Genomic DNA, 57,671 nt, shown 5'->3' with positions numbered 1-57,671 from the left:
GTACGGCGCGGGGAGCGGGAACGTGCCGCCGAGTTCGGTGACCGTCGTCGTCCGATAGTGGCTGTTGAGGGGCTGCTTCTTGTCCGGCACCGGCTCGGAGTGGACGTACACCTTGCGCTCGTAACGGTGCACGATCACGTACAGCGGAACCCCGGCGGCGGCGTAACTGCGGTATTTGGGGCCGGTGTCCGTCTCGTGGTTGGTCGATGTGACCTCTCCGGCGAGGTGCAGCAGCTCGATGGGATACCAGCCCCGGTTGGTCCTGCGGTACGCCTCATCCAGGTCGCTCGGTTCGCGCCGCATGACGTAGAAGTCGGGGACGAGCAGGCTCAGCGTCTTCTCGGCGGTCACACCGGTGCGGTAGCCGTTGCCGATGCCGACGTGTGCGATTCCGGCAGTGCGGAGCTGGAAGTAGAGCTCCGTGGCCGCGCGGTTGTGGTTGTGGTCGGGCTGAGGCGGCACAATCACCATTCCCTCGACGTACTCGGCCCGAATCGGCTCCTTGGAAGCCTTCTCGAACTCGATCAACAGGTCGATGGGGTCCTGTGCCTCGTTCACCGGCTCGGTGATGGGGTCGGCGCTCATGCTGGCGTTCCTCCCTCGTCGCTGGTGTCAGGCTACGCCCGGTGGGCGGCCCCGGGCAGGAGCATGGCGGGAGCGCGGGCCCCTCCGCCGCCCCCAGCGGGGACGTTCACCTGTTCGAGTGACGGAGAATCCTTCCTGCTCAGAGCGGGCGTAACGCGAAGGGCCCGGCGTGAGCCGGGCCCTTGGCTGTGGTACGTGTCGGCTGTCGTATCTGTCGGGGTCAGCCCTTGCGGCCGACCAGCTTCCACGCGGCGGGCAGCAGCCCCATCGCCAGCGCCGCCTTGAGGGCGTCGCCGAGGAGGAAGGGGGTCAGGCCCGCGGCGACCGCCGCGGCCAGGGACATGCCGGTGGAGTCGGCGAGGTAGGGCACGCCCACCGCGTAGATGATCGCCGAGCCGAGCACCATGGTGCCCGCGGTGCGCAGCACCGAGCGGTCGGCGCCGCGGCGGGCGAGCGCGCCCACCACGGTGGAGGCGAGCATCATGCCGAGCACATAGCCGAAGGAGGCGCCGCCCGCGCCGGAGGTGCCGTTCGCGAACCAGGGCATCCCGGCCATGCCGACCAGGGCGTACAGCGCGAGGGAGAGGAAACCGCGGCCCGCGCCGAGGCCGGCGCCGACGAGCAGTGCCGCGAAGGTCTGGCCGGTGACGGGGACGGGCGAGCCGGGGACCGGTACGGCGATCTGGGCGGCGATTCCGGTCAGCGCCGCGCCGCCGACGACCAGCGCGATGTCCTTGGTGCGGGAGGCAGGCAGCAGGTCGGCGAGGACCGATCCGGTGCGGGGGGCGGCGGCGGACGCAGTGCTCATCGGGACTCCGGCGGGTGTTGAGGTGGCGGGACGTGCTGGGGACACGGTGACGTTAGCCCACTGAATCTCGCTGGATCACCAGCAGCCGCCCACAAAGCGGGTGTTGAAGCCTTGGTGGGGTCCGCACAAAGCGCGGGATTCATGCCCGGCCCGGCGTGACCCTCGTCACTACGGCGAAGGGGTCGGGTATCCCTTTTGCGCCCGGGGTCGCCGCTCGGCGAGACTGTAGGTTCCCCATAAACCGAAAGTTACGAGCGCCATGCACGACTCCTTGCCCGCGGAGCCCCTCTCGCACGGGCTGAAGCAGCGCCATCTGACCATGCTCGGCCTCGGCGGGGTGATCGGTGCGGGGCTCTTCGTGGGGTCGGGCGCCGGGATCGCGGTGGCGGGCCCCGGCATCGTCGTCTCGTATCTGATCGCGGGCGCGATCGCGATGCTGGTGATGCGGATGCTGGGCGAGATGTCGGCGGCGATGCCCGCATCCGGCTCGTTCTCGGTGCACGCCGAGCGGGCGCTGGGCCGTTGGGCCGGGTTCAGCGTCGGCTGGCTCTACTGGTTCCTGCTGGTGGTCGTGCTTGCCGTGGAGGCGACCGGCGCCGCGAAGATCGCCAACGGCTGGGCGCCGGGGGTGCCGCAGTGGGCCTGGGTGCTGATCTTCATGGTGGTGTTCACGGGGGCCAATCTGGCCGCGGTGAAGAACTTCGGCGAGTTCGAGTTCTGGTTCGCCGCCCTGAAGATCTTCGCGATCGTCGCCTTCCTGGTGCTCGGACTGCTGGCGGTCTTCGGCGTGCTGCCCGACACCTCGGCGGTGGGCCTGTCCAATCTGACCGGGCGGGGCGGGTTCCTGCCCGCCGGGTGGAGCGGGGTCGTCTCGGGGGTGCTCGCGGTGATCTTCGCGTTCGGGGGTCTCGAAGTCGTCACCATCGCCGCGGCCGAGTCGGACGACCCGGTGCGCGCGGTCGGGCGCGCGGTGCGCAGCGCGGTGTGGCGGATCCTCTTCTTCTATGTGGGCTCGATGCTGGTCATCGTGACGCTGCTGCCGTGGACGTCGATGAAGCCGGGCCAGAGCCCCTATGTCGCCGTCCTCGACTCGATCGGCATCCCCTCGGCCGGCCAGATCATGAACATCGTGGTGTTCGTGGCGCTGCTCTCCGCCCTCAACGCCAATCTGTACGGCTCCTCGCGCATGATCTTCTCGCTCGCCGAGCGGGGCGAGGCGCCCCAGGGGCTGCTCAAGGTGTCGGGCGGCGGGGTGCCGCGCCGGGCGGTGCTGGCGTCGGTGGCCTTCGGGTTCGTCTCGGTGCTGCTGAACCTGAAGTGGCCGGACTCGGTGTTCCTCTACATGCTCAACGCGGTCGGCGCGGTCCTGCTGTTCGTCTGGGCGCTGATCGCCCTGTCCCAGGTGCGGCTGCGCCGTCGCATCGAGCGCGAGGCGCCCGAGACGCTGACGCTGCGGATGTGGGCCTTCCCCTACCTCAGTTGGGCCGCGCTCGCCGCGATGGCCGCGGTGCTCGTCCTGATGCTGTTCGACTCGACGGCCCGGCCGCAGGTGCTCTGGTCGGCGGGTGCCACCGCGGTGGTGCTCCTGGTGGCAGGGGTACGGGAGTGGCGCACGCGCCGCATGTGAAGGCGCGATGAACAACGCGCGTGCGCCTCTTCACGCTGTGTGAGTCGGGTGTCCGCATAGCGGTCGGGTGTTCCCTCCGAGCGGGGCCGCCCTAAGACTGTGGCTCCGTCCCGCCGACCCGGTGGATCAGCTACTGAACAGGGCATGCCCATGTCTCGGACAACCGCGCCCGCGCCGGAGGACAGTCGGCTGGCGGCCGACTCTCCGCTCACCCGTGGCCTCAAGCAGCGCCATCTGTCGATGATCGCCCTCGGCGGTGTCATCGGCGCCGGGCTCTTCGTCGGCTCCGGCACCGCGATCGCCGCGGCCGGGCCCTCCATCATCCTGGCCTATGCGATATCGGGCGCCCTGGTCATGCTCGTGATGCGCATGCTGGGCGAGATGTCGGCCGCCAACCCCGCCTCCGGTTCCTTCTCGGTCCACGCCGAGCGGGCGATCGGCCCGTGGGCCGGGTTCACCGCCGGCTGGGCCTTCTGGTTCCTGCTGTGCGTGGCCGTCGGCCTGGAGGGCATCGGCGCCGCCGGCATCGTGCACGGCTGGCTGCCGGGCGTCCCGGAGTGGGCGCTGGTGGCCGTGTTCATGCTGCTGTTCTGCGGCACCAACCTGGCGGCCGTGAAGAACTTCGGCGAGTTCGAGTTCTGGTTCGCCGCGCTGAAGATCGGCGCGATCGTCCTCTTCCTGGTCATCGGTGTGCTCGCGATCCTCGGCGTACTGCCGGACACCAGCGCGCCGGGCCTGACCAACCTGACCGGCCAGGGCGGCTTCATGCCCAACGGCAGCGAGGGGCTCATCGTCGGACTGCTCGCCTCGGTCTTCGCGTACGGCGGTCTGGAGACGGTCACCATCGCCGCGGCCGAGTCCGAGCACCCCGTCCAGGGCGTCGCGAAGGCCGTGCGCACCGCGATGTGGCGGATCGCGATCTTTTACGTCGGCTCGATGGCCGTCGTCGTGACGCTGCTGCCGTGGACGGCCAAGGACATCGCCACCAAGGGCCCCTACGTCGCGACCCTGGACCACCTGGGCATCCCGGCCGCGAGCCACATCATGAACGTCGTGATCCTGATCGCCCTGCTGTCCGCGATGAACGCCAACATCTACGGCGCCTCGCGCATGGCCGGCTCGCTGGTCTCGCGCGGCCAGGGCCCCAAGGTGCTGGGCAAGATCTCCGGCGGGGTGCCCCGGGTGGCGGTGCTGACCTCCTCGGCCTTCGGCTTCGTGTGCGTGCTGCTCAGCTACTGGCGCCCGGACGACATCTTCCAGTGGCTCCTGAACACCATCGGCGCGATCATCCTGGTCGTCTGGTTCTTCATCGCCGCCTCCCAGTTGATGCTGCGCCGGCGCCTGGAGCGCGAGGCCCCGGAGAAGCTGGTCGTGCGGATGTGGCTGTACCCGTGGCTCACCTGGATCGCGCTGATCGGCATGGCGGTGGTCTTCGTGCTGATGGCCCGTGAGGACGGCACCCGGGTCCAGCTCTACTACACGGGCGGCCTGACCCTGGTGCTCGCGATCGTCGGCTACATCCGCCAACGCACGAGCCGGCAGGCGCCGCTCGACGCCTGACCCCCTCCTGCCCCAACAGTCCTGTGTCCGGCGGCCCCTGGCCCCGGACGCGGGACTTTTTCATGCCGCCACCCTGGGCTGCGCGGACGTATTACTGCTGATAGCGTGCACTTGCACATCTCTTGCAATAAGCAGTAGCAGTAAGCAGTCGGAGGGCTCGGACATGGCCATGTACACGCTTCCTGAACTTCCGTACGACTACGCGGCGCTCGAACCCGTCATCAGCCCGGAGATCATCGAGCTGCACCATGACAAGCACCACGCGGCGTACGTGAAGGGCGCGAACGACACCCTGGAGCAGCTCGCCGAGGCGCGCGACAAGGATTCCTGGGGCGCGATCAACGGCCTGGAGAAGAACCTCGCGTTCCACCTCTCCGGCCACATCCTGCACTCGATCTACTGGCACAACATGACGGGCGACGGCGGCGGCGAGCCCCTGGACAAGGACGGCACCGGCGAGCTGGCCGACGCCATCGCCGAGTCCTTCGGCTCCTTCGCCAAGTTCAAGGCCCAGCTGACCAAGGCCTCGGCGACGACGCAGGGTTCGGGCTGGGGCGTCCTCGCCTACGAGCCGATCAGCGGCCGCCTCGTGGTCGAGCAGATCTACGACCACCAGGGCAACGTGGGACAGGGCTCGACCCCGATCCTGGTCTTCGACGCGTGGGAGCACGCCTTCTACCTCCAGTACAAGAACCAGAAGGTCGACTTCATCGAGGCGATGTGGCGGGTCGTCAACTGGCAGGACGTCGCGAAGCGTTACGCCGCGGCGAAGCAGGCCGGCAACAACCTGATCCTGGCCCCCTAGGCCACCCGGCGCCGCCTCGGCGCCCCGAACGTCCTGCTCGTGATCGTCTTCTCACCCTTCACGTGCGGGCGGATGAAACGAGCGGCCCCCGCGAGGACGTGACTCGCGGGGGTCGCTCGCGTACGTCGTGGCACCCGCCGGTTTCGGGTGCGGACCGTGCTGGGCCACCCGCGCAGTTCCCCGCGCCCCTTAACTGCTCGGTGCTGGCCCGCACCTCAGCCCGTCATGGGGGTCCCCCCTGGCCCTTAAGGCCTTGGGGGAGATTGAGGACGAGCGCCGTTCAGGCGCGAACGGGGTCTGGGGCGAAGCCCCAGGGGTTTCGGCTGCGGACCGTGCGTGGCTGGTCGCGCAGTTCCCCGCGCCCCTAAACCCTCTCGAATCTGCGGACCGTGCTCGCTTCTCGCGCAGTTCCCCGCGCCCCTGGCGGATCGGCGCTGGCCCGCATCGGCATCTTCAGCCCGTCCGGCGTTTGAGGACGAGCGCCGTTCAGGCGCGAACGGGGTCTGGGGCGGAGCCCCAGGGGGTTGGGCATCCGCCCGACTCCCGCCCCCGGAGGGTTTCGGGAAGGGGCGGGGTGGGGCATCCCCCGGGGTCTGGGGCGAAGCCCCAGCAACCCCGCCGCTTTCGACTGCCGACCGTGCTGGGGCACCCGCGCAGTTCCCCGCGCCCCTCGTAGGGCACCCGGCGCCAACCGGCCGCCCACCCCCGTAGGGAACCCCGCGTCGGAAAGGTCAGAGGTTGGTGAAGTCGGGGCCCTTGGTGCGGCTTCGCTTCAGCTCGTAGAAGCCCGGGGTCGCGGCGACCAGCAGCGTGCCGTCCCACAGCCGCGCCGCGGCCTCGCCCCGGGGGGCCGGCGTGACGACCGGTCCGAAGAAGGCGATCTGCTCGCCGTCGGCGCCCGGCACCGCGATGACCGGCGTGCCGACGTCCTGGCCGACCTTCTCGATGCCCTCCTTGTGGGAGGCCCGGAGCTGGACGTCGTAGGTGTCCCGGTCGATGTAGTCGATGAGGTCGGCGGGGAGCCCGACGTCCTTGAGGGCGGCGGCGACGGCCTCCCGGCTCACCCCGAGCCCCTCGTTGTGGATGCGGGTGCCGAGCGCGGTGTAGAGCGGGCCGACGACCTCGTCGCCGTGCAGCTCGCGCGCGGCGACCACGACACGCACCGGCCCCCACGCCTTCCCGCCCGGCCGCATGTTCTCGGCGTACTCGGCGGGCAGTTCGTCCAGGCGGTTCTCGTTGAGGACGGCGAGGCTCATCACGTGCCAGCGCACCTCGACGTCGCGGACCTTCTCGACCTCCAGCATCCAGCGCGAGGTCATCCACGCCCAGGGGCAGAGGGGGTCGAACCAGAAGTCGACGGGGGTCTTGGCGGACTCGGACATGTCTCTCCTAGGGCAACGGCGCTGAGCATCGGGCAACGTCCAAAGAACGCGTGGAACGAAACACGCGTCTGTACGGCGGAACACCGGCGGCGGCCGAAACCATCCCGCCCCGAGCCCTTTTCGGCCGCTCACCTCACCACCCCGCCCCCGACTCGACGGCATGGGAGGATCGAAGCCGTTCGAACGAGACACAAAGGAGTGCCCGTGCCCGGTGAGAATCTGTCCCGCGACGAGGCCCGCGAGCGGGCCGAGCTGCTGTCCGTCGAGGGCTACCACGTCCGCCTCGACCTGCGGTCCGCGGTCGGGGACGCCCCGGACGGGCCCCGCACCTTCCGGTCGCAGACCACGATCCGCTTCCGCTCCGGCCGCCCCGGCGCCGCCACCTTCGCCGACCTCATCGCCCCGTCGGTGACCTCGGTGACGCTCAACGGCCGCGCGCTCGACCCGGCCGAGGTCTTCGACGGCAACCGGATCGCCCTGGCCGACCTGGCCGAGGACAACGTCCTGGTGGTCGACGCGCAGTGCGCGTACAGCAGGACCGGCGAGGGCATGCACCGCTTCGTCGACCCGGAGGACGGCGAGGTCTACCTCTACACGCAGTACGAACCGGCCGACGCACGCCGGGTGTTCGCGGGCTTCGAGCAGCCCGACCTCAAGGCCCCCTTCGTCTTCGAGGCGCAGGCCCCCGAGGGCTGGACGGTGTGGTCCAACGGCGCCGGCGGCCAGGAGGCGGACGGCGTCTGGCGCTTCGCGGCCACCGAGCCGATCTCGACGTACATCACCTGCGTGGTGGCGGGCCCCTACCACTACGTCACCGATTCCTACACGCGCACCTTCGACGACGGCCGCACCCTGGAGATCCCGCTCGGCGCGATGTGCCGCAAGGGGCTCGCCAAGCACTTCGACGCCGATGACGTCTTCCTCGTCACCAAGCAGGGCCTGGACTTCTTCCACGACCACTTCGACTTCCCGTACCCGTTCGGCAAGTACGACCAGGCCTTCGTGCCCGAGTACAACCTGGGCGCCATGGAGAACCCGGGCCTGGTGACCTTCCGCGAGGAGTACATCTACCGCGGCAACGTGACCCAGGCCGCCTACGAGCGCCGGGCCAACGTCATCCTGCACGAGATGGCACACATGTGGTTCGGCGACCTGGTCACCATGGTGTGGTGGGACGACCTGTGGCTCAAGGAGTCCTTCGCCGACTTCATGGGCTCCTTCTCGCAGGCCGAGGCGACGCGCTTCACCAACAGCTGGGTGACGTTCGCCAACAACCGCAAGGCGTGGGCCTACCGGGCCGACCAGCTGCCGTCCACGCATCCGATCACAGCCGACATCCGTGACCTGGAGGACGCCAAGCTCAACTTCGACGGGATCACCTACGCCAAGGGCGCCTCGGTGCTCAAGCAGCTCGTCGCCTACGTCGGCCGGGACGACTTCCTCGAAGGCGCCCGGCGCTACTTCAAGCGGCACGCCTACGGCAACACCCGCCTGGGCGACCTGCTGTCGGTGCTCGAAGAGGTGTCGGGCCGCGACATGACCACCTGGTCGCGCTCCTGGCTCCAGACGGCGGGCGTCAACTCCCTTACGCCGGTGGCCACTTATGACGCGGGCGACCGCATCACCGAGCTCGCCGTCATCCAGGAAGCCGCGGAATCACACCCCGAACTGCGCCCGCACCGGGTCGCGGTGGGCCTGTACCGCGCCGAGTCGGGGGCGCTCGTGCGCTACGCCCGCGCGGAGGTCGACGTCGAGGGTCCGCGCACGGTCGTGGCCGAGCTCGCCGGATCCGAGCGGCCGGATCTCATCCTGGTCAACGACGACGACCTGACCTACTGCAAGATCCGCTTCGACGAGGGTTCGCTCGCCACCCTGCGCGCCCACCTCGGCTCCATCAGCGACCCGCTGGCCCGCGCCCTGTGCTGGTCGGCGCTGTGGAACCTGACGCGCGACGCGCTCATGCCGGCCCGTGACTTCGTCGCGCTGGTCCTCGCGCACGCGGGGCGCGAGTCCGACATCGGCGTGCTCCAGATGCTGCATGCCTGGGCCCGGTCGGCGGTCACGCACTACGCGGCGCCGGCCTGGCGCGCGGAGGGCGGCGCGCTGCTCGCCGCGGGCGCCCTGCGCGAGCTGCGGCTCGCCGAGCCGGGCAGCCAGCACCAGCTCACCTGGGCGCGCTTCTTCGCGTCGACGGCCGCCTCCGGCTCCGACTTCCAGCTGCTCCAGGGCCTGCTCGCGGGCTCGGCCAAGATCGACGGCCTGGAGGTGGACCAGGAGCTGCGCTGGGCGCTGCTCGAACCGCTGGCCACGCACGGCGTCGTCGACGAGGGCGCCATCGACGCGGAGCTGGCCCGTGACGACACCGCCTCCGGCAAGCGCCACCAGGTGCGCTGTCTGGCCGCGCGTCCCTCGGTGGCCGTCAAGGCGCAGGCCTGGGCGCAGGTCGTGGAGTCGGACACGTTGTCCAACGCCCTGGTGGAGGCGACGATTTCGGGCTTCAACCAGCCGTCGCAGCGCGAGCTGACCGCCGCTTACGTCCCGAAGTACTTCGAGGCGATCGAGCGGGTCTGGGCCGAGCGTTCGATCCAGATCGGGATGGACGTCGTCAAGGGTCTGTTCCCCGGGCTCCAGGACGACGAGGCGACGCTGTCGGCGACGGACGCGTGGCTCGCCGCGCACGAGGGGGCGGCTCCCGCGCTGCGTCGTCTGGTCCTCGAAGCCCGCGACGACCTGGCGCGCACCCTGCGCGGCCAGGCCTGCGACGCGGCGGCGGCCGGCCACTGACACCGGCCGCCGACACCCGTTCGGGGGCCCGGAGGCGGGCCCCCTGATCGGCACTCGAACGCCCGTACTTTAGTACGGGCTTGTCCGGATTTGTCGACGGGCTTGTAACAGCGGTTAGCGGGCGCTCCGGCTGCGGAAAACCCCGCGCATGAACCACAACACCCCGCTCTCCCCCCGCCCCCTGAGCCACCTCACCGATGTGCAGCGGCGCGTGCTCTCCGCCAACCAGCTGCGCGCGCACGGGGTTTCGGCCGCACGCGCCACCGCCCAGTGCCGTCCCGGCGGCCCCTGGCAGCAGCTGCTCCCCGGCGTGTACGTGCTGCACCCGGGCCCGGCCACCAGCGAGGAGCGGCTGCACGCGGCGCTCCTGTACGCGGGATGGCCGGCCGCCGGGCGCGCCAAGGCCATTCCGGAGCAGGGCAAGGCGGCGCCCGCCGAGGCTCCGGCGGCGATCGTGACCGGGCTCGCGGCGCTGGCGCTGCACCGGTTCTCCTCCGCTCCCCCGCTGCTCTCGCTCGACCGGATCGACATCCTGGTGCCGCGCACCCGGCGGCTGCGCTCCACGGGCTGTGTCCAGTTGGTACGGGCGCACGCGATGCCCGGCGCCGAGATGATCGCGGGGGTGCCGGTGGCGCCGGTGCCGCGGGCGCTCGCCGACGCGGTGGCGGTCCTGGACGACGCCGAGGCCGTACGCCGTCTGCTGACCGAGGCGGTACGCCGCGGCCACACCGAACCGGCCGCGATCGTAAGGGAGTTGACGCAGGCGCGGCTGCTGACCCGGGACCACGTGGTGGACGCGGTGGACGCGCTGCTCGCCGAGGGGCGCTCCATCGCGGAGGAGCGGCTGTACACGATGGTGCGCGGGTTCGGCCTGCCGGATCCGCTGTGGAACGTGGACCTGCGCCTGCCGGGCGGCCCGCACCTGGGGGGCCTGGACGCGTACTGGCCCGAGCACGCGGTGGCGGTGGAGCTGGACACCCGGGCGCCGCGGCAGGGCCAGGAGGAGGAGGCCGAGCAGTGGAAGGAGTGCACCCGCAAGCGCGAGGCTCTTGAGCGGCTCGGGATCACCGTGGTGCACATCACGCCGAAGAAGTTGCGCGACTGTCTGGAGCAGCAGGCGGCCGTGGTGCGGACCGCGCTGATGGCCTCCGCCGAGCGGGAGCCCGCCGCCTATGTGGTGATCCTCCCCCGCTGACCCCGGGCGCGGGCGGCGGGCCTTCAGGAGGGGAACGGCCCGCCGCCCGCGACCGCGGGCGCGGCTTCAGTCCACGTCCGGGTGCGCCTTGCCCGTGGGGGGCCGGGTGCGCCACAACCGCACGCCCACGTCGACGAGTTCGACCCGGTCGAGATCGGCCACCCCTTCGAGAGGGTGCCAGGCGGCGAGGTCGGTGGAGCCGTTGGTCTCGTGGCGCAGTTCGCCGCCGGTGACCCGGCCCTCGTACACGATGCGCAGCCCCTGGAAGTCGGCGAACCGGCCGAGCTTGCGCGGATAGCGCCGGTTGATGGAGTCGATGCCGAGGAGCCGGACCGGCTCGACGACATAGCCCGTCTCCTCGTCGAGTTCGCGGACCACCGTCTCCAGGGGGTCCTCGCCGTGGTCCATGCCGCCGCCCGGCAGCGTCCACCGCTTGGTGCCGTCCCGGGCCACCCAGCGGGCGAGAAGGATCTCCTGGACGCCCCCGGTTTCCCGGACGCATACGGCGTAGGCCGCCACCCGCAACTCCGTGTTCATTTGGTGAGGTTACGGGTCGGCGTGGGCGGGCGCCGCTCCCCGGGTGGGCAGTCGGCCCCGAGCGCCGCGCCGGCCCGCTCCGATCGCCGTGGCGGGTCGTACGCGATGGCGGGAATGTGCCATGTGCACATCACGTAACGGTCAACTCTCCACAAACAACTGTCATATACGCAATGCTCAGCGGTCACCCGGTACCGAAATACGAACCGTTACGAGTCCGGGCCCTTACCCACTTCACAGGGATGCTGAATGACCACTGAATCCCCGCGCCCCATACCCGGGGCGAGACGCACGGCCCGAATAGCGGCGGCGGCCGGCCTGGTGGCCGCGCTCGTCACGGCGGGCGCCGCACCGGCCTTCGCCGCCACGGGTGGCGACGACCCGACCGCGCCCCCGGTGAAGACCGCTCCGGCCAAGACCGCCGAGGACAAGCTCGGCAAGGCCGACGAGCAGCGTCTCGCCGAGGCGCAGGCCAAGGGCGACAAGAGCGTCACCGTCATGGTGGCGACCGCTCCGGGCGCCACCTCCGACGTCGCCGAACAACTGCACGCGGTCGCGGGGGCGACCGTGGGCAAGCAGGACGACAAGCTCGGCTACGTCCGGGCGACGCTGCCGACGGCGAAGGCCGAGGCGGCCTTGAAGGCGGCGGCGAAGCTGCCCTCGGTGCACGGCATCGACCTCAAGCAGGACATCCCGCTGGACGACCCGACCCCCTCGGGCGACACCACGAAGTCCGCCAAGACGCTGCGCACCTCGGGCAGCTACCCGGCACCGGACAAGAACACCCCCGCGAAGAACCCGTACAACCCGAGCTTCGAGACGGGTGCGGTCGACTTCGTGAAGCAGCACCCGCAGGCGGACGGCCGCGGGGTCACCATCGGCATCCTGGACTCGGGCGTCGACCTCGGCCACCCGGCGCTCCAGAAGACCACCACCGGCGAGCGCAAGATCGTCGACTGGGTCACCGCGACCGACCCGGTGCAGGACAACGACGGCACCTGGCTGCGCGCCAACACCGCGGTCGCCGGGCCGACGTTCACGGCGGGCGGCAAGACGTGGAAGGCCCCGGCGGGCTCCTACGACTTCTCCACCTTCGCCGAGAAGGTCACGGCGGGCGGCGACGCCAAGGGCGACCTGAACCGCGACGGCGACACCTCCGACAGCTGGGGCGTGCTCTACGACCCGGTCGCCGGCACGGTCACCGTGGACCTGAACAACAACAACGACTTCACGGACGACGCTCCGATGAAGCCGTACAAGAACGGCAACCAGGTCGGTTACTTCGGCACCGACAACCCGGCGACCGATGTCGTCGAGCGGGTGCCGTTCACCGTGGAGATCCGCAAGAACGTCGTCTACGACGCGGCCGGGCACACCTCGGACTACGTCAACATCGGCGTCATCGAGTCCGAGCACGGCACCCACGTCGCGGGCATCACCTCCGCCAACGGCCTGTTCGGCGGCGCGATGAGCGGGGCCGCGCCCGGCGCGAAGCTCGTCTCCTCGCGCGCCTGCAACTGGGACGGCGGCTGCACCAACATCGCGCTGACCGAGGGCATGATCGACCTCGTCACCAACCGTCACGTCGACATCGTCAACATGTCGATCGGCGGCCTGCCGGCGCTCAACGACGGCAACAACGCGCGCGCCGAGCTCTACAAGCGCCTCATCGACACCTACGGCGTCCAGCTGGTCATCTCGGCCGGCAACGACGGCCCGGGCGTCAACACCATCGGCGACCCCGGCCTCGCCGACCACGTCATCTCGGTGGGCGCCGCCATCTCCAAGGAGACCTGGGCCGCCAACTACGGCTCCGGCGTCTCCACGGCGTACCAGATGATGCCGTTCTCCTCGCGCGGCCCGCGTGAGGACGGCGGCTTCACGCCGACGCTGAGCGCCCCGGGCGCGGCCATCAACTCCACCCAGACCTGGCTGCCCGGCAGCCCGGTCAAGGAGTCGGGCTACGACCTGCCGGCCGGCTACTCGATGCTCCAGGGCACCTCGATGGCCTCCCCGCAGGCCGCCGGCGCCTCGGCGCTGCTGATCTCGGCCGCCAAGCAGCAGGGCGTCGACCTGCCGCCGGCCGATCTGCGGACCGCGCTGACCTCGACGGCCAAGCACATCAAGGGAGTTCAGGCCTACTCCGAGGGTGCCGGCCTCATCAACGTCGTGGGCGCCTGGGACGCGATCAAGCAGACCGCGAAGAAGCACGCCCCGGCGCACGAGTACACGGTCACCGCGCCGGTCTCCAGCGCGCTCGGCTTCGCGCTGAAGACGCCGAACGTCGGCACCGGCATCTACGACCGCGAGAGCGGTCTGAAGGCCGGGCAGAAGAAGACGTACGACGTCACGGTGGTCCGCACCACGGGCCCCGACAAGAACGTCAAGCACAAGTTGTCGCTGAAGAACGACGACGGCACGTTCAAGGTGCTCGGCGACGACGAGGTGAACCTGCCGCTCGGCAAGCCCGTCACCGTCAAGGTGCAGGCGCAGCCGAAGTCCGGCGGCGTGCACAGCGCGATCCTCCAGGTCGACGACGCCAAGACGGTCGGCGTGGACCAGCAGATCATGGCCACGGTCATCGTCGCGACGCCCATCGCGGGCCCCGGCTACACCTTCTCGGCGTCCTCGACGGTGCAGCGCAACTCCACCACGTCGTACTTCGTGAACGTCCCGGCCGGCGCGAAGAACCTGGAAGTCCGCATGGGCGCGCTGCGCTCGGGCAGCCAGACCCGCTTCATCTCCATCCACCCCTACGGTGTGGCCGTGGACCCGACGGGCACGCCGAACTGCTACCCGAACTACGACAACCCGGCCAACACCTGCCGCCCCGACCTGCGGTCGTACGCCAACCCGCAGGCCGGTGTCTGGGAGATCGAGGTCGAGGCGCGCCGTACGTCGCCGTACCTGGACAACTCCTACAAGCTGGACGTCTCGGTGCTCGGCGTCACCTTCGACCCGGCCACCCAGACGGTGCCCGAGGCGAAGACCGGCACCCCGGCCCCCGTGCAGTGGAAGGTCACCAACAACTTCGCCGCCCTGGAGGGCAAGCTGAAGGGTGGCTCGCTGGGCTCCGCGAAGGTCGCCACTCCCACCATCAAGACCGGTGAGACGCAGACCAGCACGGTCACCGTCGGTGCGGGCGTCGAGCACCTCGACGTGTCGATCGGCGGCACCTCGGACAAGGGCGCCGACCTCGACCTGTACGTCCTGGACCAGAACGGCAAGACGGTCGCCAAGTCGACGACCAGCAGCTCCGACGAGTCGGTCAGCGTGGTCAAGCCGGCCGCGGGCACGTACACGATCCAGGTGGCCGGCTACGCCGTCCCGTCCGGGTCGACCACGTACGCCTACAAGGACGTGTACTTCGCGCCCTCGCTCGGCACCCTGAAGGTCGACGAGAGCAAGACCGTCAAGCTCGCGAGCGGCACCTCGGCGCAGGTCGCCGCGGACGTCGTGGTGGCGGGCGCGGCTCCCGAGGGACGCCAGTTCTTCGGCACCGTGCAGCTGGTGAACGAGCGCGGCACCGCCGCGGGCACCGGCAGCGTGATCATCGGGAAGGTCACGCAGTAACGACCCGTACGAACACGGCGGGGCGGGTGCTCATGGTGAGCGCCCGCCCCGCTTGTTCGTGGTCCCTCAGTTCTGGATCGAGCTCAGGTCGTAGGCGTAGGTGCCCACGGCGTGCGCGATGACGTCGATGTTGAGGTCGAAGAACCGCGCGTCGATGTTGTCCAAGGTGTCGCCCGCGGCGTGGTAGTTGGGGTCGAAGGCCTCGCCCGCGCGCCCGCCCCACTTCTTGGCCTGCTCGGGCGTCTTGATCTCCTCGGCGCCGGTGTAGGTGCCGCCGGCCGGGATGCCGACGGCGATGAAGGGGCCGTAGTCGGATCGGCCGTCGAAGTCATAGCCCTCGTGCGGGACGTGCCGCCGGTCGAGGTAGGTGTTGATCAGTCCCTCGATCTGTGCCGAGCCCGCCGGGCCCGGGCCCGCGCCCTTGTGGTCGGAGTCGTCGCCGTCGTAGACGAGCTGGGCGGCGTTGGGCGAGCCGATCATGTCGAAGTTCAGATACAGCTTGATCTGCTTCTTCTGGCTCTCGTCGAGGCTCTTCACATAGTGCTCCGAGCCGAGCAGGCCGAGCTCCTCGCCCGACCACCAGGCGAACCGCACCTTGTGCGGCAACTGCTTGGGGTGCTTCCTGGTCTGCTTGGTCTCGTCGGCGAGCTTGAGCGCGACTTCGAGCAGCCCCGCCGAGCCGGAGCCGTTGTCGTTGATGCCGGGGCCCGCGGGGACCGAGTCGAGGTGGCTGCCGAGCGCGACCACCTGGTCCGGGTCGCCGGTGCGGGTCTCGGCGATCACGTTGCGGGTCTTCTTGGCGAGGGCCTCGGTGGCCACGTCCAGGGTGACCTGCACCGGGCCCTTGGCGAGCTGCCCGGCGAGCGCCTCGCCGTCGGCCAGGGTGATCCCGGCGGCCGGGATGTGGGCGTTGGCGGGCGCCTCCACCGTGCCGTGCACCGGCTCGGTACCGGAGTGGTTGTAGAGGACGATCCCGGCCGCGCCCGCCTTCGCGGCGACGGCCTCCTTCTCCTGGAAGGTGCAGCTCCCCCGCTTCACCAGCGCGATCTTCCCGGCGAAGCCCCCGGAGGCGTAGTCCTCGAGGGAGCAGCCCGGGGTGTCGTCGACGCGGGCCGCCTTCAGCTCGGCGGTGAGGCCGCCCGCCGGGGTCGAGGCGCTGAACCCATAGGCGGCGACGGGGAGTTGACGCCCCTGGACGGTCAGCTTCTGGCGCAGGGTCTTCGACTCGTAGAACGTGAAGTCCTGGTACGCGACGTCGTACCCGGCGCGCTTGAGCTGCCCGTACACATAGGCGGCCGAGGCGTCGAAGCCCGGGGTGCCCGCGGCGCGGTTGCCGCCGTTGGCGTCGGCGATCTTCTGGAAGGCCTCCAGATGGCGGCGGGCGCTCTCCCCGAGGCCTCCTTGGCCAGCTTCTTCGCCAGCTGGGGATCGTGGGTCGTGCGGGCGACGGCGGGGGTCGCGAGCGACAGGATCACCGGGGCGAGGGCGAGGGCCGTTATGGCCCGGCTGCGGCGGGATACGGACACGGGAAATCCTCCGGAGGGCGGTGCGGTGTCGCCGATGATCGACCGGCTTGTCAGGACCGTAGCCAGCAAAAACGGCTCCCCGGGGCATTTCGGGGCGGATGCAACACGGATGCCATGGACTTGTCACAAGTGGGCAGGTGTCCCACACCCCGGACAATGGATTGGACAAGTCCGCCGTGCCCCGACGCATGATGGGTGCGCCGGAGCCGTACAACGACCACGTGAGCAGCACGTGAGCACCAGCACCAGCACCAAAGGAGACACCGTGAGGGTCGGAATCGTCGGAGCCACCGGACAGGTCGGCGCAGTCATGCGGAAGATCCTCGTCGAGCGCGCCTTCCCGGTCGAGGAGCTGCGCCTGTTCGCCTCCGCGCGCTCCGCCGGCACCGTCCTGGACGGCGTCACGGTGGAGGACGCGTCCACGGCCGACTACACGGGCCTGGACATCGTGCTGTTCTCCGCGGGCGGCGCCACCTCGCGTGCGCTGGCCGAGAAGGTCGCCTCGCACGGCGCCGTCGTGATCGACAACTCCTCCGCCTGGCGCGGCGACCCCGAGGTGCCCCTCGTGGTCTCCGAGGTCAACCCGCACGCGATCAAGGATCGCCCCAAGGGGATCATCGCCAACCCGAACTGCACCACGATGGCCGCGATGCCGGTCCTTCGCCCGCTGCACGACGAGGCCGGCCTCACCGCGCTGGTCGCCACCACCTACCAGGCCGTCTCCGGCTCGGGCCTTGCGGGCGTCGCCGAGCTGCACACCCAGGCCTGCAAGGTCGCCGAGGCGGCCGACCAGCTCACCTTCGACGGCGACGCGGTGGAGTTCCCCGAGCCCGGCGTCTACAAGCGTCCCATCGCCTTCAACGTGCTGCCGCTCGCGGGCAACCTGGTGGACGACGGCTCCTTCGAGACCGACGAGGAGCAGAAGCTCCGCAACGAGTCCCGCAAGATCCTGGAGATCCCGGAGCTGAAGGTCTCCGGCACCTGCGTCCGCGTGCCGGTCTTCTCCGGCCACTCGCTCCAGGTCAACGCCCGTTTCGAGCGTCCGATCAGCGTGGAGCGCGCGTACGAGCTGCTGGGCGCGGCTCCCGGCGTCGAGCTGTCCGAGATCCCGACGCCGCTTCAGGCGGCGGGCAAGGACGCGTCGTTCGTGGGGCGGATCCGGGTCGACGAGACCGTGGAGAACGGTCTCGCGCTGTTCCTCTCCAACGACAACCTCCGCAAGGGCGCTGCGCTGAACGCCGTCCAGATCGCAGAGCTGGTCGCCGCCGAGCTCAAGGCCTAGCCCCGACTCCCCGCGCCCCCTGGGGCTCCGCCCCAGACCCCTTTCGCGCCTAAACGGCACTCGTCCTCAATCGCCGGACAGGCTGAGGTGCGGGCCAGCACCGGTGCCACTGAGGGGCGCGGGGAACTGCGCGCCCAGCCCCGCACGGTCCGCACCCGAAACCGGCGTTTCCTGGGGCTCCGCCCCAGACCCCGCATCGCGCCTGAACGGCGCTCGTCCTCAAACGCCGGACAGGCTGAAGGTGCCCCAGCACCGACACGGCTAGGGCGCTCGTGCTCAGACGCCGGACGGGCTGAGGTGCTGGCCAGCACCGAGCAGTTAGGGGCGCGGGGAACTGCGCGAGCGAGCCCCACCTGCCCGCACCCGAAGCTCAAGGGCGGCGGACCTCGAACTGGAAGCACCCGTACTCCACCGCACGCACGTGCACCAGAGCGACCTCGGGGTCGGAGAACGCCTCGTCCAGCGCCGCGTCGAACGCCGATTCCGCGGCCTGAGGGATCTCCAGCAGACGCCCCCCGGCGATACGCCCCCGACCGTCATAGCGGCGCAGCACCCGCAGCGCCCCGGCCCGCGCGAAGGGATAGCCGGCCTCCCCGGAGGGCCCCTCGCACGGGTCGGCGTGGATGAACACCGGCCCCTGCTCGTCGTACGCCCCCGGCGACACCCCCGCCCCCGCCGCCCACCGCCGCAACGGAGCGTACGAGACGAGGGCGATCCGCTCCCCGGGCGCGACGGGCCGCAGACAGCAGCGCAGGGGGTCGCCGCCCTCGGGGTCGACGAACGGGACGCAGGGCCGCCCCGCGTCGTCGAGGGCGCGGAGTTCCGAGAGGGTCGCGGGCTCGATGGCCCGCGCGGTGTAGATCGTCATGGCTCAAGCGTGGCCGCCCCGAGCCCGCTTCCCCGGCGGAAAACGGACATCGCGCTGTGCGCATACCGCGTGCAAGGATGGCCGGAACGTCACGATCTGATGGAACTGAAGCATCTGAAGGAGATGACCGGGTGCCTGGCACGAATCTGACCCGTGAAGAGGCGCAGCGGCGGGCAGCCCTGCTCACCGTTGACTCGTACGAGATCGAGCTCGATCTGAGCGGCGCACAAGAGGGCGGAACCTACCGTTCCGCGACCACCGTGCGCTTCGATTCGACCGAGGCCGGGGCGGAAACCTTCATCGACCTGGTCGCGCCGACCGTGCACGAGGTTGTCCTGAACGGCGCCTCCCTCGACCCGGCCGCCGTGTTCGACGACAGCCGGATCGCGCTGGCCGGTCTGGAGGCGGGCCGCAACGAACTGCGGGTCGTCGCGGACTGCGCCTACACCAACACCGGCGAGGGCCTGCACCGCTTCGTGGACCCGGTGGACCAACAGGCCTATCTGTACACGCAGTTCGAGGTGCCGGACGCCCGCCGCGTCTTCGCCTCGTTCGAGCAGCCGGACCTCAAGGCGACCTTCCAGTTCACCGTGAAGGCGCCGAGCGGCTGGACGGTGATCTCCAACTCCCCGACCCCGGAGCCCAAGGACGACGTCTGGGTCTTCGAGCCGACGCCGCGCATCTCCTCGTACATCACCGCGCTGATCGTGGGCCCGTACCACTCGGTGCACTCCTCGTACGAGGGCCCGGGCGGGCAGTCGGTGCCGCTGGGCATCTACTGCCGTCCCTCGCTGGCCGAGTTCCTCGACGCCGACGAGATCTTCGCGGTGACCCGGCAGGGCTTCGACTGGTTCCAGGAGAAGTTCGACTGCGCCTACCCGTTCGCCAAGTACGACCAGCTCTTCGTGCCGGAGTTCAACGCGGGCGCGATGGAGAACGCGGGCGCGGTCACCATCCGCGACCAGTACGTCTTCCGCTCGAAGGTGACGGACGCCGCCTACGAGGTGCGCGCCGAGACCATCCTGCACGAGCTCGCCCACATGTGGTTCGGCGACCTGGTGACCATGGAGTGGTGGAACGACCTGTGGCTGAACGAGTCGTTCGCCACCTACACCTCGATCGCCTGCCAGGCGTACGCGCCGGGCTCGAAGTGGCCGCACGCGTGGACGACGTTCGCCAACTCGATGAAGACCTGGGCCTACCGCCAGGACCAGCTTCCCTCCACGCACCCGATCATGGCGGACATCCGTGACCTGGACGACGTCCTGGTCAACTTCGACGGGATCACCTACGCCAAGGGTGCCTCGGTCCTCAAGCAGCTCGTCGCCTACGTCGGCATGGACGAGTTCTTCCAGGGCGTGCAGGCGTACTTCAAGGCGCACGCCTTCGGCAACACCCGCCTGTCCGACCTGCTCGGCGCGCTGGAGGAGACCTCGGGCCGCGACCTGAAGACCTGGTCGAAGGCGTGGCTGGAGACGGCCGGCATCAACGTGCTGCGTCCCGAGATCGCGGTCGACGACTCGGGCGTCGTCACCTCCTTCGCCGTACGCCAGGAGGCCCCCGCGCTTCCCGCCGGCGCGCAGGGCGCGCCCACGCTGCGCCCGCACCGCATCGCGATCGGCCTGTACGACCTCGACGAGGCCGGCAAGCTGGTGCGCACCGACCGCATCGAGCTGGACATCGACGGTGAACTGACCGCCGTGGACGCCTTGGTGGGCAAGGCCCGCCCGGCCGTCGTGCTGCTCAACGACGACGACCTCTCCTACGCCAAGGTCCGCCTCGACGAGGAGTCCCTGCGGGTCGTCACCGAGCACCTGGGCGACTTCACCGAGTCCCTGCCGCGCGCCCTGTGCTGGGCCTCCGCCTGGGACATGACCCGCGACGGCGAGCTGGCGACGCGCGACTACCTGGCGCTCGTCCTGTCCGGCATCACCAAGGAGTCCGACATCGGTGTGGTGCAGTCCCTGCACCGCCAGGTGAAGCTGGCCCTCGACCTGTACGCGGCGCCCGAGTGGCGCGACGCGGGTCTGACCCAGTGGACGGACGCGACGCTGGCGCACCTGCGCACCGCCGAGCCGGGCAGCGACCACCAGCTGGCCTGGGCCCGCGCGTTCGCCGCGACCGCCCGCACCCCCCAGCAACTCGACCTGCTCCAGGCCCTGTTGACGGGCGCGGAGGTCATCGACGGTCTCGCCGTCGACACCGAGCTGCGCTGGGCGTTCGTGGGCCGCCTCGCGGCGACCGGCGTCTTCGACGAGTCGGAGATCGCGGCAGAGCTGGAGCGCGACAAGACCGCGGCGGGCGAGCGCCACGCGGCGACCGCGCGCGCCGCGCGGCCGACGGCGGAGGCCAAGGCCGAGGCGTGGGCGTCGGTGGTCGAGTCCGACAGCCTCCCCAACGCGGTGCAGGAAGCGGTGATCGGCGGCTTCGTCCAGACCGACCAGCGCGAACTGCTCGCGCCGTATTCGGAGAAGTTCTTCGCCGCGGTCAAGGGCGTCTGGGAGTCCCGCTCGCACGAGATCGCCCAGCAGATCGCGGTGGGCCTGTACCCGGCGCTCCTGGTCTCCCAGGAAACCCTGGACGCCACGGACGCGTGGCTGTCCTCCGCCGAGCCGAACGCGGCCCTGCGCCGCCTGATCTCGGAATCCCGCGCGGGCGTCGAGCGCGCCCTGCGGGCCCGGGCGGCGGACGCGGCGGCGTCCGCGTAACGGTTCGCTCGGAGGGTGCGGTCCCTTCTTGGGGCCGCACCCCCACCCCCCTTCGAACACCCTTGCGCGTCACTTCCTGGAGATGAGCGCCCCCGCCCAGGGGTAGCGACCGCCCGAACGGACGCGTCACACAAGGGAGTTGAGCCATGACCAAGGCGTACGGTGAGTGGCTGAGGGAACAGCGGGAACGAGCCGGCCTCACCCAGCAGCAACTGGCCGAGATGGCCATCATGAGCCGCACGCACATCGCCCACATCGAGGCGGGCCGCCGCTGGCCCTCCGAGGACGACGCGAAGCGGTTGGACCGGGCGCTGAACACGGGGAATGTTCTGGTGAGTTTTCTGCCGGACAAGAACGCGCGCCCGGTCGCCGATCACTTCGAGGCCGCCAAGCAGTTCGAGCAACAGGCTTCCATGATCAGGGAGTTCGCACTGTCCTGCGTGCCGGGCATCCTCCAGACGAAGGCGTACGCCCGGGCCGTTCTGAGCGTCAGGTTCCCTCCGCTGAGCGCGGAAGAGCGGGACCAGGCGGTCGCCACCCGCCTGAAGCGCTCCGGCATCCTCACCGATCCGGTGTCCCCGGTCGTGTGGGCGCTCCTGGACGAGACCGTGCTGCACCGCCCGGTCGGTGGCCCAGCCGTCATGGCGGAACAACTCGTCCATCTGGCAGATCTGACGGACGCCGGCCGAATCCGCGTACACGTATTGCCGTTCGGCATGGGCGCGCACCCGCTACTCCTCAGCATGGTGACGCTGATGTGGTTCGAGGACCAGCCCCCTATCGCTTACGTGGAGGGGCTGCACACTGGAACTGTGCACGACTCCCCGGCGCTGGTCGAGCGTTTCCAGGGCACATACGATCTCGCGCTGAGCGATGCGTTGCCACTGAAGGAGTCACTCGCCCTTTTGAGGGCCACAGCGAAGGACTACGAACGCGATGACAACTGACCGCATCATCCCCAGGGCTTCCGCGCTGACCGGTTGGCGCAAGTCCAGCTACAGCGGCCCCGACGAGGGCAGCTGCGTAGAGATCGCGGACACCGACTGGCGCAAGTCCAGTTACAGCGGCCCGGACGAGGGCGACTGCGTCGAGATAGCCGACGGCCACACGACCGTCCCCGTACGGGACTCCAAGAACCCGGATGGCCCGGCGCTGCTCCTCGGCGCCGAGTCGTTCACCGCGTTCATCGACGCGCTCAAGGATTCCGCGCTCTGAGGGCGCCCCGATGAGAACCGCCCGGCGGACGGGCGTCGTACGCGCAACCGTTCCGCCGGGCGGGGGTCAAAGCCGAGTGGACCGGGGTCAGCCGGTCAACTCCGCGTGGCGGCGCCGCAGTTCGGCCGCGCCCGCGTCCGTCAGTGCGCCGTGCAGCCGCATCCGGGCCACCCCGCCGTCGGGGAACGCGTCGAGGCGGACGTGGGTCGCCACCGCCTGGGTGGGGAGGCGGAACCGGTGCAGGGTGTCGGGCTGGAGCCGCGTGCGCGGGATGATCTCGAACCACTCCCCCGTCTCGCCGTCGCGCCCGCTCAGCGCGATCCACCCCGCCGAGTTTCCCTTGAGGTACGCCGTGTCGATCTCCACCGCCTTGATCGCCCCCTGCGCGACCAGCCGGAAGCGCACCCAGTCGTTGGTGTCGCGGACGCGGCGACGGCGGTTCTCCCAGCCGTCGTCCATCTTGCGGGACGTGCCGGGCAGGATGATCTGCGTCGGGGATGAGTAGAACTTGTCCGAAGCGTCCTCGTACGCACCGCCGTTGACGACCGCCACGAGGTCGATCGTGCCCAGGGTGTCGAGCCACTCCGGGTCCGGTACGACCTCGCCGTGCACGCGCAGGCGGGCCACCCCGCCGTCGGGGTGCTGGCAGAGGCGGATGTGGGTGTAGCGGCGGCCGGTGGTGATCTCGAAGCCGTTCTCGGCGTGGCCGCGTACCGGTGCCGGCGGGATGATCTCGTCCCACTTCACGTCGTCCGCCAGCAGCCGCTCGGGGCTGGGCGAGCCCTCGACCGCGGTGGCCTGGACCGAGATCCGCTGCGGGTAGTTGCCGCGGAAGTGCGCCGTGTCGACGACGATGCCCTTGATCACGCCGGGCGCGCCGAGCCGTACGAGGGCCCAGTCGTGGTCCTCCGGGGCGGGGAAGACGTGGTCGGCGTCCGCCCCGCGACGGCGGCGGGTCTCCCAGCCGTCCATGATCTTGCCCTTGTGCCCGAAGTGCTCCGGGTCGAACACGGCGGGCTCACGGACGAGGAGGTTCTCGCGCTCGGCGAAGAACTCGTCGTTGGCGGCGATGACTCCGGCGCCGAGCCTGCGGTCCGCGAGGTCGACGAGGTCGGTGAACGCGAAGTCGCCGGCGCGGTAGTCGGCGTACGGGTCGCCACCGCTGTAGGGCGCGGCGTCGTTGGCGTGCGGGTCGACGGTGGAGGCGGTCTCGGCGGTCTCGGCGGTCTGCGCGGTCTGCGCGGTCTCGGTGTTCTCGGTGGCAGGGGTCATGGTTTGACTTTCGCCGCCACCACCGCTCACGTCCATCGAAAGTTTTCGCATGGTCTCTTCAGTCGAGCTGAACAGTCGTGGCAGCTTGTGGCCATTTCGCGGCACCCCGCGTCCGCGCTGCCAGACTCCCGCCATGACCACCACCTCAGAGACGATCACCGCGGCCGCCGCGGGCAGCTGGCAGCTCGGCGACCTGACCGTGAACCGGATCGGCTTCGGCACGATGCGGTTGCCGCAGCGGGGCCCGGCCCTGCGCGCCGACGCCGTCCCCCGCGACCGGGCGACGGCGATCGCCGTCCTGCGCAAGGCGGTTGAGCTCGGCGTGAACCACCTCGACACCGCCGCGTTCTACTTCTCGCCGCTGCGTTCCGCGAACGAACTGATCAACCGGGCGCTCGCCCCGTACGCGGACGACCTCGTCATCACCACCAAGGTCGGGCCCTGCCGGCTCCCCTCGGGCGAGTGGGGCGAGCACGCCAGGACGCCGGGGGCGCTGCGCGGGCAGGTCGAGGAGAACCTGCGCCAGCTGGGCCGTGACCACCTGGACGTGGTCAATCTGCGGATCGTCGGCGGCGATTCGATCGCCGAACGCTTCGGCGCGCTGGCCGAGTTGCGCGAGGCGGGCCTCATCCGGCACCTGGGCCTGTCCAATGTGCGCCCCGCCCACCTCGACGAGGCCCTCGCCATCGCGCCCGTCGTCTGCGTGCAGAACCCGTACGGCATCGGCGCGCCCGCCGAGCAGGAGGAGATGCTGCGGCTCTGCGGTGAGCGGGGCGTGGCGTTCGTGCCGTTCTACGCGATCGCGGGGGTCGGGCGGGAACGGGGGGCGGGGGCGGGGGGTGCCGGGGGTGAGGACGAGGAGGTGCTGGCCGTCGCGCGGGAGCGGGGGGTGAGCGCGGCTCAGGTTCGGCTCGCCTGGACGCTTGGGCGTGGGGCGCATGTTCTGGCGATTCCGGGCACGGGCGATGTCGACCACCTTGTCGACAACGTCGCGGCGGGTGCGCTCCGGCTGACCCCCGCCGAACTGTCCCGCCTGACCCGAACCCCCTGAGCCAACCCCCTGGGGCTCCGCCCCAGACCCCGAGCACATTGACCCACCCACCCGCCCGTGACGGGCATTGAAGGGTTCGGCCCCTGGGGCTCCGCCCCAGACCCCGTTCGCGCCTAAAGGGCGCTCGTCCTCAAACGCCGGACAGGCTGAGGTGGCCGATGCGGGCCCGCACCGAGTAGCTAGGGGCGCGAGGCACTGCGCGACCTGCCCCGTCCGGGCCCGCACCGGTTCTGCCAGGGGCGCGGGGAACGGCGCGACCAGCCACCCGCGGCCCGCAGACGAAAACGGGTTTGGGGGCGCGGGGAACTGCGCGAGACGCGGGCACGGTCCGCACACGACCGGGGGTTTCAGGGGCGCGGGGAACTGCGCGAGACGCGGGCACGGCCCGCACACGACCGGGGGTTTCAGGGGCGCGGGGAACTGCGCGAGACGCGGGCACGGCCCGCAGGAGCAAGCGGGTTTAAGGGGCGCGGGGAACTGCGCAAACCGGGGTGGGCCCGGGCCCAAGCCGCGCCCACCCCCGCGGACGCGCTACGCGGGGCGCCCACCCGCAACCTCCCGAAGCGCACCCAGCACACGCCCCACCGCCGGCCCCCCCTCCGCCCCCCGCCGAACCGCCGCCACCACATGCCGCCGAGGCTGATCCGCGCTGAGTATCCGCGTCGTCACCCCCGCACGGCGGTCGGCCGCCGCCATCCGGGGGACCAGGGCCACCCCCATCCCCGCCTCCACCATGGACAGGATCGCGGTCCAGCCGGCCGCGCTGTGGGCCTGTTCGGGGACGAAGCCGGCCGCCTCGCAGGCCGCCGTGGTGATCTCCGACCAGGGACCGCTGCCGCCGAAGATCCACGGTTCGTGGGCCAGGTCGGCGAGGCGCAGGCCGGGCTCCGCGGCGAGCGGGTGACCGGTGGGCAGGGCCACGTCGAGGGGGTCGGCGAGCAGCGGAAGGAGTGCGAACTTGGGGTCGCGGGCGCTCGGCGCGTGGGCCGCGAGCGACAGGGCGAGGTCCACCGACCCGGCCGAGAGCAGCTCGAACGCCTCGGCCGCCTCGGCCTCCCGCACCCGTACCTGAAGCGCCGGATGGCTGTCGCGCAGCGCCCGTACGGCCGGCACGACAAGCGCGGGCACGGCGGTGGAGAACGCCCCGATCCGCACCTCACCCGCCTCCCCTTGCAGATAGCCCGCCAACTCGGCGTCCGCACGCTCCAGTTGGGCGAAGACGACCTCGGCGTGGCGCAGCACCAGGTGGGCGGCGTCGGTGAGGCGGACGCGTCGGCCGTGCGCTTCCAGCAGGGTCACACCGAGCTGTTTGGCGAGGTTGGACAGCTGCTGCGAGACCGCCGACGGCGTCATCAGGAGTACCTCGGCGGTCGCGGTCACGGTGCCCTGCTCGCGCAGGGTCCGCAGGATGTGCAGCTTCTTGATGTCCCACTCGCTCATGGGACGCAACATACCGGCGCCTTCGCGGGGCGGTTCACCTGCGGGATCCGAGTACGACCCCGCCGAGGATGAGCGCCATGCACAGCAGTTGGGCCGGGCCCGTCGTCTCGCCGAGCAGCGGGTAGGAGAGCAGGGCCACACAGACCGGCTGGAGGTAGTAGACGACCCCGGCGCGGGCGGCGCCGATCAGGGAGATCGCCTTGTTCCAGGCGAAGAAGGCGAGGGCCGAGGAGAGCACCCCGACGTAGAGGAGCGGCCCGACGGTCGCGGGCGTCGCCGCGAAGCCGCCCTGGGTCGCCAGGCTGACACCGTACGCCGGAGCCAGCATGAGCGCGCCGAGCACAAAGGTGGCGAACAGGAAGGCGAGCGGCCCGAGTTGGGCCGGCCGACGCCGCAGCAGCACGCTGTACGAGGCGAAGCTCAGGGCCGCCGCGACCATCCACACATCTCCTGCGGCCAGGTCGAGAGTGAGCGATCCGCCGCTGACCAGCAGCAGCACCCCCGTCACGGCGACGAGCAGGCCGACGGTGCGTCGGGCGCCGAGCCGGCCTCCGGTGAGGCGTTCGTGGACGGCCATCAGAACCGGCGAGGCGGCCATGATCATGCCCATGTTGCCCGCCGAGGTGGACGTCCCGGCCTGGTTGACGAGGGTGTTGTACACGGTGATGCCGAGCAGAGAGGCGAGCGTCAGATAGCCCAAGTGGCGCCGGATCAGGGCGCGTTGGCGCCAGGCCTCGCGGAGCGCGAAGGGGGCGACCGCGGCGATGGCGATCAGCCAGCGCCAGAAGGCGGCCTGGACGGGCGGCACCGAGTCGTGCAGGGCCCGGGAGGCGACGAAGCTCCCGGACCAGACGACCGTCGCGACGGCCGCGAAGACGAGCCCGAGCCCGGAGGCCCCGCCCACCTTCTCGACTGCGGCGGCGCGCGGTGTGCTGCGGACTCGGTCCAGGACGGTCACGATGACTCCGTTTCGGTGCGGCGGGGGCGGAGGGGCGGGGTGTCGCCCTACCGTCGCACCGTGCCACTCATCGCGTCCATCGAATGTTTTTGTCTAGTCCGTTCAGAATTTATGAAGAGTGAGGGATCAGAGGGACTTCAGAGGGACTTGGCCAGGCCTGAGGGCTTCTTCGGGGCGGCTGGGATCTCCGGCGCCTCCGGAGCCGCGGGCTCCCTGGTCCCCGGCGCCGTCGCCGCCCGCAACGGCTTCGGGGCGGCCTGCCCGGCCAGCGTGGCGCCGAAGGCGATCGCCATGCCGAGGAGCTGTACGGGAGCGAGGGCCTGGCCGAGCGCCGCCCAGCCGATCACCGCGGCCGTGAGCGGCGAGAGCGGGCCGAGGAAGGTGACCGAGGTCGCGGTCATGCGGCCGATGCCGCGGAACCAGAGCCAGTACGCGACCGCCGTGTTCACCAGGGCGAGGTAGACGTAGCCTGCGATGTTGCGTCCGTCGAGCGCCGGCGGCGCGCCCTCCACGAAGAAGGCGATCGGCGCGATGAGGAGTCCGCCCGCGGTGAGCTGCCAGCCGGTCATGACCAGCGGGCCCGTCCCCTCGGGGCGTCCCCAGCGCTTGGTGAACACGGTTCCGGCGGACATCGAGGCCGAGGAGCCGAGCGCGGCGACGACGCCGATCGTGTCGAAGGCCCCGGCCGCCTTGAGGACCACGAGGCTGACCCCGAGCGCGGCGGCGATGCCGGTGAGCAGGGTCCGCAGGGTGGGCTTCTCTCCCAGGAACAGGGCGGCGAGGCCCGCCACCCAGAGCGGGCCCACCGAGCCGATCACCGCGGCCATGCCGCCGGGCAGCCGGTAGGCGGAGAGGAACAACAGCGGGAAGAACGCGCCGATGTTGAGCGCGCCCAGCACCACCGCCTTCCACCACCACTCCCCGCGAGGGAGCCGTCTGGTGAGCGCGAGCAGCGCAAGGCCGGCGGGCAGCGCCCGCATCATGCCGGTGAACAACGGCCGGTCGGCGGGGAGGAATTGGGTGGTGACGTAGTAGGTGGAGCCCCACGACATGGGTGCGAGGGCGGTGAGGGTGACGGTGACGAGACGGTTCTTGTTCATGGCGTGGGTTCCTGTCCGGGGTGGGTCTGGAGGGGGAGGGATTCAGCCGGTGGCGACAGCGACCCGCACCCCCCTCCCGGCGGGAATGACCCGCACCGCACCGCCCGGCAGCACCCGCTCCAGGCGCACCACGATCGCCGCCGCCACCAGTGAGGTGACGACCAGCACCCCCCAGGGCAGCCGGCCGTCGACCGCCATCAGGGCGGTGAAGAGCGAGGGTGCGAGGGCCGCGGACAGCGACCAGGAGAGCTGGTACGCCGCGAGGTAGCGCCCGCGCAGCGCCTCGGGCGCGGCGGCGACGGACAGCGCGCCCGCCGACGGGCTGTGGACGAGTTCGCCCAGGGTGTAGAGCGCGACGATGAGCAGCAGCGCCCCGGCGAGCACGAGCCCCGAGCCGGGCCGGAACGTACCGAGCACGATCTGTGCGGCGAACGCGGCGGCGAAGAGGACCGAGCCGAGGGCTGCGGAGCGGGTGCGGCGGGCGCCGCGGGAGCGGACCCGGGCGGCGACCACGACCCCGCCGGCCGCGCACATCACGGTGTTGAGCGTGAACGCGATGCCGGTGAGGGCCTGGGGTCCGCGCAGCCAGGTGGTGATGTACAGCGGGAAGAGCACCGAAAGCGCGGCGTAGCCAAGGGAGTTGAGGAAGTTGGCGGCGGTGAGTCCGAGGAAGGGCCGGTCGGCGAAGACCTGGCGGTAGCCGGCGGACGGGAGGACCTCGGCCGCGACGGGGGCCCGCCGTTCGGCCTTGACGCCCCGCATCAGGAGGGCGGCGAGCACGAAGCTGGCCGCGTTGAGCCAGGCCGCCGCGGTGAACCCGGCGTTCCCGCCGAACCCGACGATGAGCGAGGCGAGCAGCGAGCCCGCGCCGAGGCCGCCGTTGCGCAGGGCGCGCGAGGAGGCCTGGAGCCGGTCGCCGTCCGCGCCCTGGGCGACCTCGCCGATCAGGGACTGCTGCACGGCGGGGAAGGCCCGCTCGCCGAAGGCGGTGGCGAGCGCGACGACGGCGAAGGCGGGCAGTGAGTGGGCGAAGGGGTAGAGCAGGAAGCCCGTGCCGCGCACCCCGTACAACAGGAGCTGGACGCGCTGGGCCCCGTACCGGTCGACGGCCGCCCCCGCGATCGGTAGCGCGCCGAGCCCGAGCAGGCCGACGACGGTGAGGACCAGGCCCACGGTGGCGAACGAGAGTCCGGTGACGTGGTGGAAGAAGACCAGGCTGAACGGCACGTACATCCCCGAGCCGGTCGCGTCGACCGCCATGGCGACGAGCATGCGGCGTTCTCCGGGTATGCGCGGGGTGCGGGTACGGGTGCGGCTGCGGAACGTGCGCATGGGGACTCCGGGGCGAGGCGGTGGTGGTGGCGCGGGCCTTTCGCTTGGCGCAAAGTAGCTTACCTCTAAGCTACTTTCCGTCAAGCAACTTTCTTGCGCCCGACCGACCCCGCTCGGATACTGGAACCCATGAATCCGCCCCAGAGCACTCCCGTGCCCCCGACGCCCCCGCCGGCCGAGGTCTCCTCGGACGCCGTGGACGCGATCACCGCGCAGTGGGCGGCGGTCCGCCCGGACCTCGAAACGCTGCCGATGGCCGTGTTCGGACGGATCTACCGCATCGCGCGGGCGATGGGCGACCGGATGGAGAAGGAGTACGCGCGGTTCGGCATCGGGCGCGGCGAGTTCGACGTCATCGCGACGCTACGGCGCTCGGGCGAGCCGTACACGCTGTCGCCCCGGCAGCTCTCGGCGACGCTGATGCTCACGACGGGGGGCATGACGGGACGCCTCGACAAGCTGGAGCGGGCCGGGCTGTTGGCCCGCAGCCCCGACCCCACGGATCGGCGGGGGCTTCGGGTGACGCTGACGGAGCGGGGGTTGCGGTTGGTGGACGAGTCCGCGGCGGCGGGGTTGGCGGTGCAGGCGGAGGTGCTGCGGGCGGGCCTGACGGAGCCGGAGTCGACCCAACTCTCCACCCTGCTGAGAAAGTTGCTGGCCGCGCTTTGACGCCCCTTCCGCCTGCGCGCCGCGCGGGGCTGGTCGCGCAGTTCCCCGCGCCCCTAAACCCGCTCGCACCTGCGGACCGTGCCCGCTTCTCGCGCAGTTCCCCGCGCCCCTAAAAGCCCGGTCACGTGCGGACCGTGCCCGCTTCTCGCGCAGTTCCCCGCGCCCCCAAGACCCGTTTTCGGCTGCGGGTCGTGCGTGGCTGGGCGCGCAGTTCCCCGCGCCCCTTAAATGCTCGGCGCTGGCCAGCACCTACAGCCCGTCCGGCGATTGAGGACGAGCGCCCTTAAGGCGCGAACGGGGTCTGGGGCGGAGCCCCAGGGGCCGAACCCTTCAATGCCCGTCACGGGCGGGTGGGTGGGAAAACGCCGACGCCCGTTCCGCTTACCGGGGGCGCGGAACGGGTTGGGGGCCGGGCGGGCTACGCCTTGGGGGCGGGCTTTCGGGACTTGTCCAGGACCATGACCAGGCCGGCAATGATCGCGAACAGGGCGATCGGCGCGACCACGAACAGACCGATCGTGTCGATCACGCTCAGACCGGCCCCCGGGTCATCACCGTCATCGCGCGTAAGCGCAAGCGCCGGGGACGACATGAGCAGCATCATCAGCGTCGTACCGGCTGCTACGGCGCCGGCGCGCAGGGCGTTCTTCTTGTCCACGGTGCAAACGTAGCGAACGCCCGCGCGGCCCGCGCGCCCGGGGGTGCCGTACGGGCCCCGCCCCCACCGGCGCCCCCCTCAGGGCTCCCCCGCGAACACCCGCATCAGCGCATGCAGCCGGGGCGAGGCCACGATCGCCTCCAGGGTGAGGGGCCCCGCGTCGGGCCCGGCCACCGGCAGGCGCCAGTTGGGGTACTGGTCCCAGGTGCCGGGGAGGTTCTGCGGCCGGCGGTCGCCGACCGCGTCGGGCAGCCACACCCCGACCATGCGCGCCGGGGTGCGCAGCAGGAAGCGGTGGACGGCGCGGATCTCGGCCTCCTCGTCGCCGGGGGCGTCCGGGAGCAGGCCGAGGCGTTCGAGGTGGCCGAGCCACTCGGTGACCTCCGCGCGGGCCGCGCCCTGCTCCTGGGCGAGCGGGCCGGTGAGCAGCCCGAGGCGGTGGCGGAGCTGGACGTGTTCGCCGGTGAGGCGGGCCGCGGTGGAGGGCAGGTCGTGGGTGGTGGCGGTGGCCAGACAGCCGGACCGCCAGGCCTCGGGGGCGAGCGGACGCCCGTCGCCGGCCCAGTCGCGTTCGAACCAGAGGACCGAGGTGCCGAGCACCTCCCGCGCTGCGAGGGCCTCGCGCACGCCGGGCTCGACCGTGCCGAGGTCCTCCCCTATTACGACGGCGCCCGCCCGGTGCGCCTCCAGGGCGAGGACGGCGAGCATCGCCTCGGCGTCGTAGTGGACGTACGTGCCGTCGGTGGGCGGATGCCCCTCGGGCACCCACCACAGCCGGAACAGGCCCATCACATGGTCGATGCGCAGGGCGCCCGCATGGCGCAGCAGGCCCTGGAGCAGGTCCCGGTAGGGGGCGTAGCCGCGGGCGGCGAGCACGTCGGGGCGCCAGGGCGGCAGGCCCCAGTCCTGGCCGTGCGCGTTGAAGGCGTCGGGGGGCGCCCCGATGGACATGCCGGGTGCGAACGCGTCCTGCTGCGCCCAGGCGTCGGCGCCCTCGGGGTGGACGCCGACCGCGAGGTCGTGGACGACGCCGACCGGCATGCCGGCCTCGCGGGCGGCGCGCTGGGCCGCGGCGAGCTGGGTGTCGGTCAGCCAGGCGAGCCAGGAGTGGAAGGTGACGCGGTCGATGAGTTCGCGCCGGGCGCGGGAGGTGGCGGCGGACCGGGGATCGCGCAGCCCCTCGGGCCAGCGCCGCCAGTGCGGCCCGTACCGCTCGACGAGCGCGCACCAGGTGGCGTGGTCCTCCAGGGCCTGGCCCTGCTCGGCGAGGAAGTCGCAGTAGGCGGCGCGGCGGCCGGGCCCGAGCGGCACCCGGTGCACGAGTTCGAGGGCCTCGCGCTTGACCTCCCACACGGCATCCCGGTCGATCAACTCGCCCTTGGACAGCACCCGTTGGCGCAGTCCCGCGGCGCGTTCGGTCAGCTCGTCGAGTGCGGCGCGCTCGGTGACGTGGGCGTACTCGGGGATGTTCTCGACGCGCAGATGGACGGGGTCCGGGAAGCGGCGCGAGGACGGCCGGTAGGGCGACGGGTCGGTCGGCGCTCCGGGCACCGCCGCGTGCAACGGGTTGACCTGCACGAATCCGGAGCCGAGGGTGCGGCCTGACCAGGCGGCGAGTTCGGCGAGGTCCCCGAGGTCGCCCATGCCCCAGGAGCGGGTGGACAGCAGCGAGTAGAGCTGGACGAGGAAGCCGTGGGTGCGGCCGGGGGGCCCCGGCACGGCCGGGGGCGCGACGATCAGCGTCGCGGTCGCGGTGCGGCCGTCCCGGTGGCGTACGTCCAACTGGTGGACGCCCAGCGGGAGTTGGGCCACCGGCGTTCCGATGACCGTCAGCTCGTCGCCGAGGCCCGGCACCGTTCCGTCGCCGCGGCGTACCAGAGTGGGGGGCAGCAGCCGGGTCAGGTCGGCGGCCTCGGCGTCGGCCAGGGCCCGGTGCACCGCGGCGGGCGTCGAGGCGTCGACGCCGAGCGCCGCGAGGACGGCGACCACCGTGGCCTCGGGCACGGTGACGGTGAGGCCCGGCGACGGGGAGTACGACATGGCCACGCCGTGCCGGGCGGCGAGCCGGGCCAGCGTCATGGCGTCAGAACCCCGCGGCAGCGGCGACCGGTGTCGGCTCGCTGGTCAGCGGGGCGGTCTCGCCCATGGGGGGTTCGCTGATGAGGGGCTCGGCGTCGGCCATCGGGGGTTCGCTGGTCAGCGGCTGCTCGGGCGCGGTGGCGACCACGGAGGCCTCCAGGTTCGATGGGGGGCAGGAACAGGGATGCCCTACCCAGCGAACAGCCCGCCAGACGTACCGCCGCACACAAGCTCGTACCGAGTCCATCACACCAGACATACCAGACACATCGGCCCGTGGCACCGACGCCTTCGGCGGATGGGTGACGGGCCCGTCACCCATCGCGTCGCCGGGCGGGACGAAGAGGCCCGGATCGCGTCAGGCGGAGATGCCGTCGATCCGGGCCAGGGCGTCGTCCGCGCCGAAGGGTTGGAGGTAGGGCAGCCAGCGTGGGTCGCGGTGCCCGGTGCCGATGATCCGCCAGGCGAGGCCGGTGGGCGGGGCGGGCTGGTGGCGCAGGCGCCACCCCAGCTCCATCAGGTGGCGGTCGGCCTTGACGTGGTTGCAGCGCCGGCAGGCGGCGACCACGTTCTCCCAGGCGTGCTGGCCGCCGCGGCTGCGCGGGATGACGTGGTCGACGCTGGTTGCGACGCCACCGCAGTACATGCAGCGACCGCCGTCCCGGGCGAACAGGGCACGGCGGGTCAGCGGAACGGGCCCCCGGTAGGGGACCCGCACGAATCTTTTGAGCCGGACCACACTGGGGGCGGCGACGGCACGGGTCGCGCTGTGCAGGAAGGCGCCGGACTCCTCGAGGCTGACGGCCTTGTTTTCGAGGACGAGGACGAGCGCGCGGCGGAGCGGTACGACGCCGAGGGGCTCGTACGACGCGTTGAGGACCAGGACGTGCGGCACGGGTGCCTCCTATTACGCCGGCGGCGCGTGGCTCGCGCCGGGACGATCTGCTCTCCAGTCTCTCCTCATGGCTGGTCGAAGCGCCACCACGTCCGGGTAACGGGCTCGAAGTGTTTTCGACCACACCGCCTTCTTTACCCCGCGTGGCGGCGCTCTCCCCCGAACACGTCAACGGGGCACCCCGCTTGCCCCGTTAGTGTGGTGGGTCTGCCATCGCCTTCGCCGGCACCGCAACGCTGGAGGTTCCTGCCGTGAACTGGTCCGCCGTCCTGGCCGACGGATCGCCGCCGCCCACCGCACCCCCGACCCTTCAGGACGCCCAGAAGTCGGCCACCGAGGCGGCGGGCTGGGTGGAGCAGAACTGGTCGACGTGGCTGTACGTCGGATTCCGCATCCTCCTGATCATCGTCATCGCCTCGGTCCTGCGGGTCCTGGTCCGCCGGGCCCTGACGAAGCTGATCGACCGGATGAACCGCAGCGCCCAGGCCGTCGAGGGCACCGCGCTCGGCGGGCTGCTCGTGAACGCGGAGCGGCGCCGCCAGCGCTCGGAGGCCATCGGCTCGGTGCTGCGTTCGGTGGCGTCCTTCCTCATCATGGGCACGGCCGCCCTGATGGTGCTGGGCGTCCTCAACATCGACCTCGCGCCGCTGCTCGCCTCGGCGGGTGTGGCCGGTGTGGCGATCGGTTTCGGCGCCCGCAACCTGGTCACGGACTTCCTGTCCGGCGTGTTCATGATCCTTGAGGACCAGTACGGGGTGGGCGACTCGATCGACGCGGGGGTCGCCTCCGGCGAGGTGATCGAGGTCGGTCTGCGGGTGACGAAGCTGCGCGGCGCGGACGGTGAGATCTGGTACGTCCGCAACGGCGAGATCAAGCGCATCGGCAACCTGTCGCAGGGCTGGGCGACGGCCGGGGTGGACGTCCGGGTCCGCGCGAGTGAGGACCTGGAGCGGCTGCGTACGGTGATCAACGAGGCGACGGAGTCCCTGGCGAAGGACGAGCCGTGGAACGAGCGGCTGTGGGGCCCGGTGGAGATCCTCGGCCTCGACGAGGTGCTGCTGGACTCGATGGTGGTCCGCGTCTCGGCGAAGACCATGCCGGGCAAGGCGCTCAGCGTGGAGCGGGAGCTGCGCTGGCGCATCAAGATCGCGCTGGACGCGGCGGGCATCCGCATCGTGGGCGGGCTCCCGCTCGCGGAGGAGCCCCCGGTCGTCGACCCGTCCGCCGCCGTCGCCGCCCCCTCGGCGCTGGCCAACCCGACCTCCCCGCAGTCCCTGGCCACGACCCCGATCCCGAACCCGGCCCCGAACAGCGCGAGTTCGAACCTGTCGAAGTAGCGGCAGCCGCCTCTCCCCGCCTCCTCCCGCTCCCCGTGCCTCACCCCGCCTCCCGATAACGCTTTGATAGCCGCGTCCCCTTCCCATTGACGTGCCACCGACGGGCGCCCTACGTTCCTCCCAACGAATAGGAAACTTTCCTAACAGTGATGTGGGAGAGAGCGAAGGGGGAGGTGGATCCGTCGTGGCCGGTACTACCCCGGGAACTCCGCGCGTACTCCGCGCCATGAACGACCGCGCCGCGCTCGATCTGCTCCTGGAGCACGGGCCGCTCTCGCGCACCCGCATCGGCAAGCTCACCGGGCTCTCCAAGCCGACCGCCTCCCAGTTGCTCGCCCGTCTGGAGGCCGCCGGCCTGGTCGTCGCCACCGGCACGACCGAGGGCCGCCCGGGCCCCAACGCCCAGCTGTACGCGGTGAACGCGAGCGCGGCGCACGTGGCGGGCCTCGATGTGACGCCCCAGCGGATCCGCGCCGCCGTCGCCGACGTGGCGGGCGGCGTGGTCGGGGAGTTCGAGGTCGCCACCCCCGGACGCCGCGCCGATTCCGTGGTGCGCCAGGTCACCGACGCGCTGGACGGGGCGGTGAAGGCGGCCGGGCTCGCCCGGGCCGACGTCCACCGGGCCGTCATCGGCACCCCGGGCGCCTTCGACCCCGGCACCGGCCGGCTGCGCTACGCCTCCCACCTGCCGGGCTGGCACTCCCCCACGCTCCTCGACGAGCTGGCCGCGGCGCTGCCGATGCCGGTCGAGTACGAGAACGACGTCAACCTCGCCGCCATCGCCGAGCAGCGCCTGGGCGCGGCCCGCGGGCACGAGGACTTCGTACTGCTGTGGAACGAGGGCGGGCTCGGCGCCGCCCTGGTCCTCGGCGGCCGCCTGCACCGCGGCTTCACCGGCGGCGCGGGCGAGGTCGGCTTCCTGCCGGTGCCGGGCGCGCCCCTGGTACGGCATGTCACCAAGGCGAACTCGGGCGGTTTCCAGGAGCTGGCCGGCGGCCAGGCCGTGCCGCGCCTGGCCCGTGAACTGGGCGTCGCCGACATTCCGGCGGGGCCCTTCAACGACGTGGCCGCCGCCCTGATCACCCGGGGCGCCGCAGCCGCCGAAGGCCCCGAGCACGCTCTCCTGAAGGCCTTCGCCACCGCGCTCGCCACCGGCCTCGCCTCCCTCGTCGCGGTGCTCGACCCCGAACTCGTCGTGCTCTCCGGCGGTCTGCTGACCGCGGGTGGCGAGCCGCTGCGCGCGCTCGTCCAGAGCGAGCTGGGCGAGCTGGCCGCCTCCCGCCCCCGGCTCGTCATCGGCGAGGTGACTCAACTCCCCGTTCTGCGGGGCGCGTTGGAAGCCGCCCTCGCCACCACCCGCGACGAGGTCTTCGACACCACCCGCTGAACCGCCCCGCCCCACCATCCCCGCCCCACCACCCCCTCCACCCCCTCCCCGGGAGACACCGCCATGCCCGCATTCCGCCGGAAGTCGGCCGCCGTACTGGCCGCGACCGCCTCCATAGCCCTGTTCGCCTCCGCGTGTACGGGCCAGAGCAGCAGCGCGACCGACGACGCGTCCAAGGACACGACGATCACCTTCTGGCACGGGTGGAACTCCCCCGGCGAGGCCGCCGCCATCCAGGCCGACGTGGACGCCTTCCAGAAGGCGCACCCCAACATCCACGTCAAGGTCGTCGGCGGCATCAACGACGACAAGATCAACCAGGCGCTGCGCGCGGGCGGCTCCAACTCCCCGGACGTGGTGTCGTCGTTCACCACCAACAACGTCGGCAAGTTCTGCTCATCCAACGCCCTCGTCGACCTCGCGCCGTTCCTGAAGAAGGACGGCATCGACCCGGCGAAGACGTTCCCCAAGACGATGAACGAGTACACCCAGTTCAACGGCAAGCGCTGCACGCTCCCGCTGCTCGGTGATTCCTACGCGCTGTACTACAACAAGGACGCGTTCAAGGCGGCCGGCATCGACGGGCCGCCCACCACCTGGTCGGAGTTCGAGGCCGACGCCAAGCTGCTGACCAAGCCGAAGGGCGACTCGTACGAGCAGCTCGGCTTCATGCCGAACTACCACGGCTACGAGACGACGACCGAGCACTACCTCGCGCAGTGGTCGCCGACGTACTTCGACGCCAGCGGCAAGTCGAACATCGCCAAGGACCCGGCCTTCGAGAAGGGCCTCGCCTTCCAGAAGCAACTGGTGGACGGCCTCGGCGGCTTCACCAAGCTGGAGAAGTTCCGCGCCTCCTTCGGCGAGGAGTACGGCGACACCAACCCGTTCAACACCGGGCAGGTCGCGATGGCGATGGACGGTGAGTGGCGGCTCGGCATGGCGCTCGCCGCCAAGCCGAAGTTCGACATCGGGGTGGCGCCGCTGCCCGTGCCCGACGGCCAGAAGGCCACCCACGGCAAGGGGTATCTGACCGGCACCATCGCGGGCATCGCCGCGACGTCGAAGAAGCAGAACGCCGGGTGGGAGCTGGTCAAGTTCCTGACCACCGACACCGACGCGGTGGTGGACTTCGCCAACGCCATCCACAACGTGCCGTCCACCCTGGACGCCCTCAAGTCGCCGAAGCTGACGGCCGACCCGCGCTTCAAGACCTTCCTGGACATCGCGCAGAACCCGAACTCCACCACCACCCCGGCCTCCTTCAACGGCGGCCAGTACCTGGTGTCGCTCCAGAACCTCGGCTACGACGTGGAGAGCGGCAAGCAGGGCGACATCAAGGCGGGGCTCGCCAGGACCGCCCAGGAGATCGACGCCGCGATCGCGCAGGCGAAGTAGCCCGGCCATGAGCACCCCGTACACACTGCGCGCCAAGCACCGCCGCTCGGCGCTGCGCACCCTGGCGTTCCTGTCGCCCTGGCTGATCGGGTTCTGCGTCTTCTTCGCCTACCCGCTGATCTCCACGGTCTCCTTCTCCTTCACCCACTACGACGGCTTCAGCCCGGCCACCTTCAGCGGCCTCAAGAACTGGTCGTACGTCTTCAACGACTACCCGCTGTTCTGGCCGGCACTGCGCAACACCCTGTGGCTGGTGGTCGTCATGGTCGCCTGCCGGGTGGTGTTCGGGCTCGGCATCGGCATGCTGATCACCAAGATCAAGACAGGGGTGGGCGTCTTCCGCACCCTGTTCTACCTGCCCTACCTCGCCCCGCCGGTCGCCGCGACCCTCGGCTTCGTCTTTCTGCTCAACCCCGGTACCGGGCCGGTCAATTCGCTCCTCGGCGACCTGGGCATCCCGGCGCCGGACTGGTTCACCGACCCGTCCTGGTCCAAGCCCGCGCTCACGCTGCTCGCGGTGTGGGGCGTCGGCGACCTCATGGTCATCTTCATGGCCGCGCTGCTCGACGTGCCCAAGGAGCAGTACGAGGCCGCCGATCTGGACGGGGCGCGCGCCTGGCACAAGTTCCGCTACGTCACCCTGCCGAACATCTCGCCCATCGTGATGTTCGCCGTGGTCACCGGCGTCATCCAGGCGATGCAGAGCTACACCCAGCCGCTGGTGGCGGGCAAGGTGGCCTCCGGCGTCATCGGCAACTCGGGCCAGCCGTTCGAGCCCGGCTATCCCGACAAGTCGACGCTGACCCTGCCGCAGCTCGTCTACAACCTGGGCTTCCAGCGTTTCGACTACGGCTCCGCGTGCGTGGTCGCCCTCGTCCTGTTCGCCCTCTCCATGGCCTTCACGGCGCTGCTCATGAAGCGGCGCGGCGGTCTGATCCAGGCAGGTGAGTGACATGAGTTACGCCGTGGAGACACCGAAGACGCCGAAGGCACCGGAAGCACCGGAGGCCCCCGCCGCCACCCCGGCGGCCAGGACGGCCCGGCGCAAGGCCCTGCTCCAGTGGATCGCGGTGCACTCGCTCGGGGTCGCGGCCGCGCTCTTCTTCGTGCTGCCCTTCGTCTTCCTGCTGCTCACCTCGCTCATGGACGACCAGCAGACCCTGACCCGTGACCTGATCCCGCACCACTGGGCGTGGTCCAACTACCGCACGGTGTTCGAGGTGCCCGGGTTCTTGACCTGGTGGCGCAACACCCTGCTCTACGCGGGCCTGGGCACCGTGCTCAGCGTGGTGTCGTCCGTCCCGGTGGCGTACGCGCTCGCCAAGTTCCGCTTCCGGGGCCGCAATCTCTCGCTGATGCTGGTCATCTCGATGATGATGCTGCCGCCGCAGGTGATCATCATTCCGATGTATCTGTTCTGGGCCCGGCAACTGGACCTGTCCGGCACGCTGTGGCCACTGATCATCCCGCTGGCGTTCGGCGACGCGTTCACCATCTTCCTGCTGCGCCAGTTCCTGATGACCATCCCCAACGAGTACCTGGACGCCGCCAAGGTCGACGGGTGCGGGGAGTTCAGGACGCTGATCAAGGTGGTGCTGCCGATGGCGCGCCCCGGCATCGCCGCCGTCGCGCTGTTCCAGTTCTTCTACGCCTGGAACGACTACTTCGGACCGCAGATCTACGCGTCCGACACGCCGGCGTCCTGGACGCTGAGCTACGGCCTGGAGTCCTTCAAGGGCGCGCACCATACCGACTGGAACCTGACCATGGCCGCGACCGTACTGGTCATGGCCCCCGTGATCCTCGTCTTCTTCTTCGCACAGAAGGCCTTCGTCGAGGGCGTCACGCTGACCGGAGTGAAGGGCTGATCGATTCAATGAAGCTCGCAGTAGTGGGGGGCGGGTCCACCTACACCCCCGAACTCATCGACGGCTTCGCCCGGTTGCGGGACACGCTGCCCATCAGTGAGCTCGTCCTGGTCGACCCGGCCGCCGACCGCCTCGACCTGGTCGGCGGCCTCGCCCGGCGGATCTTCGCCAAGCAGGGCCACCCGGGGAAGATCGTCACCACCTCCGACCTGGACGCGGGCGTCGAGGGCGCGGACGCCGTCCTGCTCCAGCTGCGCGTCGGCGGCCAGGCCGCCCGGCAGCAGGACGAGACGTGGCCGCTGGAGTGCGGCTGCGTGGGCCAGGAGACCACCGGCGCGGGCGGCCTCGCCAAGGCGCTGCGCACCGTGCCGGTCGTCCTGGACATCGCCGAGCGGGTGCGCCGCGCCAACCCGGACGCCTGGATCATCGACTTCACCAATCCGGTGGGCATCGTGACCCGGGCCCTGCTCCAGGCCGGCCACAAGGCGGTCGGCCTGTGCAACGTGGCCATCGGGCTCCAGCGCAAGTTCGCCGCCCTGCTCCAGGTCACGCCCGCCGAGGTCCACCTCGACCACGTCGGCCTCAACCACCTCACCTGGGAGCTCGGGGTGCGCCTGGGCGGGCCCACGGGCGAGAACGTCCTGCCGAAGCTGCTCGCCGAGCACGGCGACACCGTCGCCGACGAACTGCGCCTGCCCCGCCAGGTGCTCGACCGGCTCGGCGTGATCCCCTCCTACTACCTCCGCTACTACTACGCCCACGACGAGGTGGTGCGCGAGCTCGCCACCAAGCCGTCGCGGGCTGCCGAAGTGGCCGCCATGGAGCGGGAGTTGCTCACCATGTACGGCGACCCGGCGCTCGACGAGAAGCCCGCGCTGCTCGCCAAGCGCGGCGGCGCCTTCTACTCGGAGGCGGCCGTCGACCTCGCGGCCTCCCTGCTCGGCGACGGGGGCAGCCCCGTGCAGGTCGTCAACGCGTACAACAACGGAACGCTGCCCTTCCTCGCGGACGACGCCGTCATCGAGGTGCCGGCCCGCATCGACGCCAGCGGCGCGGTCCCGCTGGCGGTGCCCGCGCTCGACCCGCTGTACGCCGGGCTGATCGCCCACGTCACCGCCTATGAGGACCTCGCGCTCGAAGCCGCCCTGCGCGGCGGGCGCGACCGGGTGTTCCGGGCGCTGCTCGCCCACCCCCTGGTCGGGCAGTACGACTACGCCGACGGGCTCACCGACCGGCTGATCGCGCACAACCGGGAGCACCTCGCGTGGGCATGAGTGTGCTGGCGATCGACGCCGGCAACAGCAAGACCGACGTGGCACTGATCGGCGCGGACGGCACGGTGCTGGGCACCGCGCGGGGCGGCGGCTTCCGGCCGCCGTCGGTGGGCGTCGAGGTGGCCATGCACATGCTGGCCACCACGGTGGAGGAGGCCCACCTCGTCTCCCGCGAGCCCGGCCCGCTCCGCGTCGAACACGTCTCGGCCTGTCTGGCCAACGCCGATCTGCCGGTCGAGGAAAGGGAGTTGGCGGCCGCCCTGGAGGCGCGCGGCTGGGGGGAGTCGGTACGGGTCCACAACGACACCTTCGCGATCCTGCGCGCCGGGCTGCCCAGCGGTGCGCGCCCGAGCGGTGTCGCGGTGGTGTGCGGCGCGGGCATCAACTGCGTCGGCATGACTCCGGACGGGCGCACCGCGCGTTTCCCGGCGATCGGGAAGATCTCCGGCGACTGGGGCGGGGGCGGCGGGCTCGCCGAGGAGGCCCTGTTCTTCGCGGCGCGCGCCGAGGACGGCCGCGGCGAGCCGACCGCGCTCGCCGCCGCGCTGCCCGCCCACTTCGGCCTCGGTTCCATGTACGAGCTGATCGAGGCGCTGCACCTGGAGAAGATCCCGCTGGCCCGCCGGCACGAGCTGAGCCCGGTGCTGTTCGAGGTCGCGGCGGCCGGGGACGCTGTGGCGCGCGCCCTCGTCGACCGGCAGGCCGAGGAGATCGTGGCGCTGGCGACGGTCGCCCTCGACCGGCTCGGCCTGCTGGAGGTGGCGACGCCGGTACTGCTCGGCGGCAGCGTCCTCGCCGCCCGCCATCCCCAACTGGTCGGCCGCGTACGGGAGTTGCTGGCAGCGCGGGCGCCCAAGGCGGAGCCGCTGGTGGTGACCACCTCGCCCGTGCTCGGCGCGGGACTGCTCGGCCTCGACGCGCTGTCGGCCCCCGCCGAGGCCTACGCGCGGCTGCGCCGGCAGTACGGCTAGACCCGGCTTGCGCCGTCCCCGCCCTCGGGGGAACCGAATGGATCGCCACCGCGTATACATGGTGGGGACGTGGGGCAGGGGCAAGGGGCGCACAACGGCAGGTAACAAGATCCAGACAACCCTGGATGGTTGTCGGTCCCTGCGGCCATACTGCCTACGCAGCGACCGAGGGGGAGGTCAGGTGGCGAATCTGCCGAACGTGCGCGAACCGGGGGCGCGGGAGTCCGCGACCCGGTCCGCGGCGCAGCCGCGACCCGGCACGCGCGGGGGCCTGGCCGGGGCGCGCGAGAAGCTGCGCGCCGCCGCGACGACCGAGCCGGGCCGGCTGTGGCTCATCGGCACGGTCGTGGCGGTGCTCGTGGTCGCCTTCGGCGCCGTCACCGCCTGGGAGGTCTCCGACCGCTCGGCCGCGGCGGGTGACGTGGTGAGCCGCAGCCAGCCGCTGAGCGCGGACGCGGCGTCCATCTACCGCTCGCTCGCCGACGCCGACACGGCCGCCGCGAGCGGGTTCCTGGCCGGCGGCCAGGAACCGCTGGACGTGCGCAAGCGTTACGACATGGACATCGCGACCGCCTCCCGCCTCCTGGTGAAGGCCGCCGCGAACACCAGGGGCTCCGCCGAGTCGGCCCAGCAGATAGCCACCCTCAACGAACAACTCCCGCTCTACAACGGCCTGGTCGAGCAGGCGCGGGCCAACAACCGGCAGGGCTTCCCCGTCGGCGGCGCCTATCTGCGGTTCGCCAACCAGAAGATGAGCACCAGCCTGCTGCCCGCGGCCCAGAAGCTGTACGAGGCCGAGACGGGGCGCCTGTACGACGACTACGACCAGGCGGACACCTGGCCGTACGCCTCGACGGTCCTCGGGCTCGTGGCGCTGGGCGGCCTGGTGTGGGTCCAGCGCCGCAACTACCTGCGTACCAACCGGGTGTTCAACCACGGTCTGCTCGCCGCGACGGCGGCCTCCACGGTGGTGCTGCTGTGGCTGGTGGTGGGCCACGCGGTGGCCGCCTCCGACCTGTCCACCTCGCGCGAGCACGGCCAGGAGTCCCTGAAGGTCCTCAACGACGCCCGGATCAGCTCGCTCCAGGCCCGCGCCAACGAGAACCTGACCCTGGTGGCCCGCGGCGCGGTCCTCACCCCCGAGGGCAAGGACCTGTACGAGGCGGAGTTCACCAAGGAGATGGCGTCCCTGTCGGGCAGGCTGGGCGCCGCAAGGAGCCTCGCCGACGACGACGCGGGCAAGGGCCCGGTGGCCAAGGCGGTCGGCGACATGGAGGAGTGGCAGAAGCGCCACACGGCGGCCCGCAGGACGGACGACAGCGGTGACTACGACGGCGCGCTGACCCAGGTCCTCGGCGCCAAGGGCTCCACCGGTGAGTGCTTCGACCAGGTGGACGAGGAGCTCGACTCGGCGATCGCCCACGAGCAGCGCCAGTTCACCACGGCCGCCTCCGACGGCCACGGCGCCCTGACGGGCCTGCCGCTGGGCGCGGCCCTGCTCGCGGTGCTCGCGGCGGCGGCCGCCGGAGTCGGCATCAGCCGCAGGCTCGCGGAGTACAGGTGAGCGCCATGGAGAGCGGCAACGGACGCGCAAGCAGCGGCGGATGGGCGAGAGGGGTCGCGATGAGCGGCGCGAACAGCTCGGCGGACCCGGCACGCCCGGCCGCCCCCGGCACCGACACACCCGGGCGGGCCAGGCCCGCCCTGCGGGGCTCGGGCGGGCGGCTGCGCGGCTGGGGCGGGGTGGCCGGCATGGCGCTCGCGCTCGCCCTCGCGGCCGGGGCGCTCATCCCGCTGACCCGGCACGGCGGCGAGGCGGCAGCGGCCGGCCTCGCGGGTCCGGGCACGGCCGGGGCCGTGCGGGCCAAGGCCGACGACTGCAAGGACCCTGAGGCGAGCCTGCCCGCGTCGAGCGCGGACGGCCCCACCATCGACGCCATCAAGCAGCGCGGCAAGCTGATCGCGGGCGTCGACCAGAACAGCTTCCGCTGGGGCTACCGCAACCCCGCCACCCGCACCCTCGAAGGCTTCGACATCGACCTGGTGAAGGCGATCGCGAAGAACATCCTGGGCGACGAGAACGCGGTGATCTACCGGGCCATCCCCACCAGCCAGCGCATCCCCGCACTCCAGAACGGCACGGTCGACGTCGTGGTGCGCACGATGACCGTCAACTGCTCCCGCATCAAGCAGGCCTCGTTCTCCACCGCCTACTTCGAGGCGGGCCAGCAGGTGCTGGCGCCCAAGGCGTCCGCCATCACCGGCTTCGACGACTCCCTCAAGGGCAAGCGGGTCTGTGTGGCGGCCGGCTCCACCGCCTTCGACGCCCTCAAGGCCGACGCGCACGGCGCCGACTACCAGGACTTCACGGTCCCCAACCAGCTGGACTGCCTGGTGCGCCTCCAGCAGAACCTGGTGGACGCGGTCGTCACCGACAACGCGCTGGCCGCCGGACAGGCCGCCCAGGACCCGGCGGTGCAGCTGAAGGGCAGCCCGTTCACCACCGAGTACTACGGCGCCGCCGTCAAGCTCGGCAACACCGACCTGGTGCGCCGGATCAACCAGGTCCTGGTGGACTACCGGGGTGGCGGTGCGGGCAGCCCGTGGATGACGGCGTACCACAAGTGGCTCGCCGCCGACCTGCCCGGCATATCCGGGCCGCCCGCCCCCAAGTACCGGACGGGATGAGCCAGTTGACGGCACAGGCGTACCACAGAGCGGAGAGGTGATCGATGGGCGCGGGATCCTCCCCCAGCTCCACCGGGGGACCCCCGGGGCCGGTCATGGACCGGGACGAGGTGGACCGTGCCCTGGCGCGCCTCGACGCGGAGCACGAGGCCGTCGAGACCTCGCTGCTCGCCCTCCAGGACCACGCCGGGCGCCGGCTCCTGGAAGGCGCGGCCCTGACCGGCGTCACCCAGGAGCGCTGGGCGGCCACCGAGCAGTCGATCACCCTGCTGTGGGCGTACTTCGACGCGTACACGGCGGCCCTGGACGCGGCGCGCGAGCTGCGCGAGCGGCGGCGCTGGCCCGGGCGGGAGGAGCTGGCGGAGCTGACCGAGCGGCTGCGCGGCGAGTCCGTGACGCTGTCGGGCGCCGCCCTGCACAGCGCCCCGACGCTGACCGGCGGGCCCGCGAAGCTCACCGAACGCTTCACGCTCGGCGAGCTGGTCAACCGGATGAACGAGCTGTACGCGCGCTCGCTCGACCTGGTCGTGGCCGCCGACACGGTGTGGTCCGCGCTGCCCGCCCGGATAGACCTCCTCGCCGCCGAGCTGCACCGCACCCGGCAGCTCGCGCACTCGGTGGGCGTGCGGCCCGGCGAGCACCCCTCGGGCGACGACCTGGAGTCGATCACGGCCGAACTGGCCGAGCTGCGCGCCCAGGTGATCGCCGACCCGCTCGCGTTCTGGGTGCCCGCGCCGGGCAGCTCGGCGCCGGGCGGCGGCCGGCCCGACACCGGCCGCTACGACCGCGCGGCACGCGCCCTGGAGGACGTACGGCGTGAGATCGACGCGGTGCTGACGGTCCGTCAGGACGCCGAGCAGCGCCTGATCAGGCTGCGCGACGTGCTGTCGCGGGCGGACCGCACGCTGGCCGAGGCCCGCTCGGCGCGCGGCGAGGTGCTCGCGAAGATCGCCGCCAGTGAGGTGCCCGCCGTGAGCGGCCCCTCCATCGCGCTCCAGGAACAGCTCGCCACCGCCGCCGAGTACCGCAGGCACTCCCAGTGGCACCGGCTCTCGCCGCTCCTGGAGTCCCTGGAACAGGAGGCCGAGAACGAACTCCTGCGCGCCCGCGAGTCGTTGACCGCGGTCACCGCGCCGCTGGCGGTCCGCGCGGAGCTGCGCGGCCGGCTCGACGCGTACAAGGCGAAGGTCGCCCGGCACGGCATGGCCGAGGACCCGTTCCTGATCGAGCGCTACGACGCGGCCCGCCGGATGCTGTGGTCGGCGCCGTGCGATCTGCGGGTCGCCGAAGAGGCGGTGCTGCGCTACCAGCGGGCCGCAGCCGACGTCCTGGTCCCTAGAGACTCCGGGCCCGTTGACCAGAGGGGGGATTCGTGAGCGAGAACACCCAGTGCCAGCGCCCCGGTTGCGCGGGTTCGTACGAGGACATGGGCGGCGGCGAGCTGTACTGCGACACCTGCGGTCTCGCGCCCGTCGTCTCGCCGACCGGCATGGTGTCGTCGCCGCCGACCGGCATCACCGGCGGCGGCCACCGCTCGGCCTCGCAGTCCTCGCACGCCTCCGCGCGCGGTTCCCGCTCGTCGCGGTCCTCGACCTCGCGGCGTTCGGTCTCCGGGCGGCTGTCGTCGCTGTCCGGCGCCGCCACCTCGCGTTCGGTCTCGGTACGCAGCTCGGGCTCGGCCGCCAACTCCTCGGCGCGCAGCAGGCTGGGCGCGGGCCTGGTGTCGGTGCCGGGGGTGCCGCGCCCCGACCCGCGCTCGGCGGTGATGGAACGTCCCGAGGTCCCCGAGCGCAAGCGGTTCTGTTCGCGTTCGGACTGCGGGGCGCAGGTGGGCCGTTCGCGCGGGGACCGGCCCGGGCGCACCGAGGGCTTCTGCACCAAGTGCGGCCATCCCTACTCCTTCGTGCCGAAGCTGCGCGCGGGCGACATCGTGCACGGCCAGTACGAGGTGGTGGGCTGTCTGGCCCACGGCGGCCTCGGCTGGGTGTACCTCGCCGTGGACCGCGCGGTCTCCGACCGCTGGGTGGTCCTCAAGGGCCTGCTCGACACCGGCGACCAGGACGCGATGGCCGCGGCCATCTCCGAGCGCCGCTTCCTCGCCGAGATCGAGCACTCCAACATCGTGCGGATCTACAACTTCGTGGAACACCTCGACCAGCGGACCGGCTCGCTCGACGGCTACATCGTCATGGAGTACGTCGGCGGCAAGTCGCTGAAGGAGATAGCCAACGAGCGGCGCACGGCGGTCGGCAAGCGCGACCCGCTGCCCGTGGAACAGGCCTGCGCGTACGGCATCGAGGCGCTGGAGGCGCTCGGCCATCTGCACAGCCGCAACCTGCTGTACTGCGACTTCAAGGTCGACAACGCGATCCAGACCGAGGACCAGCTGAAGCTGATCGACATGGGCGCGGTGCGCCGCATGGACGACGACGAGTCGGCGATCTACGGCACGGTCGGCTACCAGGCGCCCGAGGTCGCCGAGGCGGGCCCCTCGGTCGCCTCCGACCTGTACACGGTGGCCCGCACCCTTGCCGTGCTCACCTTCGACTTCCAGGGCTACACCAACGTCTACGCGGACAGCCTGCCCGACCCCGACACCATCGACGTGTTCCGCACCTACGAGTCGTTCTACCGGTTCCTGGTGCGGGCCACCGACCCGGACCCGGCGCGCCGCTTCGCCTCCGCGCAGGAGATGGCGGAGCAGTTGACGGGTGTGCTGCGCGAGGTGGTGGCGCTCCAGACGGGCCGCCCCCGGCCCGCCCTGTCGACCCTGTTCGGCACCGAACTGCGCGTCACCGACACCAAGTTGTTCGCCGAGCACCAGGGGGACGTCTCGCGGCTCGGGTCGCGTGCGGCGCCGGTGGGCAGACGCGCCCGCAGGGCGCTCGCCGCGGGCCGGGCCCCGGCCGCCGCCCTGACGCCGGACCCGGCGCGGGCCGCCGTCCCGGTGGGCGCGCCTCCGGCGCCTGCCCTCGCGCCGCACACCCCCGGCGCGTCCCACCCGGCGACGCAGGGTGCCATTCCGGTGCCGCGTCAGGGCGCCACCGGCTCCGGGCCCGGCGCGCCCCTGCTCGCCCGGCTCGACCCGCGCACCACCGCGCTGGCGCTGCCGGTTCCGCACGTGGACCCGGGCGACCCCAACGCGGGGTTCCTCGCGGGCCTGATGGCCGCGGCCCCCGCGGAGCTGATCACCGCGCTGCGTTCGGCGCCCGCCCACTCCATCGAGCGCCGGCTGCGCGAGCTGCGGGCCCTACTCGACATGGACGAGCGGGTCTCGGCGGGCAAGGCCCTCGACGCCCTGGAGGCCGACCACCCGGACGACTGGCGGGTGGTCTGGTACCGGGGGCTCGCCTCGCTGGCCGCCGGCGACAACGAGAACGCGGCGCTGTCCTTCGACGCGATCTACGACGCGTTCCCCGGCGAGCCCGCGCCCAAGCTGGCTCTCGGGGTGTGCGCGGAGGTGCTGGGCCAGCTCGACAACGCCGCCGAGTACTACCGCCTGGTGTGGGCGACCGACCCGAGTTACGTCAGTGCCGCCTTCGGCCTCGCCCGGGTGCAGCTCGCCGCGGGGGACCGCACCAGCGCCGTACGGACGCTGGAGTCGGTGCCGGAGGCCTCCATCCACTACACGGCGGCGCGCGTCGCGGCGGTCCGGGCGCGGCTGCGCAGCAGGTCCCCGCAGGACCCGCTGCTCGACGATCTGCTGGCGGCGGCGGCCCAGGTCGAGGCGCTCGACGCGTTCGGACTCGACGCGGTACGCCGTGAACAGCTGACCACCGAGGTGCTGGGCACCGCCCTGGACTGGGTACTGTCGGGGAGCACCGGCGCCGGGCAGGGAAGGACCGTACTGCTCGGCAGCGACGTCGACGAGCGGGGCCTGCGCTTCGGTCTGGAACGTTCGTACCGGATGCTCGCCCGGCTCGCACAGCGTGGCGAGGAAAGGATCGACCTGGTGGAACGGGCCAACCGATTCCGCCCCCGGACCTGGGTGTGACGATGTCGCAGACGCATCAGCTCGCCGCCTGCCCCGGCTGCGAAGAGCCGCTGGAGACGGGCGACCTGTTCTGCGGGGCCTGCGGGTACGACCTGTCGGCCGTGCCCGAGCCGCCGCTGGACCATCCCACCATCGAGATGGCCTCGCCCCTCGTCGGCCCCGGCGAGCCCCAACTCCCCTACCCCGTAAGGACGGACGAGCCGCCAGCGGCCGTCGCCGGCGGGGCCGAGGAGTATCCGCTGCCCGCGCCCGACCCGCGCGCCGCCGAGCCCGACCCGGACACCCATGTGGCCCGCCCCCCGGCGCCGGGCGCCAAGGTGTGCGTGGCCTGCCGGGCCGGCCGGGTCGACGACGACGGGTACTGCGAGAACTGCGGGCACGCCCAGCCGCGCGAGCGCGACCACATGGAGCAGGAGCTCGGCTCGGTCTGCGCGGTCAGCGACCGCGGGCTGCGCCACCACCGCAACGAGGACTCCTTCGCGCTCTCCTCGACGGCGCTGCCCGACGGCTCGCCCGCCGTGGTGGCGATCGTCTGCGACGGGGTGTCGTCGGCGACCCGCCCCGACGAGGCGTCCGCGGCGGCGGCCACCGCCGCCAACGAGTCGCTGCTGGCGGCCCTGCCCCAGGGCACCCACCCCCAGCAGGCCATGCACGACGCGATCCTCGCCGCCGCCGAAGCCGTCAACTCCCTTGCCGAGGAGCCCGGTCAGGCCCTCGGCCACGACGCGCACCGCCAGCAGAACGCGCCGGCCTGCACGCTGGTCGGGGCGGTCTCGGCGAACGGTCTGCTCGTGGTGGGCTGGGTCGGCGACAGCCGCGCCTACTGGGTGCCCGACGACCGTACGGCCGCCCCGGCCCGGCTCACCGAGGACGACTCGTGGGCCGCGCAGATGGTGGCGGCCCGCCTGATGAGCGAGGCCGACGCCTACGCCGACGAGCGGGCCCACGCCATCACGGGGTGGCTGGGCGCGGACGCCTATGAACTGGACCCGCACACCGCCTCGTTCAAGCCGGACCGCCCCGGCGTGGTGGTGGTCTGCACGGACGGCCTGTGGAACTACGCGGAGGCCGCCGAGGAGATGGCCCGCGTCCTTCCCCCGGACGCCGCCGGGCGGCCGTTGCACAGTGCGCAGGTGCTCGTGGGGCACGCCCTGGACGGTGGGGGCCACGACAACGTAACAGTGGCCGTGCTGCCGTTCGCGGTGGAGCAGCAAGGGGCAGGATCCGCCTACAACTAGGCCACCGTCCCTATTGCGCCACGTGCTCGACTTCCTTCACTTCCAGTCCATGGAGCCTCAAGGAGCCTTTTCGATGGCCAACTTCTCCAAGTCCACCGTGCCGCAGTTCTCCGTCGAGGTGTACCAGAACGAGTTCCTGCCCGAGGGCGGCCGCGAGGTCAACGCGATCGTCACCGTGGCCTCCACCGGCGGCGGCACCCTGGGCGGCGCCCCCCTCACCGCTTCGGCCGCGCCGTCCTCCATACCGGGCCGGGCGCCCGCCGCGGCCGTGGTGATCATGGTGGACTGCTCGGGCTCGATGGACTACCCGCCGACCAAGATGCGCAACGCCCGGGACGCGACGGCCGCCGCCATCGACACCCTGCGCGACGGGGTGAGCTTCGCGGTCGTCGCCGGTACGCACATCGCGCGCGAGGTCTACCCGGGCAACGGCCGCCTCGCCACCGCCGACAGCCGCACCCGCGCCCAGGCCAAGGAGGCCCTGCGCAAGCTGAGCGCGGGCGGCGGCACCGCGATCGGCACCTGGCTGCGGCTCGCGGACCGGCTGCTCGGCGCCGCGGACGTTCCCATCCGGCACGGCATCCTGCTCACCGACGGGCGCAACGAACACGAGTCGCCCGAGGATCTGCACGCGGCCCTCGCGGCCTGCGCCGGGCGGTTCACCTGTGACGCCCGGGGCGTCGGGACCGACTGGGAGGTCAAGGAGGTCACCTCGATCGCCTCCGCACTGCTCGGCACCGCGGACATCGTCGCCGATCCGGCCAATCTGGCGGCGGACTTCACGCGGATGATGGAGCACGCGATGGGCAAGGAGGTCGCGGACGTGGCGCTGCGGCTGTGGACCCCGGTCGGCGTGGAGATCAAGTTCGTCAAGCAAGTGGCGCCCACCGTTGAGGAGTTGACGTCCCGTCGCACCGAGGTGGGCCCGCGCGCCGGGGACTATCCGACCGGTTCCTGGGGGGACGAGTCCCGCGACTACCACGTCTGCGTCGAGGTGCCGCGGGCCAATGTCGGCCAGGAGATGCTGGCGGCCCGGGTCTCGCTGATCGTGCCCGGCTCCGACGGCGGGGCCCCGCAGGTGCTCTCGCAGGGTCTGGTGCGGGCGGTGTGGACCGACGACATGGCGGCATCCACCTCCATCAACCCGCAGGTCGCGCACTACACGGGCCAGGCCGAACTGGCCCAGGTCATCCAACAGGGCCTCGATGCGCGCAAGTCGGGCGATGTGGACGGTGCGACGGCCAAGCTGGGCCGGGCGGTGCAGTTGGCCGCGGCCTCCGGCAACGGCGATACCGCGAAACTGCTCGCGAAGGTGGTGGACGTCGTCGACGAGGCGACGGGTACTGTGCGACTGAAGGCGAAGGTCGCGGAAGCGGACGAGATGACCCTCGAAACGCGCTCCACCAAGACCGTTCGCGTCAAGAAGTAGCAAGAAGCGAACAAGAAGTAGCTACGTCCGTTTTACACCAGCACAACGCCACGGCCCGCCGGGCCGGATGACGAGAGGGGGAAGCGACTCCATGCCGACCTGCCCGAACGGACACCAGTCGGGTTCCGACGACTGGTGCGAGATCTGCGGCCATCGCATGGGCGCCGTGCCGCCGCCTCCCCCGCCTCCGCCCGCGTACGGCTATCCGGGCCCCGGGGATCCGAACGCCACCGCCCAGGCCGAGCTCTGCCCGCAGTGCCGCACCCCGCGCGAGCCGGGTGCGCCGTTCTGCGAGGAGTGCCGCTGGAACTTCCTGACCAACACGGCGACCTCGTACACCCCGCTCGCCCCGCAGCAGCCGATGCCCCCACCGGGCCCCGGCCCCGCGCCCGGCCCCGGTCCGCAGCTGCCGCCCGCCTTCCAGCAGGGCCCGCCGCCGGCGCCCCGCGACCCGTACGAGTACCAGAGCTCGCGGCCCTCCCAGGTGAACCGGGCCGCCGAGCCGCTCGCCGCCGAGCCCTCGCAGCGCCCCGGGCAGCAGCTGCCGCCGAACCCGTTCCAGCAGCAGCCGCCCCAGCCTTTCAACGGCGCGCAGGGCGGCCCGCCCCCGCCGCCGCCCTCCTTCCAGCGGCCGACGCCGCCGGCGCCGCCGCAGGTCCAGCAGCCCCCGGCCGACGACGACTGGATGCTGCCGCCGCCGTCCCAGCCCGCCCAGGGCCCGGGCCGCGCCCCCGCGACGCCCGAGCGCGCAGGCGACGACGACTGGCCCCTGCCGGTGACCCCGCCCGCACCCGAGCGCGGCGGCGAGGAGTGGCCACAGCCCGTGGCGCCCCCCGCACCGGAACGCGGCGGCGACGACTGGCCGCAGCCCGTGGCGCCCCCCGGACCCGAGCGCGGCGGCGACGACTGGCCGCACCCCGCGACACCCCCCGCACCCGAGCGCGGTGGCGAGGAGTGGCCGCGGCCCGTGACGCCGCCCGCGCCGGCCGCCTGGTCCATCACCATCGGGCCGGACCGGGACTACTTCCTGGCGATGATGCAGCGCAGCGGCCCGGAGGCGGCCGGGCTCAATCTGCCCGCGTACTCCCCCGAGCAGCAGCGCCCGCTCTCCGGCAACCAGATCACCATCGGTCGCAGGCGCCACTCCACCGGCGAGGCACCCGACATCGACCTGTCGGTGCCGCCGGAGGACCCGGGCGTCTCGCACCAGCACGCGGTGCTGGTGCAGCAGCCGGACGGCACCTGGGCGGTCGTCGACCAGAACTCGACGAACGGCACCACCGTCAACGGCGCCAGCGAGCCGATCCAGCCCTACGTGCCGGTGCCGCTCCAGGACGGCGACCGGGTGCACGTGGGCGCCTGGACGACGATCACCGTGCGCCGGGGCTAACCGGCGGTTCCCGCAGGGGCCAGCTGTAGGGCCCCTGCGGATCGTCCAGCCACGCCCACTGGGCGCCGCCCCGGAGCGTCACCCCGAACCGCTCCCTCGGGGGCCGCTGCTCGCGGAGCCAGAGCGCGTGCGCGTCGTACGGGTCGAGGCTGCCCGCGGTCAGTTCGAGCAGGAAGCGGAACCGCTCGTCCACTACGCTCTCGCGCGGCAGACCGCCGGTGTGCGGGGTCGGCCGGGCCCCCGACCGCGTACCGCGCAGCGGCACGAAGTAGGCCGGGGTGTGCAGGAAGCGCCCCTCGGCCCGGTCGGGGCCGGTCACCTCAAGGCGGATCAGGCCGGTCGCCAGCGGGGCCAGGATCAGCGCGCCGGGGCGGCACTGGGCCGGCCAGTCCTGGGGCACCGAGCCCACCGTGCAGGTCGCCATGATCTTGTCGAAGGGCGCCCGCGCGGGCGCCCCGCGCGCCCCGTCCCCGGTGATCACGGCGGGGTGGTAGCCGGCCGCCTCCAGGTGGGCCCGCGCCGATTCGGTGATCTCGGGGTCCAGATCGACGGTGGTCACCCGTGCCTCGCCGAGCCGGTGGCACAGCAGCGCCGCGTTGTAACCGGTGCCCGCGCCGACCTCCAGGACCCGGTCGCCGTCGCGGACGTCGAGCGCCTCCAGCATGCGCGCCATCAGCGAGGGCTGGCTGCTGGAGGAGAGCAGCTCGCCGTCGCGCATCCGGGTCGCCAGCGGCGCGTCCGCGTACGCCCCGGTCAGCCAGCGCTCGCGCCGGGCCGGGTCGGGGTCCTCGCCCCAGAGCCGGACGTACCCGCCGCTCGCGCTCTCGTAGTAGTACGGCACGAAGAGGTGGCGCGGCACGTCCTCGAACGCGGCCCGCCAGGCCGGGTCGGCGAGCGCTCCGCCCGCAGCGATCTCCCGCACCAGGGCCCGCCTCAGTGCCAGGTCCGCGCTCATACGTCCACTGTGCTGCGGCGGAGCCGAGGAGGCGAGTGGTCCTACGCCCCCGGTCCTCGGCCACCGGGTCTGAGACCATGGAGGGGTGCCGCACTGCCGGGGGACGGCCCCCGGACTCCGGGCGGCACCCCGGGGCAGGCCCGAACGACATTGCGAGGGTGTTCAACGTGACCGAGATTCCGCGCGGCACGCTCGAGGAGCAGACCTTCTACGAGCAGGTCGGCGGCGAGCAGACCTTCCGCCGGCTCGTGCACCTCTTCTACCGGGGGGTCGCCGAGGATCCGCTGCTGCGCCCGATGTACCCGGAGGAGGACCTGGGCCCGGCCGAGGAGCGTCTTGCCCTGTTCCTGATGCAGTACTGGGGCGGTCCGCGCACCTACAGCGACGGCCGGGGCCATCCGCGGCTTCGGATGCGGCACGCCCCGTTCACGGTGGACCGGGCCGCGCACGACGCCTGGCTGCGCCACATGCGGACGGCCGTCGACGAGCTCGGCCTGTCCCCCGAGCACGAGCGGACGCTCTGGAACTACCTGACGTATGCGGCCGCTTCGATGGTCAACTCCGAGGGCTGACCCACCCGGTAGCTCCGCCGCTGCCCCAACGCACCTGCGAAAACTGCCCTCGCGACCGGAATCCGGTCGTCCGTTGTCGCATTCCGATCACGATCGGGCAAGAAGGTTCGGCAAGCGGTTTCCTCGACCCCACGACTCCTGAAAGCATCTGGACACATTTCGGGGGGATGGCCTAAAAGCCCAAGGGGGGCCGTGTGCCGGGGTTCGTCTTTCTGCGCGTCCGCGCACACCGTCTGCTGCTCCTGGCGGCGCTGCTCGCCGTGCTGCTCACGACCTCGGTCCTGGCGGCGCTCGCCGCGTTCTCCGGATCCGTCTCGGACGCGGCGCTGCGGCACACCCTCGCCACCCGCTCCGCGGCGCCAGCGGCGCTGGTCGTCAAGGCCGGGGTCAAGCCCGACCAGCGGGCGGCCGCGGCCGAGGCGATACGTACCGGAGCTCGCGCCACCTTCGACCAACTCCCGGTCACCACACAGGAGTTGACCCAGTCCGGGCCCTACGCCCTGCCGCGCTCCCTCCAGTCGCCGGACGCCCGCGGCGGCGACCCCGACCTCACCCTGTTCGCCGCGATGGACCGCTCGCGGATCCGTCTCACCTCGGGCAGCTGGCCCGCCGCCCCGGCGACCACCGCGGGCGCCGAGATCCAGGTGGCCCTGCCCGAGTCCGCGGCCGGACGGCTGCACCTCGCGACCGGCGCCACGCTCGCCCTCGCCGACCGGCTGGGCGGCCCGGGCGTCACCGTCAAGATCACCGGGATCTACCGGGCCGCCGACGTCTCCGACCCGTACTGGCGCCTGGACGAGCTGGGCGGCCGGGGTATGCACAAGCTGGCCTTCACCACCTACGGGCCGCTGCTCGCCGACCCCTCGGTGCTCGCCGGCCGGGTCAGCCCCGGCCAGAGCGCCTGGCTCGCCCGCGCCGACTTCTCCGGCATCGGCGTCGCCCGGATCGACAAGCTCCGCACCACCGCCACCGAGGGGCCCAAGTCCCTCATGAAACAAACGGTGTTCGGGGGCAACGCCACCGCGACGACCTCGCTTCCCGAGATCCTCGACCGGGCCGACCGCTCGCTCCTGGTGTCCCGTTCCACCCTGCTCATCGTGGCGCTCCAACTGGTCATGCTCGCCGGGTACGCGCTGCTCCTGGTCGCCCGACTGCTCAGCAGCGAACGGTCCGGCGAGACCGAACTCCTGCGCGCCCGCGGCGGATCCCGCCGTCAGATCACCTGGCTCGCCGCCGCCGAGGCCCTGCTGCTCGCGGTGCCCGCGGCCCTGCTCGCGCCGCTGCTCGCGGGCCCGCTGACCCGGCTGCTCGCCGGGCGGGGCGCGCTCGCGCGGGTCGGCCTTCACCTGGACACCTCCGTCACCGCCACGGTGTGGCTGGTCGCCCTGCTCGTCGCGCTCGGCTGCGCGGCGGCGGTGGTGGCGCCCGCCCTGTCGGCGGGGCCGCTGCGGCGCGGCGGCCGGGACGGCGCGCTGCCCGCGCCGGTCCGCGCGGGCGCCGACATCGGACTCCTGGTCATCGCGGGCGTCGCCTACTGGCAGTTGGACCGGCAGACCTCCGCCTCCGGCTCCGGCGCGCTCGACGCCGACTCCTCGGGCAGCCTCGGTATCGACCCGCTGCTCGTGGCGGCGCCCTCGCTCGCCCTGCTCGCCGGGACCGTCCTCGTGCTGCGCCTGATGCCGCCCGCGGCCCGGCTCGCCGAGCGACGGGCGGCCGGCGGCCGGGGGCTGCCCCTGGCGCTGGCGGGCTGGCAGTTCAGCCGCCGTCCGCTGCGCGGCGCGGGCCCGGTGCTGCTCCTGGTCCTGGCGGTCGCGATGGGTCTGCTCACCCTCGCCCAGTCCGGCACCTGGAACCGCTCCCAGAGCGATCAGGCGGACTTCCGCGCGGGCACCGACATCCGGGTGCTCGGCTCCACCCTCGGCCCCTTCGGGCAGGGCGGCTCCTACGACACGGTGCCCGGGGTGACCGCGATCGCCCCCGCCGTACGCGGCTCGATGACGATGAGCGCCGGGCGCGCCGGCACCGTGGTGGCCCTGGACACCCGGCACGCCGACGGCTTCCTGCTCCGCGGCGACCTCGGTGACCGCTCCGGCAAGGAGCTGCTCGCCCTGCTCACGCCGGAGCAGGACGCCGCGGTCGGTGCCGCACTTCCCGCGGACGCCCAGCGGATCGACTTCACCCTGCGGCTGACCGGCGGCGCCCCGGACGGGCCGCCCGGCGCCGCGACGCTCACCCTGGAGGACCGCTACGGCACGCCGTACCGGTTCGCCCTCGGAACACTTGCCTCGGACGGCCTCCCCCACCCCTTCGGCCTGGACCTGTCCGCCGCCGCGGGCGAGCCCACCGGCCGGCCCGCGGGGCCGCTGCGCCTGACCGGTCTCGACGTGGTGCGCGAGCTGCCCGAGGGCCCGGCCGTGCGCCAGAGCATCACCCTGGACGGGTTGCGCGCCACCGGCCCCGGCGGCAAGCAGACGTCCGTCACCGTGCCGGCCGGACGGTGGACCGCCGACAGCACGGACGCCCCGGGCCCCACGAACTCGGAGACCGGTCTCGGATCCGTCACCCGCACCGTGCGGCTCGTCGCGCCGCACGGCGCGCCGCCCGCGCTGAGCGCCGTCGCCGACGAGCGGTTCCTCCAGTCCAGCGGCAGCAAGGTCGGCGAGACCATCGACGTGCCGCTCGCGAACAAGACCCTCAAGGTGAGGATCGTCGACCGGCTGAGGCAGCTCCCGACCACCGGCAGCGGCGCCCTCGGCGGCGACGGCACGGCCACCGGCACGCCCGGCACCGACGGCGGTGGACTCCTCCTCGACCTGCGGGCCGCCAACCAGGTCCTGCGGGACACGGGCGACGGCCTGTCCGCCACGGAGTGGTGGCTGACCACCGGGCCAGGCCGCGCGGCCGAGGCCACCGCGGCGCTCAAGAGCCGCCCCGACATCGACCCCGCGCAGATCGTGTCCCGCTCCGAGATCGCCAGGGAGCTGGGCGACGACCCGCTGGGCGCGGGACCGCAGTCCGCGCTGGCAGCCGCGTCGATCGTGGCGGCGGCGCTCGCGGCGGTGGGCTTCTCGGTGAGCGCGGCCGGGTCGCTGCGCGAACGCGCCGGGGAGTTCGGCGTGCTGCGCGCGCTCGGCACCCCGCGCCGTCAGCTCGCCCGTCTGATCGCCGCCGAACAGGGCGTCCTGGTCGGGATCGCACTGCTGGCCGGGCTCGGCCTCGGCGAAGTGCTCGCCCGGGCGGTGGTGCCGCTGATCGTGCTGA

Annotated in this window: 44 protein-coding genes (2 of these 44 cut by a window edge); 28 read left to right on the top strand and 16 right to left on the bottom strand. The window is 72.0% G+C overall.

Annotated features, from left to right (window positions below):
- On the bottom strand, positions 1 to 585 hold the 5' portion of the coding sequence (locus tag DWB77_RS25090) for a Uma2 family endonuclease (RefSeq protein WP_120723386.1). It extends 27 nt beyond the left edge of the window; 585 of the gene's 612 nt are visible here — the first part of the coding sequence; its start codon is at positions 583 to 585; its stop codon lies beyond the left edge, outside the window.
- 220 nt (positions 586 to 805) lie between these two features.
- Positions 806 to 1,393 (bottom strand): biotin transporter BioY, encoded by a 588-nt coding sequence (locus tag DWB77_RS25085; protein ID WP_120723385.1) that lies wholly within the window; start codon positions 1,391 to 1,393, stop codon positions 806 to 808.
- Between the two features lie 259 nt (positions 1,394 to 1,652).
- Here DWB77_RS25085 and DWB77_RS25080 point away from each other — a divergent pair, with 259 nt between their 5' ends.
- The 3 genes from DWB77_RS25080 to DWB77_RS25070 all read left to right on the top strand — a co-directional run bounded on the left by DWB77_RS25080 (position 1,653) and on the right by DWB77_RS25070 (position 5,385).
- A complete protein-coding gene (locus DWB77_RS25080; RefSeq protein ID WP_120723384.1) occupies positions 1,653 to 3,020 on the top strand; it encodes an amino acid permease in 1,368 nt (455 codons plus the stop codon).
- Positions 3,021 to 3,170: 150 nt separating this feature from the next.
- Positions 3,171 to 4,580: an amino acid permease gene (locus DWB77_RS25075; RefSeq protein WP_120728219.1), complete on the top strand. Its 1,410-nt coding sequence runs from the start codon at positions 3,171 to 3,173 to the stop codon at positions 4,578 to 4,580.
- Between the two features lie 163 nt (positions 4,581 to 4,743).
- Entirely contained in the window at positions 4,744 to 5,385 is a 642-nt protein-coding gene (locus tag DWB77_RS25070; RefSeq protein WP_120723383.1) for a superoxide dismutase, read from the top strand.
- A 731-nt stretch (positions 5,386 to 6,116) separates the two neighbouring features.
- On the opposite strand, the gene DWB77_RS25065 is transcribed toward DWB77_RS25070, so the two are convergent.
- Positions 6,117 to 6,767: a DsbA family protein gene (locus DWB77_RS25065; RefSeq protein ID WP_120723382.1), complete on the bottom strand. Its 651-nt coding sequence runs from the start codon at positions 6,765 to 6,767 to the stop codon at positions 6,117 to 6,119.
- Positions 6,768 to 6,971: 204 nt separating this feature from the next.
- Between DWB77_RS25065 and pepN (DWB77_RS25060) the strand changes: the two genes are divergently transcribed.
- A complete protein-coding gene (pepN, locus tag DWB77_RS25060) occupies positions 6,972 to 9,551 on the top strand; it encodes an aminopeptidase N (protein ID WP_120723381.1) in 2,580 nt (859 codons plus the stop codon).
- A gap of 148 nt (positions 9,552 to 9,699) precedes the next feature.
- Positions 9,700 to 10,746: a hypothetical protein gene (locus DWB77_RS25055; protein WP_120723380.1), complete on the top strand. Its 1,047-nt coding sequence runs from the start codon at positions 9,700 to 9,702 to the stop codon at positions 10,744 to 10,746.
- A 66-nt stretch (positions 10,747 to 10,812) separates the two neighbouring features.
- Here DWB77_RS25055 and DWB77_RS25050 read toward each other — a convergent pair whose 3' ends face one another.
- Positions 10,813 to 11,283, bottom strand: a complete 471-nt coding sequence (locus DWB77_RS25050; RefSeq protein WP_120723379.1) for an NUDIX hydrolase — start codon at positions 11,281 to 11,283, stop codon at positions 10,813 to 10,815.
- A gap of 249 nt (positions 11,284 to 11,532) precedes the next feature.
- On the opposite strand from DWB77_RS25050, the gene DWB77_RS25045 reads away from it, so the two are divergent.
- Positions 11,533 to 14,856 carry a S8 family serine peptidase gene (locus DWB77_RS25045; protein ID WP_120723378.1) on the top strand — a complete coding sequence of 1,108 codons (3,324 nt, stop codon included), beginning with the start codon at positions 11,533 to 11,535 and terminating at the stop codon, positions 14,854 to 14,856.
- A gap of 66 nt (positions 14,857 to 14,922) precedes the next feature.
- On the opposite strand, the gene DWB77_RS25040 is transcribed toward DWB77_RS25045, so the two are convergent.
- A complete protein-coding gene (locus tag DWB77_RS25040; protein WP_342777997.1) occupies positions 14,923 to 16,143 on the bottom strand; it encodes a M28 family metallopeptidase in 1,221 nt (406 codons plus the stop codon).
- 504 nt (positions 16,144 to 16,647) lie between these two features.
- Here DWB77_RS25040 and DWB77_RS25035 point away from each other — a divergent pair.
- Entirely contained in the window at positions 16,648 to 17,664 is a 1,017-nt protein-coding gene (locus DWB77_RS25035) for an aspartate-semialdehyde dehydrogenase (RefSeq protein ID WP_120723377.1), read from the top strand.
- A 370-nt stretch (positions 17,665 to 18,034) separates the two neighbouring features.
- On the opposite strand, the gene DWB77_RS25030 is transcribed toward DWB77_RS25035, so the two are convergent.
- Positions 18,035 to 18,532, bottom strand: a complete 498-nt coding sequence (locus tag DWB77_RS25030; RefSeq protein WP_120723376.1) for a DUF1203 domain-containing protein — start codon at positions 18,530 to 18,532, stop codon at positions 18,035 to 18,037.
- Positions 18,533 to 18,663: 131 nt separating this feature from the next.
- Here DWB77_RS25030 and pepN (DWB77_RS25025) point away from each other — a divergent pair, with 131 nt between their 5' ends.
- From pepN (DWB77_RS25025) to DWB77_RS25015, 3 genes are all read left to right on the top strand, one after another.
- Positions 18,664 to 21,240 carry an aminopeptidase N gene (pepN, locus tag DWB77_RS25025; protein ID WP_120723375.1) on the top strand — a complete coding sequence of 859 codons (2,577 nt, stop codon included), beginning with the start codon at positions 18,664 to 18,666 and terminating at the stop codon, positions 21,238 to 21,240.
- 146 nt (positions 21,241 to 21,386) lie between these two features.
- Complete coding sequence (locus DWB77_RS25020; RefSeq protein WP_120723374.1) at positions 21,387 to 22,187, top strand: helix-turn-helix domain-containing protein; 801 nt, start codon at positions 21,387 to 21,389, stop codon at positions 22,185 to 22,187.
- On the top strand, positions 22,177 to 22,455 hold the full coding sequence (locus DWB77_RS25015) for a DUF397 domain-containing protein (RefSeq protein ID WP_120723373.1): 279 nt from the start codon (positions 22,177 to 22,179) through the stop codon (positions 22,453 to 22,455). Before DWB77_RS25020 ends, DWB77_RS25015 begins: the two co-directional genes overlap by 11 nt.
- An 87-nt stretch (positions 22,456 to 22,542) precedes the next feature.
- On the opposite strand, the gene alc is transcribed toward DWB77_RS25015, so the two are convergent.
- On the bottom strand, positions 22,543 to 23,727 hold the full coding sequence (gene alc, locus DWB77_RS25010; protein ID WP_120723372.1) for an allantoicase: 1,185 nt from the start codon (positions 23,725 to 23,727) through the stop codon (positions 22,543 to 22,545).
- A gap of 133 nt (positions 23,728 to 23,860) precedes the next feature.
- On the opposite strand from alc, the gene DWB77_RS25005 reads away from it, so the two are divergent.
- Complete coding sequence (locus DWB77_RS25005; RefSeq protein ID WP_120723371.1) at positions 23,861 to 24,778, top strand: aldo/keto reductase; 918 nt, start codon at positions 23,861 to 23,863, stop codon at positions 24,776 to 24,778.
- 531 nt (positions 24,779 to 25,309) lie between these two features.
- Here the strand turns inward: DWB77_RS25005 and DWB77_RS25000 are convergent.
- From DWB77_RS25000 to DWB77_RS24985, 4 genes are all read right to left on the bottom strand, one after another.
- Positions 25,310 to 26,218 carry a LysR substrate-binding domain-containing protein gene (locus DWB77_RS25000; protein ID WP_120723370.1) on the bottom strand — a complete coding sequence of 303 codons (909 nt, stop codon included), beginning with the start codon at positions 26,216 to 26,218 and terminating at the stop codon, positions 25,310 to 25,312.
- A gap of 34 nt (positions 26,219 to 26,252) precedes the next feature.
- Positions 26,253 to 27,176, bottom strand: a complete 924-nt coding sequence (locus DWB77_RS24995; RefSeq protein ID WP_120723369.1) for a DMT family transporter — start codon at positions 27,174 to 27,176, stop codon at positions 26,253 to 26,255.
- A 137-nt stretch (positions 27,177 to 27,313) separates the two neighbouring features.
- The gene (locus DWB77_RS24990; protein ID WP_120723368.1) at positions 27,314 to 28,276 is read right to left on the bottom strand and encodes an EamA family transporter; all 963 of its coding nucleotides are present in this window, start codon (positions 28,274 to 28,276) and stop codon (positions 27,314 to 27,316) included.
- A 42-nt stretch (positions 28,277 to 28,318) separates the two neighbouring features.
- Entirely contained in the window at positions 28,319 to 29,608 is a 1,290-nt protein-coding gene (locus DWB77_RS24985; protein ID WP_120723367.1) for an MFS transporter, read from the bottom strand.
- Between the two features lie 129 nt (positions 29,609 to 29,737).
- Here DWB77_RS24985 and DWB77_RS24980 point away from each other — a divergent pair, with 129 nt between their 5' ends.
- Entirely contained in the window at positions 29,738 to 30,277 is a 540-nt protein-coding gene (locus tag DWB77_RS24980) for a MarR family winged helix-turn-helix transcriptional regulator (RefSeq protein ID WP_120723366.1), read from the top strand.
- 418 nt (positions 30,278 to 30,695) lie between these two features.
- Here the strand turns inward: DWB77_RS24980 and DWB77_RS24975 are convergent, their stop codons facing one another.
- From DWB77_RS24975 to DWB77_RS24965, 4 genes are all read right to left on the bottom strand, one after another.
- Positions 30,696 to 30,935, bottom strand: a complete 240-nt coding sequence (locus DWB77_RS24975) for a hypothetical protein (RefSeq protein WP_120723365.1) — start codon at positions 30,933 to 30,935, stop codon at positions 30,696 to 30,698.
- A 78-nt stretch (positions 30,936 to 31,013) separates the two neighbouring features.
- On the bottom strand, positions 31,014 to 33,014 hold the full coding sequence (gene malQ / locus DWB77_RS24970; protein ID WP_120723364.1) for a 4-alpha-glucanotransferase: 2,001 nt from the start codon (positions 33,012 to 33,014) through the stop codon (positions 31,014 to 31,016).
- A 4-nt stretch (positions 33,015 to 33,018) separates the two neighbouring features.
- Entirely contained in the window at positions 33,019 to 33,162 is a 144-nt protein-coding gene (locus DWB77_RS37960; RefSeq protein ID WP_162952284.1) for a hypothetical protein, read from the bottom strand.
- A 210-nt stretch (positions 33,163 to 33,372) separates the two neighbouring features.
- Positions 33,373 to 33,909, bottom strand: coding sequence for an HNH endonuclease (locus DWB77_RS24965; protein ID WP_120723363.1), 537 nt, complete (start codon positions 33,907 to 33,909; stop codon positions 33,373 to 33,375).
- A 251-nt stretch (positions 33,910 to 34,160) separates the two neighbouring features.
- On the opposite strand from DWB77_RS24965, the gene DWB77_RS24960 reads away from it, so the two are divergent.
- From DWB77_RS24960 to DWB77_RS24895, 14 genes are all read left to right on the top strand, one after another.
- Positions 34,161 to 35,246 carry a mechanosensitive ion channel family protein gene (locus DWB77_RS24960; RefSeq protein ID WP_120723362.1) on the top strand — a complete coding sequence of 362 codons (1,086 nt, stop codon included), beginning with the start codon at positions 34,161 to 34,163 and terminating at the stop codon, positions 35,244 to 35,246.
- 184 nt (positions 35,247 to 35,430) lie between these two features.
- Entirely contained in the window at positions 35,431 to 36,633 is a 1,203-nt protein-coding gene (locus DWB77_RS24955; protein ID WP_120723361.1) for an ROK family transcriptional regulator, read from the top strand.
- Between the two features lie 63 nt (positions 36,634 to 36,696).
- The gene (locus DWB77_RS24950) at positions 36,697 to 38,031 is read left to right on the top strand and encodes an ABC transporter substrate-binding protein (protein ID WP_120723360.1); all 1,335 of its coding nucleotides are present in this window, start codon (positions 36,697 to 36,699) and stop codon (positions 38,029 to 38,031) included.
- A gap of 7 nt (positions 38,032 to 38,038) precedes the next feature.
- Positions 38,039 to 38,983 carry a carbohydrate ABC transporter permease gene (locus tag DWB77_RS24945; protein ID WP_120723359.1) on the top strand — a complete coding sequence of 315 codons (945 nt, stop codon included), beginning with the start codon at positions 38,039 to 38,041 and terminating at the stop codon, positions 38,981 to 38,983.
- A 1-nt stretch (position 38,984) separates the two neighbouring features.
- Positions 38,985 to 39,899, top strand: coding sequence for a carbohydrate ABC transporter permease (locus DWB77_RS24940; protein ID WP_120723358.1), 915 nt, complete (start codon positions 38,985 to 38,987; stop codon positions 39,897 to 39,899).
- Between the two features lie 8 nt (positions 39,900 to 39,907).
- Positions 39,908 to 41,173, top strand: coding sequence for a 6-phospho-beta-glucosidase (locus DWB77_RS24935; protein ID WP_120723357.1), 1,266 nt, complete (start codon positions 39,908 to 39,910; stop codon positions 41,171 to 41,173).
- Positions 41,170 to 42,144 (top strand): N-acetylglucosamine kinase, encoded by a 975-nt coding sequence (locus DWB77_RS24930; protein WP_120728218.1) that lies wholly within the window; start codon positions 41,170 to 41,172, stop codon positions 42,142 to 42,144. The genes DWB77_RS24935 and DWB77_RS24930 overlap by 4 nt, the downstream gene beginning before the upstream one ends.
- A 181-nt stretch (positions 42,145 to 42,325) precedes the next feature.
- The gene (locus tag DWB77_RS24925; protein ID WP_428985149.1) at positions 42,326 to 43,708 is read left to right on the top strand and encodes a hypothetical protein; all 1,383 of its coding nucleotides are present in this window, start codon (positions 42,326 to 42,328) and stop codon (positions 43,706 to 43,708) included.
- A gap of 59 nt (positions 43,709 to 43,767) precedes the next feature.
- The gene (locus DWB77_RS24920) at positions 43,768 to 44,832 is read left to right on the top strand and encodes a glutamate ABC transporter substrate-binding protein (protein ID WP_120723356.1); all 1,065 of its coding nucleotides are present in this window, start codon (positions 43,768 to 43,770) and stop codon (positions 44,830 to 44,832) included.
- 95 nt (positions 44,833 to 44,927) lie between these two features.
- On the top strand, positions 44,928 to 46,208 hold the full coding sequence (locus DWB77_RS24915; RefSeq protein ID WP_120723355.1) for a hypothetical protein: 1,281 nt from the start codon (positions 44,928 to 44,930) through the stop codon (positions 46,206 to 46,208).
- Between the two features lie 50 nt (positions 46,209 to 46,258).
- Complete coding sequence (locus DWB77_RS24910; RefSeq protein WP_120728214.1) at positions 46,259 to 48,826, top strand: serine/threonine-protein kinase; 2,568 nt, start codon at positions 46,259 to 46,261, stop codon at positions 48,824 to 48,826.
- Positions 48,823 to 50,064, top strand: a complete 1,242-nt coding sequence (locus DWB77_RS24905) for a PP2C family protein-serine/threonine phosphatase (protein ID WP_120723354.1) — start codon at positions 48,823 to 48,825, stop codon at positions 50,062 to 50,064. Before DWB77_RS24910 ends, DWB77_RS24905 begins: the two co-directional genes overlap by 4 nt.
- Positions 50,065 to 50,137: 73 nt before the next feature.
- Positions 50,138 to 51,493 (top strand): vWA domain-containing protein, encoded by a 1,356-nt coding sequence (locus DWB77_RS24900; protein ID WP_120723353.1) that lies wholly within the window; start codon positions 50,138 to 50,140, stop codon positions 51,491 to 51,493.
- Positions 51,494 to 51,584: 91 nt separating this feature from the next.
- On the top strand, positions 51,585 to 52,883 hold the full coding sequence (locus DWB77_RS24895) for an FHA domain-containing protein (RefSeq protein WP_120723352.1): 1,299 nt from the start codon (positions 51,585 to 51,587) through the stop codon (positions 52,881 to 52,883).
- Here DWB77_RS24895 and DWB77_RS24890 read toward each other — a convergent pair.
- Positions 52,864 to 53,838 (bottom strand): methyltransferase domain-containing protein, encoded by a 975-nt coding sequence (locus DWB77_RS24890; RefSeq protein ID WP_120723351.1) that lies wholly within the window; start codon positions 53,836 to 53,838, stop codon positions 52,864 to 52,866. The two genes, DWB77_RS24895 and DWB77_RS24890, sit on opposite strands and share 20 nt — an antisense overlap.
- Positions 53,839 to 54,005: 167 nt before the next feature.
- On the opposite strand from DWB77_RS24890, the gene DWB77_RS24885 reads away from it, so the two are divergent.
- Positions 54,006 to 54,410 (top strand): globin, encoded by a 405-nt coding sequence (locus DWB77_RS24885; protein WP_120728212.1) that lies wholly within the window; start codon positions 54,006 to 54,008, stop codon positions 54,408 to 54,410.
- A 194-nt stretch (positions 54,411 to 54,604) separates the two neighbouring features.
- Positions 54,605 to 57,671, top strand: partial view of an ABC transporter permease gene (locus tag DWB77_RS24880; protein WP_120723350.1) — the 5' portion only. It continues 167 nt past the right edge of the window; only the first 3,067 of its 3,234 coding nucleotides appear in the window; its start codon is at positions 54,605 to 54,607; the stop codon falls past the right edge of the window.

The sequence above is a fragment of the Streptomyces hundungensis genome (assembly GCF_003627815.1).
Classification (GTDB): domain Bacteria; phylum Actinomycetota; class Actinomycetes; order Streptomycetales; family Streptomycetaceae; genus Streptomyces; species Streptomyces hundungensis_A.
This window is presented reverse-complemented; position numbering and strand designations above follow the sequence as displayed.

What these genes read in the sequence shown, in the direction of transcription:
- DWB77_RS25085 (WP_120723385.1), bottom strand. Translation starts at nt 1,393, where the DNA reads ATGAGCACTGCGTCCGCCGCCGCCCCCCGCACCGGATCGGTCCTCGCC.
- DWB77_RS25080 (WP_120723384.1), top strand. Translation starts at nt 1,653, where the DNA reads ATGCACGACTCCTTGCCCGCGGAGCCCCTCTCGCACGGGCTGAAGCAG.
- DWB77_RS25075 (WP_120728219.1), top strand. Translation starts at nt 3,171, where the DNA reads ATGTCTCGGACAACCGCGCCCGCGCCGGAGGACAGTCGGCTGGCGGCC.
- DWB77_RS25070 (WP_120723383.1), top strand. Translation starts at nt 4,744, where the DNA reads ATGGCCATGTACACGCTTCCTGAACTTCCGTACGACTACGCGGCGCTC.
- DWB77_RS25065 (WP_120723382.1), bottom strand. Translation starts at nt 6,767, where the DNA reads ATGTCCGAGTCCGCCAAGACCCCCGTCGACTTCTGGTTCGACCCCCTC.
- DWB77_RS25055 (WP_120723380.1), top strand. Translation starts at nt 9,700, where the DNA reads ATGAACCACAACACCCCGCTCTCCCCCCGCCCCCTGAGCCACCTCACC.
- DWB77_RS25050 (WP_120723379.1), bottom strand. Translation starts at nt 11,283, where the DNA reads ATGAACACGGAGTTGCGGGTGGCGGCCTACGCCGTATGCGTCCGGGAA.
- DWB77_RS25045 (WP_120723378.1), top strand. Translation starts at nt 11,533, where the DNA reads ATGACCACTGAATCCCCGCGCCCCATACCCGGGGCGAGACGCACGGCC.
- DWB77_RS25030 (WP_120723376.1), bottom strand. Translation starts at nt 18,532, where the DNA reads ATGACGATCTACACCGCGCGGGCCATCGAGCCCGCGACCCTCTCGGAA.
- DWB77_RS25020 (WP_120723374.1), top strand. Translation starts at nt 21,387, where the DNA reads ATGACCAAGGCGTACGGTGAGTGGCTGAGGGAACAGCGGGAACGAGCC.
- DWB77_RS25015 (WP_120723373.1), top strand. Translation starts at nt 22,177, where the DNA reads ATGACAACTGACCGCATCATCCCCAGGGCTTCCGCGCTGACCGGTTGG.
- alc (WP_120723372.1), bottom strand. Translation starts at nt 23,727, where the DNA reads ATGACCCCTGCCACCGAGAACACCGAGACCGCGCAGACCGCGCAGACC.
- DWB77_RS25005 (WP_120723371.1), top strand. Translation starts at nt 23,861, where the DNA reads ATGACCACCACCTCAGAGACGATCACCGCGGCCGCCGCGGGCAGCTGG.
- DWB77_RS25000 (WP_120723370.1), bottom strand. Translation starts at nt 26,218, where the DNA reads ATGAGCGAGTGGGACATCAAGAAGCTGCACATCCTGCGGACCCTGCGC.
- DWB77_RS24990 (WP_120723368.1), bottom strand. Translation starts at nt 28,276, where the DNA reads ATGAACAAGAACCGTCTCGTCACCGTCACCCTCACCGCCCTCGCACCC.
- DWB77_RS24985 (WP_120723367.1), bottom strand. Translation starts at nt 29,608, where the DNA reads ATGCGCACGTTCCGCAGCCGCACCCGTACCCGCACCCCGCGCATACCC.
- DWB77_RS24980 (WP_120723366.1), top strand. Translation starts at nt 29,738, where the DNA reads ATGAATCCGCCCCAGAGCACTCCCGTGCCCCCGACGCCCCCGCCGGCC.
- malQ (WP_120723364.1), bottom strand. Translation starts at nt 33,014, where the DNA reads ATGACGCTGGCCCGGCTCGCCGCCCGGCACGGCGTGGCCATGTCGTAC.
- DWB77_RS24950 (WP_120723360.1), top strand. Translation starts at nt 36,697, where the DNA reads ATGCCCGCATTCCGCCGGAAGTCGGCCGCCGTACTGGCCGCGACCGCC.
- DWB77_RS24945 (WP_120723359.1), top strand. Translation starts at nt 38,039, where the DNA reads ATGAGCACCCCGTACACACTGCGCGCCAAGCACCGCCGCTCGGCGCTG.
- DWB77_RS24940 (WP_120723358.1), top strand. Translation starts at nt 38,985, where the DNA reads ATGAGTTACGCCGTGGAGACACCGAAGACGCCGAAGGCACCGGAAGCA.
- DWB77_RS24935 (WP_120723357.1), top strand. Translation starts at nt 39,908, where the DNA reads ATGAAGCTCGCAGTAGTGGGGGGCGGGTCCACCTACACCCCCGAACTC.
- DWB77_RS24930 (WP_120728218.1), top strand. Translation starts at nt 41,170, where the DNA reads ATGAGTGTGCTGGCGATCGACGCCGGCAACAGCAAGACCGACGTGGCA.
- DWB77_RS24920 (WP_120723356.1), top strand. Translation starts at nt 43,768, where the DNA reads ATGAGCGGCGCGAACAGCTCGGCGGACCCGGCACGCCCGGCCGCCCCC.
- DWB77_RS24915 (WP_120723355.1), top strand. Translation starts at nt 44,928, where the DNA reads ATGGACCGGGACGAGGTGGACCGTGCCCTGGCGCGCCTCGACGCGGAG.
- DWB77_RS24910 (WP_120728214.1), top strand. Translation starts at nt 46,259, where the DNA reads ATGGGCGGCGGCGAGCTGTACTGCGACACCTGCGGTCTCGCGCCCGTC.
- DWB77_RS24900 (WP_120723353.1), top strand. Translation starts at nt 50,138, where the DNA reads ATGGCCAACTTCTCCAAGTCCACCGTGCCGCAGTTCTCCGTCGAGGTG.
- DWB77_RS24895 (WP_120723352.1), top strand. Translation starts at nt 51,585, where the DNA reads ATGCCGACCTGCCCGAACGGACACCAGTCGGGTTCCGACGACTGGTGC.
- DWB77_RS24890 (WP_120723351.1), bottom strand. Translation starts at nt 53,838, where the DNA reads ATGAGCGCGGACCTGGCACTGAGGCGGGCCCTGGTGCGGGAGATCGCT.